This is a genomic window from Helicobacter magdeburgensis (genome assembly GCF_000765825.2).
GTDB lineage: Bacteria > Campylobacterota > Campylobacteria > Campylobacterales > Helicobacteraceae > Helicobacter_C > Helicobacter_C magdeburgensis.
Map to the genome: position 1 here is coordinate 1 of NZ_JRPE02000006.1, position 57,671 is coordinate 57,671.

The window sequence follows — 57,671 nt, forward strand, 5'->3', positions numbered from 1 at the left end:
TACAGCTTCTGCTAATGCTTTTGCTTCTTCACTTAGGTTTTGAGCAAAGTTAGAACTTGTATGCAGCATTTTTCTAATCTCTTCTCCTAGAGTATTTGTTACAACTTCTACTCTACCACTTGCATTATTGACTTCTGTGGTGAAGTCTAGTCTTGTATAGCTATCAAATACTCTTGCTATTTCATTGGTATCACTTCCTATTTTTGTTTGTAAATCATCAAGCATATGATTAAGCACATTTTTTAATTCATTTAATTGAGGATTATGAGGAGTTTCTGTAATTCTTGCTCTAAAGTCTCCAGATTCTATGGTTTTTGCAGTTAAAACTGATTGTTCTACTGCTTTAGAATCTTGCTCTAAGCCTAATTTTGTTTTTTGAATATTATCATTAATAGCATTACCCATTTCACCTAATTCATCTTGAGCCACAATCTTAAGAGGTTGTGGTGCATCTTTGCGTTCGTGGTTGAGATAAGAGAAGAAAGCGAGAAGTGTTTGGAGAATGAGCCTTATGCGCTTTGCTACTGAAGTGCGTAGATAAAGTATTGCGCCAATGACGATAATGAATATCGTGGCTGCGCTACACATAATAATAACCCACAAAAGCTTTATGAGTGATTCGGTAATAGATTTATTAGGGATATATGATAACACGTTCCAATAAGTACTATCCCCTTTAAGAGGCGCAACAGAGCGCATACCTATAACACCTTCTATTCCTGCAGCAGTGCGGTAGGGGAAAATACCACTTTTGCCCTCTTTAGCCGATGCAACGATATTTTTTGCTTCTTGAGTAGGGACAATATCAATAAGTTTTTTGCCTATAAATTGAGGATTCTGATTGACGAGGATAGTGCCATTTTCATCAATAACAAAACGTTGGTCGTTTGTAAAGATACGCGCTTCATCACTCAATAAAGGAGCGCCAAGAGTTGCAAAATTGACAAAGCAACCCAAAGCACCTATTGCCTTGCCATTTTTATTATGGATAGGAACAGCAAAGCCTTGTGCAAAATATTCTTTGTTTTGAAAAGTAATTGTTGTGGGAGCTGATATGCTTGGCTTATCGTGTGCAATGGCATTTTGGATAGATGTAAATTCTTTGATTGAAGTTTCAGCTTTAATTAAATTTGCCTTTTGCCCCCTCTTTCCATCTTGTTCTGCAAGTATAATAATCTCGCCTTTATCACTTAGCTGGGGAATAAACAAATACGCATATTTGATACTCTCTATATTGTTTGGAATGGCAGTAATAATATCCTTAAAGTCTTCCATATTGAGCATATTGCGTGCCACTTGAGAATCAATAGCTGTGGCATTAATAAGCAATGTATCTAATATCTCCGAAGAGACACCTTCTAGCAATGTGCCATAACGATAAGAAGCTTGATGTAGGATTCTATAACTTTCATTTTCAAGAGTGTTTTTTGAAGTAAGAATAATACAAACTGCTAAAACACATATACAAATAACAACGAGTGAAGCAACGACAAATGCGACTTTTGTGCCAACACTTAAGCGAGAAAATAACTTCATAATAAACCTTTTGTATGTTAGTATAACAAAGTCTTATAGAGTAGCAAAAAGATGTTTGAGAATCAAGTATAGCGGGAAAAGTGTTTTTATTTATGGTTGAAATGTAACAAAAGCAAATGTATAAACTTACAGGATTAAGAATTTTAATCCTGTGTAAATATATCCTTAGGCAAAGAGGGGTGCAACAATAAACCATAGCCCTACCGCAAATATTATCGCAAGTGTGCCGGGCACAATAAAGCTATGGTTGAATACATATTTGCCAATGCGCGTTGAGCCTGTGTCGTCCATTTGCACTGCACCAAGCAAAGTTGGATAAGTAGGCAATACAAAAAGTGCAGAAACTGCTGCAAAACTTGCCACGAGAATGTAAGAGGATTCAGGTGAGGCTGCGCTAATGCCAAGCGCACTAATGACTACGGGCATAATTGCTTTAGCGGTGGCAGCTTGCGAGTAAAGAAGCATACTCGCAAAGAAAAGTGCCACAGCCAAAAGAAAGGGGAAATCACCCACAAGACTACTTGCTAAATCCCCAATTTCTTTTTTGTATCCTGCCACAAAGGTGTTGCCGAGCCAAGCTACACCAAGCACACATACGCACGCTGTCATACCTGCCTTAAATGTGCTTGCTTCAAGGAGTTTGCTTGTTTGTATTTTGCAAAAAATTGTAATGCAAGTGGCAATGGCTAACATAAATGCCATAATTGCACCATCGCGAGGCAAACGCACAGGGTCAATGTAGCTTTTTACTATACCACTTAATTGCGCCAAGATTCCATCTTTTTGTGCCCAGTCTGCAAGGATAGAATCCGCATTTTGTTCTAAAAGCACAAGTTGAGATTCTGTAAAAGCAAGGGCTTGTTCATTTTCTTGTGTTTTTTCTATCGCCCCTAACGCAGTTTTTGCTTCCTCAAATGCTGTATTTAGCCCCCCCCCCTTGTGCGCTATTAGCTTTTAATTGCTCTTTTGAGTTTAAAAAAGCTGATTTGAGAGATTCTAAGGGCGCAATGATTTGCTCTTTATCTGCTGTTGCTTGTAATTTGCTTATCGCCTCTGCCTTTATGGAATCAATTTCCTTATCCATATACACAGGGATATTTTTGCTGACATATTCTAGCATAGGTTTGCGCACGACATCAGAGATTGAAGTAGCATAAATCACCACACAAAATACACCTGCAAGGAATATACCCACACTAAGTTTTGCACCTTTTTTAAGCTCAATATGTTGTGCGCCTGTTGATGGCTTGACAAGTCCAGCTTTTAATCGTTCTTGATAGATAATGTCTTTGCTTAAATCAAGTGGGAAAAATGTGCTTACTACAAGGGCTGTAAGCATACACGCTGCAAAAGTTGTAATAAGCCATACAAGGAGCAATGTGGGGTAATTCCACCCAAATGGTTCTAATGCGCCTGACATATATACGACTGCAGCACTCACGGGGCTTGCAGTAATAGCAATTTGACTTGCGACTACGGCGATTGAAAGCGGTGCAGAGACAAGCACACTCCAAAACGAGCCAGTATTACGCCATACTTCAAAAGTGGAAACTCCACCGATTGCTTTTTCGCCGTGGCGATTTATGTATTCATATACACCGCTTGTATGTGCGGCTTGAGCGTCTGTGATTTGTTTGAGTGATGGGTGAGTATTGACTTCGGCAATCTTTTTACCAAATAGGCTAATATCATCACTTGCTGCATAGACACCACCAGTTGAAAGGATTGAGATAAAGTCATTTTCATACACGCTATTTTCTTTATTTAGCACGATTTGCTGGATAATCGTATCAAGGTTGATTGACATACCAAGCACACCGATGAGCTGATTCCCGCTAAAGAGTGGCACAACAGCATTGACTGCGTGGAAGCTTTCACCCTCAAGGGTAATTTCAACAGGCACACCAAAGATAGAGCGTTTTTCTTGTATCGCATTTTGCACAGCTGGAAAATCAAGCACCTTAGATTCAGCATTAACACGATGAACGCCACCTATACGCGTATACGCGTAGGATCATCATCGCGGTAAATCATTAAATATCCACTTTTACCATTTTTAGAAACAAAATCTTTTTGCAAACCATTGTGAGCGTAAGGTTCAAATAAAAATACATAGGCATATTTTGCCCAATTTGATGTATCTAGCAGGCTTGATACACTTTCATCAATCGTCTTGTTATCAAGCGTGATTCCAGCTTTAAGAAAATTATTGATTACACCTTGTGTATTTTCCAAAAGCGCAAAACTCTCATCAAAAATCGGGGCAATGTTATTGGCGTGGCGTTTGGCGACATTATAGAGCATAGTTTTAGCTTCCTTATCAAGCGTGGAGCGAGATTGTGAGAGAATGACAATTGCCATAATACCAATGCAGACTAAAACGACAATAGCGACAATAAGATTCATTTTAGTGCCAAATTTGAGTTTTCTTAATGATGTAAGCATAATGACCTCCAACTTATTTCAAAAAAATAAGAAATAGTTGCGGTATTCTAGTTAATTTTTTTGAAAGAAAAAAGATCGTTGTCTTGAGATTATCCTATTTTTGTTTATTTTATTACTAAAATAAACAAAGGAGTAAGATAAATGTAAAAATGAGAATCTAGGCTCAAAATGCTGTGTTTTTATCGTAATATGTATGGAGTGAAAGAAGCTAAAACGCCATATTAAGGCTACTATGGAGATACGCATAAATAAAAAATGATATTTTCAAACAATAAGCAAACAGGTCGCCAAAGCCTTAAAGGCTTTGGAGTAGAAGGGCGTGGAGTTTAGCATTAAAGGCTTTAGCATTTTCAAGGTTATTGCCTTCAAGCACCACTGCCGCACCAAAGAGTAAAGTAGCACTTTGTGCGATTTTTTCCGCATTTGCATTTTTAAGCTTTTCAAAAAGTGGGTGAGTGATGTTAAGCTCTAAGATGGGCTTAGATTCAGGGAGTTTCTGCCCCATTTGTGCCATAAGATTTGCCATCATTGGATTGCTGTCTTCTTTAATCAGCGTGATTGGAGAATCGCCTAGTTGTGAGAGTTTGACTTCGCTGATTTGCTCTCCTAAGGTGTCCTTAAAGGCTTTTATCAGCGGCTCATAGGCTTTTTGTGTGGCTTCATCAATGCTTTGCTCCCCTAGCTCTTCTAAGGCTTCTTTGCTATTAATGCTTTTTAGCGGAGTTTTGTCATATTCGCCAACCATCGGCATAACAATCGCGTCAATCTCATCACTTAAAAGCAAAACATCAAAGCCCTTTTGTGCGTATTTCTCAAGCAATGGTGCATTTTTAATCGCTTCTTTATTTTCGCCTAGCATATAGTAAATGCTCTTTTGCTCACTACTCATTGCTTCTTTATAGGCTTTGAGCGAGATAGATTCCGCCTTTACACTCTCAAATCGCAAAAGTTCTAGAATCTTATCTTTGTTTTCATAGTCCCCATATAAGCCTTCTTTCAGCACTTTACCAAACTGCTCGTAAAATTTCTTATACTCTTCTTCGTTTTTTGCGATATTGGCAATCTCGCCTAGAATCTTCTTTGTGGAGGCGGATTTGATATTAGCTAGAATCTTATTTTGTTGTAAAATCTCACGGCTCACATTTAAAGGCAGGTCTTCGCTATCAATCACCCCACGCACGAAGCGTAAATATGGCGGTAATAGCTCCTTGTCATCATCAGTGATAAACACCCGCTTGACATAGAGCTTCACACCTGATTGATAATCCACGCGGTATAAGTCAAAGGGGGCTTTACTAGGGATATAAAAGAGTGTGGTGTATTCTAAATTGCCTTCAACCTTTGTGTGAATCCACTTCAAAGGCTCATTATTATCGTGTGAGAGTGTGGCGTAAAACTCCTTGTAGTCCTTGTCTTTAAGCTCGGATTTTGGAATCTTCCATAGGGCTTTAGCGGTGTTGATTTGAGATTGTTTCTCTTCTTTGGTCTCTTTTTTGGAATCCCCTTCGCCTTCACTTTTTGTTTCAGTGTAATGCAGATAGATAGGGAATGCGATATGCTGGGAATATTTGTGGATAATATTTTCAATCTCCCAACGAGACGCAAAATGTGCATCTTCATCTCGCAAATACAGCGTGATTTGTGTGCCTTGAGATTCTTTGATACACTCGCCAATCTCATACTCGCCCTTGCCCTCACTCACCCACGCATAGGCTTTTTCTTCCCCTGCTTTCTTGCTTTGCACCACGACACGATGAGCGACCATAAACGCCGAGTAGAAGCCCACGCCAAACTGCCCGATGAGTGCTGAATCTTTCTTTTTATCCCCGCTCAGTTGGTTAAGGAAGCTCTTTGTGCCAGACTTTGCGATAATGCCTAAATGCTCTTTCATATCAGATTCACTCATACCGATACCATTATCCTCTATGGTGAGCGTTTTTTTCTGCTCATCAAAGGAAATATCAATGCGTGGCTCAAAGCTTAGGGATTTGAGATTGTCCTGTGTGAGCGTGAGATATGAGAGCTTATCAAGTGCGTCAGATGCGTTGCTTACAAGCTCTCGCAAGAATATCTCTTTATTGGAATACAAGGAATGTATCATTAGGTCTAAAAGCTGTGTAATTTCTGTTTGAAATTGATGTTTTGTTGCCATTTTTTCTCCTTAAAGATTCAAATTGAAGTGGCAATCATAGCAGAAAATATTAAATTTTGCGTAAAGTTTATAATGATTATATAAACTTTAATGAGTGAGTTTATATAATTAAAATTAAGTTTTTTGTATAAGATTTGATATAACAAGGCAAGATTCTAAGAAATATGTATTATACAAGCCGAGTTGTAAGTAATGACAAGCTAGAATCTTGAGATTTTTAGCGTTGGGATTGAAAGGTGGATTCTATAAAATTTTACAGAATCTATGCCGAGATTCTAGGATAAACATAAAAACATAAAGGAAAAAAGTGAAAGTAGCTATTGTGCTGGGTGGTGGAGGCTCTAAGGGGGCATATCAAGTTGGAGCGTGGAGAGCGTTAAGAGAGCTTGGCATAAAGTATGATATGGTTACAGGCACGAGCATCGGGGCTTTGAATGGGGCATTAATGGTGCTTGGCGATTATGAAAAGGCTTTGGAGTTATGGCGTGAGATAGATATAGATAAGGTGGTGCTAAATGGGCTAAATCTCCGCACAGACTTGCAATATTATTATGAGAATAGCGAAAAACTTCTGCCCTTTATCAAAAGCTACAAGGATAATAAGGGTATGGATATTACCCCGCTTAAAAAGATTATTCAAAAATGCGTTGATGAGCGGTTTTTTAGCTCTAGCGTGGATTATGCGTTAATGAGTGTGAGATTCCCTAGCTTCGTGCCTGTGAAAAAATATAAAAATGAGCTTTCAATGGAGAATCTCGCTTCGTGGATTCTGGCTTCAGCTTCGTGTTTTCCGGCTTTTCCGGTATGTGAGATTGATGGAGAGGGCTACATAGATGGGGGATATTATGATAATCTCCCTATTCGCCTTGCCTTTGAGCTAGGGGCAGAGCAGGTTATTGCCATAGCGTTAAATCCAGAATCTCACCCCTTTAGTCATCACCCGCTTGTGAAAAATATTTACCCCCTTAAGCCCCTTGGCGGTATGCTTGATTTTGACAAAATGAGTATTGAAGAGAACTTGGAGCTTGGCTATTTTGACACGCTCAAGGCTTTTGGTAAGTTGCAGGGCTTTACATACAGCTTTTATCCTAACACTAAAGATATGCCACAATATCTTATGGCGATGAGTAGGGCATTAAGTGTTGTAATGCAAAAAGAATTGCACAATACAAAGGAATTGCCTTTTGCTTTGCATAAAGCTTTGGAATTTATTATGCCTTTAGAATCCAAGCGGATTTTAGAGCTTTTATCTCATAATAAAATGATGAGTGTGAATCTAGGCGAGATTCACAATGAAAAATCTCAAATGATTTTTAATCAATCAAAACTTGCTGTTATGGTGCTTTGCCTTGTGGAATTAATGATGGGGCAGTATGACTATGAGCGTAAAAGGATATATCATCTTAATGAAGTGCTAGATGGGCTTAAGGCTAAAAATACGCAAAGGCAGGAAAGGACGGAGTTTTTTCAAGCTTTGAATCTGCCAAATGTTTATCAAAGCGATGAAAAGATTATAGGGGCGTTTTTTCATCTCTTTTGTTTTGAGCTACAAGGTGGCGGAGTGTGAAAAGCTTGTGCGAGAAAGGATTTAATCCGCAGTTTCAAGCAAAATTTACGCCACAATGTAAGTTAGAATCTAAGTTAAAATTTGAAAAGATTTATATTGAAATAAGCGATTATTGTGGGCTAAAGTGTGGATTCTGTCCGAGTGCGAGTATGGAGCAACGGCGTGGGGCTATGGATTTAGAGCTATTTGAAAAGATATGTTATGAGATTCAGTCTCACACAAAGCGGGTGTGTTTGCATATTTTGGGTGATCCTTTGGGGGTAAAGGATTTTGCTTCTTATGTGGAGATTTTAAAAAAATATCATTTGGCAGTGGAGCTTGTTACCACAGGATTTTTCTTGCAGGAGTGGCATTTTGAGCTACTCACACAAAAGCCTTTTGTGCAGGTGGCGTTTTCTTTGAGTGCGTTTTTGGCAAATGAGAATCTTTTGAAAAAGCGGCATTTGGAGCAGATTCTAAAATTTTGTGCGTTTAATCTCTCTCAAAATTCGCCCATTTTTGTGAATCTGCGTCTGCATAGCGATGATATTTTTGCTGATAGTGTGGAATTTAGAGCGTTGTGTGGCTCTGTGGCTAGATTTTTTGGGCTAGATTTTGCGGTGTTTATAGAAAAGCTTACAAAAGGGCGAGTGAGGCTTGGAGCAAAGGTATTTGTCAATCCTAAGACTTCATTTGAATGGGAGCAAAGTGATGGGGCAAAACCTTATCAGCTAAAAGCTCAAAAAAGTAATATAAAAGTGTTTTGCTATGGGGCGATAAAGCAGTTTGGAATTTTAAGTAATGGCAATGTGGTGCCTTGCTGTATTGATTATGGTGGGAGGGTGAGCTTTGGCAATTTGAAAGAGCAGGGCATAAGGGAGATTTTACAAAGTAAAAAGTTTGTGGATTTTGCCTTGGCGTTAAAGCGTGGAAAAGCCCCTTGTGAGCTATGTGAAAAATGTGGATATAGGCTTATTTTGTAGCTCAAATAGAAAAAATGGAATTATTTTTGCTAACAATCCCTTAAAAAAGTAAAGCTTCATCTCTAAAAGGACTTAGGGATTTGATTAAAGGGATTTTATGAAAAGAATACTAGCAGTTTTGCTGTGCGTATGTGGATTTTATGAAGTGGCAAATGCAAATAATATCGCACAATTGCTTTTAACCGGGCGTCCAAGCGGACATATGGGCGTGTATTATCAAGGTATGACAGGTGGTGCGCCAAGTTTTGCTGATGCCAATGTATCCTTAGCCTATCAAACGCAACGATTTCAAGGTGTGGCACTTGGCGGCTCTATGTGGGCTGCAACAAAGCTATATCAAGCACACGGCGGAGATTTTTCGCAAGTAAAAGATAATTTTGTCCTTACAGAGCTTTATGCGAGTTTTGTAAATCCCAATCGCTTAAGCGTGTATGCGGGGAGATTCCAAACTAATAGCGAGTGGATCAAGCATTATACGCAAGGTGTTTCAGCGACTTATGAAGATATAGAAAATTTAAAGCTTGATTTTATCTGGGCGTATAAGAATGCGTATGTAACAAACTATAGAATGGATAATTTTACAAATCCATTCGGTAGTGTAGGGGCATTGTATCTGGGAGCAACGATTACGCTTCCTGAATCTCCTTTGCAAATTACCCCATATATTTATGCTGCTCCTAATGATTTTACCGCCTTTGGTGCAAAAGTGCTTGTGGCTGTGCCTGTGAATACTGCACTTTTATATGGGAAAATGCACTTTTTATCTTTTAGTGCTAGGAATGATAAGGTGATTGATCACTCAAGCACAAAAGGCGATGGGGGATTTGTATGGCTTGAGGGAGGGGCTAAGTGGCTAGGTATGAATGTTGGAGGGGGTGTTCTCTCTGTGGCTGAAAATGGGGCTAGGGGGATTGATTCATTTGGGCAGAGCAGTTACTTTGAAAGACGAGAGGGGCTTTTTTACAATAATGCCACATCACTTTATGGATTCTTAGAATATGATTTAAGGCAATATGTGCAGCTTGATGCGGCTATTAGACATACGAGCATAGGGAGAAAAAATATATTTAACTGGGAGATTGGACTTGTCTCTGAGCCTCAGCATAATATTAAATTGGGCGTGAAAGTTATAGGAATGATAAATAATGCCGATTTTACGCTTGATAATTCAATTTTTGCCAATGATGGTAAGAATTATCTGCTGACTCGTGTCTTTGCACAAGTTAGTTTTTAAATCTTTTTAAGGAGTTTGTATGAAAAAAGTATATGTCTCACTTGCTTTAGCCTCTGCTATGGCGGTTGGTGCAAATGCCGTAGAGGTGAATCCTTTTGGGCATTTAGGAGCATTTTATCATCAAGGGTTTGGTGGTTTAGGCACATTGAATGATAAAGGCAAGGAAGTGCAAAAAGCCTATGGAAATGTTTCTGCACGCGTAGGGATTGAGCTAGGCTTAGGCAAAAATATAAGCATTGGTCTTGGTGGCTGGGGTGCTTACCCATTCTATGATATTTCGCTTAATGATAGCGTTACTAAAAGTGCATTCCCAAATTATGCTGATGTGTCTGATGCATATTTTAGATATGATGGTGGGAGATTAAGCTTTGTGCTTGGACGCTTTGATATAGGGCAGTTTTTCCTAGGTGTTGATGGTAAAAACTATACAGGTGTAGATTGGATCTATGGTAATGTGCAAGGTGGTGCATTAAATGTAGATGGTGGAGCTGTGAGTTTATGGGCATATTGGAGAAACTCTCAACTTGGAGCAGGACAAGCTTATAATAGAATGGGTTATGAGCTTTCAAGTTTTGATACTTATCAACACCAAAAGGGCAAAGTTGGCGAACTTGCAAGTGGTGGTTTAGACATTAAATTTGGCGAAATGTTTAAGGTTTCTCCATTTGTAAGCTATCTTACAGATACAAACACACAGGTTGGCACACACGATATTTTGAATGCGGGTGCAAAAGCACAGCTTGATATTGGCTCTGGAAATGTGCAGTCAAAGACAATTTTGCGTGCCGTGTATGGTATGGATAATATCGTAGGCGATGGCAAAAGCACAAATGGTATAACTTTTTGGATTGATGAAGAATTGCGTTTAAATGAATGGCTAAAGCTTGGTGCAGGGTATATTTCAAATGGCAAAAACTCGCATTTGCTAAACTATGGCGATAGAGCAAGATTCTATGGCTATCGTGGCGGTATGAGTGGAGCTAGTGTAGGTGCTTCACTTGGCTATGGCGATACTTGGTATATCTTTGGTGGTGTTGAATCTAAGCGAGCAGCCCTTGATGTGCTTTACTCTGGTGGCGATTATGAGGAAATCTCTGCAGTTGGCTCACTCACGCTTTGGCAGGGAAATGATAAGATGTATTTCAAAGTCGGTGCTGGGTATGTTGGGACAGGCAAACAAGCGAGTGCAGATTCAACGCTTGGAAACGCACTTGGTGGTGTTTGGAATGGCAAATGGCAAAACTCTGCCCTTGCATTTGCTAAATTTGGATTCTAAGAATCTTATAAAGATTTGAGCAAGGCTAGGTCTCTAGCCTTGCAGCTTTCTTGTTGTTTTAAAGGTTTTGGCTTAAATTTACTGTAATTAAAGCAGGAATTAAAACATTTTTTGCTACAATCCCCAACTTTTTTACATCAACACAAAACAAAGGACATAGAATGAAAAAAGGAATCCACCCAGAATATATCCCTTGTAAGGTAACTTGCGTAACAAGTGGAAAGCAAATTGAGGTTTTAAGCAATAAGAGTGAGCTACGCATTGATATTTCAAGCTTTTGCCACCCATTCTACACAGGAAGTGATAAAATCACTGATATCACTGGACGCGTTGAGAAATTCCGCCAAAAATACAATATGAAATAAATCTATGCTGACACTTGTGCCAACCCCCATAGGAAACCTTGAAGACATTACCTTGCGGGCGTTGGAAGCCATAAAGTCAGCTGATGTAATTTTGTGTGAAGATACAAGAGTGGCTAAAAAGCTTTTAGAGCTACTCATTTCACGCAATATCCTTGAACTTCCAAATGAACAGAATCCTAAGGAATTTATGGATTCTAAGCAAATCAAATCCTTTCACTCACATAATCAAGATGAGTTTCTCTCCACCTTGTCGCAGGATTTTTTCAATGCAAATGTCGTGTATCTTAGTGATGCAGGAATGCCTTGTATTAGCGATCCGGGTGCAAAGCTTGTATCTTATGCGATAGAACATCATATTGCCTTTGATGTTTTGCCCGGTGCGTGTGCGTTAAATGTGGCATTTTGTGGCAGTGGCGTAGAATCTACACCATTTGTTTTTGTGGGATTTTTACCCCATAAAAAGTTAGAGCGACAAGCTAAACTTTTGCAAATTGCTAGGCTGAATATGGGCGGGGCGTATAGTGCGATTTGTTATGAAAGCCCACATAGAATCTTAGAGACCTTGCAAGATATTGCATTTTTACTTCCACATACTCGCATTGCCGTGCAAAAAGAGCTTACAAAACTTCATCAGCAGCGATATTATGGCACAGCACACGAGATTGGCACAATGCTAGAAGATTCTGTAATACGAGGAGAGTGGGTGCTTATCCTTGATTTTTCGCATACTTTGGAGCATAAGGAATATTCGCTAGAGTATGAGAAAGCTCTAATGCTTGATATTCCACCAAAGATTAAGGCAAAGATTCTAAGCAAGATGAGTGGTAAAAGTATCAAGCAATGTTATGAAGAAATTTTGAATGCGGAGTAGGCGGTGATTATTTATGGTAAGCAACCTATTTTGTATGCCATAGAGACTTGCCCTTGGAGTATTACAGAATTTTATCTCGCAAAAGAATTGCCTAGAGAGCTTTTTTCGCAACTTGCTAAATTAGATAAGCCTATCAAACGCGTGGATAATAAAAAGGCTCAAGCTCTCTCTCGTGGCGGCAATCATCAAGGGATTCTCGCGCAAATTATCCCGCCACAAGCCTTAAGTCTTAAAGAGCTAAAAGAGAAAGATTCACTTTTGGTGCTATGTGGGATTAGCGATGTGGGGAATATTGGCTCAATTTTTCGCACAGCTTACGCGTTGGGTGTGGGCGGAATAGTCATTTGTTTGCCAAGCCTTAGTCAAAAAGCGATAGAAAGTATAGTGCGTCTTTCAAGTGGAGCATTTTTAAATATGCCTTATGGGGTTTTTACACAAGTCTTTGATGTGCTAAATGAGCTTAAAAATGCAGACTTTACCCTTATAGGTGCGGATATGCAAGGGCAAGAGAGAATAGAAAATCCACAAAAATGGGCATTGTTTCTAGGAAGTGAATCTGTGGGTTTATCAGCACGATTGAAGCACAAACTTGATACAATGCTCTCTATCAAAATGGAACATCACTTTGATTCACTCAATGTAGCGGTGGCTACGGGAATTTTAATAGATAGGATTAATTATGCAGGGAAACATTAATACGCAATTACTTGATGAGGAACTAGGGAAGCTTAAGGCAATTGGGCTAAAGGAGCTAAGCAAAACAACTAAACTTGCGAGTTCTAAGATTGAAGATGTGCTAGAAAAGCGATTTGATAAGATTGATAGTGTGCGGGCAAAGGGCTTTATTGCGATTTTGGAGCGTGAGTATAATGTTGATTTGCGTGATTGGATTCTCTCTAAAGAGCAATTGCAAAAGCCTGATATAAGCAGTGTTGCGGAGGTGATAAGCAAACAGGATCAAGAAGAGCGATCTCAAAAACTCATTGAAAATGTAGCGATTGTGAGGGAAAAAGAAGAAGAGAGAAAGAAAGATTTACAAAAAGAGCGTGAGCATCATGTGATTGAGATTGCATTAAAAAATGAATCTAAAAGCAAGTCTCACGCAGAATCTTACTCTTGGCTTTATGTGATTTTAGGACTTGTTTTTCTTGCACTTATGGGATATTTTGCCTACAAGGCTTTTATGCAGGATAGTCCTATTCCGCCCACACCGCAAACTTCGCAGTCTAGTAGCACAGCACAAAATGAGAATGATGGGGGGTATGATGGTGTATTTTTTGATGCAACAAAACCGCTAGATAATGCCCCAACACAACAAGCAGATAAGCCAACACAAAATACACAGGAAGTGCAATCTCAAGATGTGCCTTTAGAATCTACAAGCAAGGATTCTATGCCACAAGCTTTAGCCCCACAAAATACAACAACGCAAACTCAAGAAACTTATCAATCAAGCCACCCGGAGCAAAATTTCTTTTTTAGCCCTAAGCCTAGCCAAGCAGATTCTCAAGCAGATAGTCAAAAGAAACCGAGTGATAATATCTTATATATCCAAGCCCAGCAGGATTTGTGGCTTGGTGTGATTAATCTTGAGACAGGAAGCAAGGAGCAGTTTGCATATAAAAATAGTTATGAGATTCCATTAAACAATAAAATGCTTTTTGTGATGGGGCATAGTGCATTTAAGCTCACACTCAATGGTGAGGAAGTAGCTCACGGGAGCAAACATCCAGTGAGAATGTATTTTGATGGCTCAAGCCTTGTAGATGTGAATTATACGCGTTTCAAACAGCTGAATGGTGGTCTTGAATGGTAAGGCTTATCTTTATTCTTTTTTGTATTGTAGCGGGTGCGTGGGCTGATGCCTTTGATGATAAGATAAAAAATCTAATGGGGGAGCAAAGCTACCAAACAAACGCAAATTTCATTAATAGAATCTTTGCAAATAGAAATATATACTATACAGGCGGACGATTGGATATTGCTAAAATTGTTTATGCACTAAAAAGTAATGGGCTACTTAGCTCACGCTTTTCTCAACCAAGCGAGGTAAAACTTAGCTTTAGTGCAAGGACTAGTCCCGTGCTGCTAACAAAGATTGGGAATAATATTTTAAGCACAATGGGGTATTCATATTTTGTGGTGAGTAGGGCGGAGCTAAGTGGGGGGCTTTCAAGCGTGGAATTTTCTTTTAATACCGAACATAGCCCTGATATGGGGATTATTATTGATGAGTTAGGTAAAAGGGGCTTTGTTTGCCTTGATATTAATCGTATCAATGCACAGAAGTGGGAATATATGCTTGAAGTCAATGAGCCGCGTCTGCCAAATACAAGATTTTTAGCAAAATCAGCAACACCACTTAAATGGCGTGATGCCTCCGGGGAATATTGGGTCAGTGTCAATACAAGCGGAGATTTATATATACAGGCTGTGGATTTTCCAAAATGGAATCCGCACATTGTGTTGTATGATAAGAATCTTGGCATTATAGATATGATAAGTAATGCTGGTAGTAATGAAAGCTTGAAAGTTAAGATTCCACAAGGTGTGAAGTTTGTGATGATTACAGATTATGATGGGGCGGAGAATCTTAAGGGTGGTATTGCTGTGAATTTGAAGTAGATTGTGAATCTAACAATAAGGAGAGAGCTATGTTTGATGAGATTGAGTTTGACAAAATAAAGCGTTTGCCAAAATATGTCTTTGCTGCGATTAATGAGATTAAGCTTGAAATGCGTCGCAATAATGAAGATGTGATTGACTTCTCTATGGGGAATCCAGATGGTAAGACACCTGAACATATTATCCAAAAGCTTTGTGAAGCCGCACAAAAAGATAAGAATCAAGGCTATTCTGTAAGCCGTGGAATCTACAAGTTGCGTTTAGCCATTTGTAATTGGTATAAGCGGACTTATAGTGTGGATTTAGACCCAGAATCTGAAGCGTGTGTAACAATGGGGAGTAAAGAAGGCTATGTGCATTTAGTCCAAGCTATTGCAAATCCGGGCGATAATGCCATTGTAGCTGAACCTGCCTATCCTATTCATTATTATGCTTTTATTCTTAATGGGGCGAATGTCTCTACCTTTGGGCTTAAGTGGAATGATGAAATGGAGCTTGACGTGGAGGATTTTTTTGCCAATATTAAAAGGGTGCTAAAAGAAGTGATGCCCCGTCCAAAATTTGTTGTTGTGAATTTTCCGCATAATCCCACGACCATTGTCGTGTATAAGGAGTTTTATGAACGCTTAGTGGCTATGGCAAAGCAGGAGCGATTTTATATTATTTCAGATATTGCGTATGCCGAGCTTTGCTTTGATGGCTTTAAAACGCCAAGTATTTTAGAAATCCCCGGAGCTAAAGATGTAGCCGTTGAGAGCTACACGCTTAGCAAAACTTACAATATGGCAGGTTGGCGAGTGGGCTTTGTAGTGGGAAATAAGAAAATTATTGAAGCGTTGCAAAAGATTAAAAGTTGGATTGATTATGGAATCTACACGCCTTTGCAAATTGCCTCTACCATTGCCCTTGATGGTGATCAAAGCTGTGTGGAAGAGATAAGTGGTAAATATGAAAAGCGTATGGAAGTGCTGATTAAGAGCTTTAAAGAAGCAGGTTGGGAGATGAAAAAGCCAAAGGCAAGTATGTTTATTTGGGCGAAGTTGCCTGAATGTGTGGGCGATATGGGTAGCTTGGAATTTTCAAAAAGGCTTTTAAAGGAGGCAAAAATTGCTGTGAGTCCGGGTGTGGGCTTTGGGGATTATGGAGAAGGGTATGTGAGAATTGCGTTAATTGAAAATGAAAAGCGAATCCGCCAAGCCGCACGGAATCTCAAGGCGTTTTTGAAGCAATTTTCATAAGATTTTATTAAGATTCTAAGGATTATGTGATGTCAAAGCTTGTTTTGGGAATGGTTGGCTTTGGGGTTGTTGGCTCTAGTGTGTTAAAGGCAATTTTAGCAAATGGCGAGATTATTAATGCAAGGGCAGGGAAGCAGATAGTTTTAAAAAGTATTGTTGTGCGTGATAAAGCAAAGGCGGCAAAAAAACTTGCCGATATGAATGCAAATGTAGCCCTTAGCACGAATGTAGATGAGATTTTACAAGATAGTGAGATTGATGTTGTTATTGAGCTTATGGGCGGCGTGGAGTTTGCATACACAATAGCACAAAGAGCATTGAAAGCAAAAAAAGCTTTTATCACCGCGAATAAGGCAATGTTAGCCTATCATAGAAGCGATATTGCACCCCTTGCAAGTGGTTTGCCTGTGGGCTTTGAAGCAAGTGTGTGTGGTGGCATACCCATCATACGCGTTTTGAAAGATGGTTTAAGTGCTAATCATATTTTAGCAATCCGTGGGATTCTTAATGGCACAAGTAATTATATCTTAACCCAAATGCAGCAGTTTGGCAAAAACTTTGCTACCGCTCTCAAAGAAGCGCAGAATCTTGGCTATGCAGAAGCTGACCCTAGCCTTGATATTAATGGTGGCGATGCGGGGCATAAGCTTTTAATCCTTGCTTCCCTTGCGTATGGAATCCACGCTATGCCTGAAGATATATTGATTGAAGGTATTGCTGATATAACCCCTGATGATATGGAGTTTGCCAATGAATTTGGCTATGTGATTAAACTTCTAGGCATTGCTAAAAAGAATGATGAAGTGGAGCTACGCGTCCATCCAAGTATGATTAAAAAAGAATCTATGATTAGCAAAGTTGATGGCGTGATGAATGGCATTAGTGTGATAGGCGATTATGTAGGGGAGAGTATGTATTATGGAGCGGGAGCCGGAGGGGAAGCAACAGCAAGTTCGGTGATAAGTGATATTATCGCTATTGCTAGGGGAGAGAGTGCAGCAATGCTTGGCTTTAGCCGACCTTTGGAAGAGGGCAAATTGAAGCTGAAAGATAAAGGAGAGATTTACTCACGCTACTACATACGCCTTTATGTGAGAGATAAGCCCGGAGTACTAGGGCAGGTCTCGCAGATTCTAGGGAGGCATAATATTTCTATCGGTGCGTTTTTGCAAAAAGAGACAGATAAGAAAAATATCGCCACAATGCTATTTTCCACACATCATTGCTTTGAAAGAGAGATAAATCACGCATTGTGTGAGCTGGAGCAGATAGAATCCATTACCCAAAAGCCTTTCAAAATGCGGCTTGAAGATGAGTATGAGTAGGGTAAAGGGCAAAGAGGCAGAAGACAAGGCGTGTGTGTTTTTGCGTGAAAATGGCTTTGAAATTATAGAGCGGAACTTTTTTGCACGATATGGGGAGATTGACATTATCGCTCAAAAGAATGGAATCTTGCATTTTATTGAAGTCAAAAGTGCGAGTGTGGGGGCTAAAAGTGGCTTTGAGCCGATTTATAACATCACGCCAAGCAAGATTGAAAAGCTTATATCTACAATAGGATTCTATCTTTCAATGCAGAATCTCACGCAAGAATATTGCCTTGATGCCTTAATCATCAAGGGCGAACATATTGAGTTTGTAGAAAATATTACATTATGCTAAGGGCTGATGTATAGGTTGTTTTTTAGCACACGATATTTAATAAGTAAGAATAAATATTAATTTTATTGACAGCATATTTGAATCTAGTTACAATCACGCAAAATCATCAAGGAATTATAATGAAACAAATTACCATAGTATGCGTTGGGCAACCAAATGTTGGCAAAAGCTCACTTGTGAATAAGATTTGCGGTGTGCATTTAAAGGTGGGGAATTTCACAGGTGTTACGATTGAAAAAGCAGAGGCAAGGATTGAATATAAGGGCTATATTTTGCGGATTATTGACTTGCCCGGGACTTATGCTTTAAATGAATATTCTTTTGAGGAGCAGATAACAAAGCAGTTTTTGGAAACGCAAGAATATGATGTGATTTTAAATGTACTAGATTCTACAAATTTGGAGCGTTGTTTGTTGCTAACTACGCAACTTATGGAATTACAAAGCAAAATGTGCCTAGCACTCAATATGAGCGATGAGGCAAAAAAGGAGGGCATTGAGATTGATAGTGCGTTGCTTGGCGAGATTCTAGGTGTGGAATGTGTGAGTGTATCGGCGTTTTATGGAGAGAATCTAGAGACTTTGCTTGATAGGCTAATCCACATTGCTAATGAGCCTTTAGAGCCAAATAAGCGGGTGTATGCTGACTTTTTGGAAAATGAGATAAGCAAGGTTGAAGATTTTTTGAAGCAAAAGCATTATGAGGATATAGAGCGACTTTTGGCACTTAATCATAGGGGAGTGAGAAGTCTAAGGGATATTGCTATCAAGCTGCTTATGCAGGATAATTTTATTGCTAAAAGTTTGCACGATAAGGGCTGCTGGGTGGAGCTTAGTGAATTTGTCAATAAATGCACACAGCAGCTTTACAAGCAGTCTCAAAGTCAAAATGTGCAGGATATTTTTAATGATGATAGCATTAGCTTTGCAAAGGGTGCAAGTATGGAATCTAGCCGCACGAACGCTAAAAAACAGCTCTCTATCACACAAAGGCTTGATGCGATTTTGCTGAATACTTATCTTGGGATTCCTATTTTTTTGTTTTTGATGTGGTTTTTATTTCAGGTTACTTTTTATTTAGGCGAGTTTCCAAAGGTGTGGATTGAAGAGAGTATGGCGTCTTTTGGCGATTTGGTTCAAGGGTATATTGCTAATGAGTTTGTAGCGTCTTTGCTATCCGGTGGGATTATCGCTGGGGTTGGGGCGGTGCTTAGCTTTCTGCCTCATATTTTGATACTTTTTTGTGGGATTGTGCTGCTTGAAGGCACGGGATATATGGCGAGAGTGGCGTTTTTGCTTGATGGCTTTTTTCACAAGTTTGGGCTACACGGCAAGAGCTTTATCCCACTTGTTACGGGATTTGGCTGCTCTGTCCCGGCATATATGAGCACAAGAATGCTCAAAAATCGCAATGATAGAATGCTGACACTTTTTATTATTAATTTTATGAGTTGCGGGGCAAGGCTGCCTGTTTATACATTGTTTATCGGGGCGTTTTTCACTCCAAGTGTGGCGGGGAATGTGCTGTATGGAATCTATATTTTTGGGGCATTAGTAGGGCTATGTATGGCTAAGATTCTAAAACTTACAGCCTTTAGGGGAGATGATGAACCATTTGTAATGGAGATGCCAAAATATCGGCTACCGAGTATGCGTTTAATTGCCTTTAGTGTGTGGCAAAAGGCGGTAAGCTATGTCAAAAAGGCTGGGAGCTTTATACTTCTTGCTTCTGTGATTATTTGGGTGGGGACGCAGTTTCCACATAATGAGACTTTAGAGCAGCAGACAGATGAGGCGGTGAGCGCACTAGAATCTAAGATTGCGGAATTGGAGCAGCAAAGGGGTAAGGAAGAGTGTGTGCAGGAGTGGGAACATAGGAATGCTGATGGTAGTGCGGAATGGGGTGCTTCTGTTGTGATGTGTGAAGATGGGTATATAGACAGAAGCATAGAGTCTATACAAGATGAGATAGAAAATATTCAACATACTTATCAATCAAACAAGGTGGAGCAGAGCTATTTAGGACGGATAGGGAAGTTTATAGAGCCGATTTTCACACCTATGGATTTTGACTGGAAAATCTCTGTCTCACTTCTCAATGGGCTGTTGGCAAAGGAGACGATTATTTCAAGTATGGGTGTGCTGTATGCGTTGGGTGAGGATATTGATGAAAATAATGATATGCCTTTGCGTGAGATTTTACAAGAGCATATTAGCTTACCGAGTGCCATTGCTTTTATTTTGTTTATTATGTTTTATAATCCTTGTTTTGCGGCAAGCATTGTGTTTGGCAAGGAAGCGGGTGGAAAGCGGTTTATTGCGTATTTGTTTGTTTTTACAAGTGTGGTGTCGTATATTTTTGCCTTTGTGGGCTATAAGATTACGCAGCTGATTGTTGGGTAGGGTGTAGATTTCAAGTTTGAATCTACTCTAAAATTCGTGCGGAAAGGGCATATTTTCTTGACAAAAAAGCGATGTTATACTATAATTACGCCCTTTTAGCTTTATGTCGGGGCGTAGCGCAGTCTGGTTAGCGCACTTGGTTTGGGACCAAGGGGTCGAAGGTTCGAATCCTTTCGCCCCGACCACTTCTTCAATCTTTTTTATGGTGGGTGTAGCTCAGTTGGTTAGAGCATCAGGTTGTGGCTCTGAGGGTCGTGGGTTCGATCCCCATCACCCACCCCATAAGTTTCTTATTTTTTGCGTTCGTAGCTCAATTGGATAGAGCACCAGACTTCGGATCTGGGGGTTAGGGGTTCGACTCCCTTCGGGCGTACCACTTTCTTGATGTATTAGGTTTTGTTGATTCTTCTAATTCATGACTTGTAAAATTATCGAACCATTTGATATGTTAGTTTTTTTTGTAGATGGGCTTTTATCTCAAAATATGTGAAGTAAACGTTTGATTTTTCTTAAAATGCGAATTATAATAGGTTTTTTTAATGACCTTTCAAATATCTTGATTCTTGCAAGAGCAGTAGAAGATTCTACAATGGTGTCTGGGTAAATGATAGGAAACTTTGTGTTTATTATGTGAGAGTTGAAAATCCCTCCTTCTTCCCTGCAGTGTGTGCCGCTATTGTCAAAGCCGATCTGTTTAATATATGGAGTAGCCGGACAGAGTGTAAGGGCATTATGTTTGTAGGCAATGAGATAATTAAATATTGCCCAAGTTTTTATTTTACCTTTGTGGTTGGCAATGAGTTGTTGAAAATAATGCGGAGCATATCCATCAATATTGATATAATCAATGTCTTTTTTCGTAAAATTATTCAATGCCCATTGTATATCTCTTTTAAAATATTGCCATCTATTTACCCAAGTTGCCCAACCCCAGCAGTGTGGGGATCGCCAAAAATAGCAATCCCCCAAATCTTGCGTATCAATAGGATAGCTCCACGCAGAAACACTCCACACTTTCAATTCATTTTCATAGTGATTGAGGGCATCATTCATATAGTTTAAAAAAGCAGACGAGGTCACAATATCATCTTCAAGAATAATGGCTTTGTTGAAACGATAAATAATAGCATTTATGCCCTGAATAATAGAATCTGCCAAACCAAAATTTTCTTTTCTATAAATAATCTCAATTGAGGCAAATGGAGCGAGATTGTTTTGTTCTATTTCAAGTTCTTTAAGGATATTTCTTACTTCTTGAAAGCCTTCTTTTTTTTTAGGGTTTTCTCCATCAGCAAAAATAAAAAGCAAACTTTGTTTGGCTAATGTATTGGATTTTAGTGCTTCAAGTGTTTTGGATAGATGTATTGGGCGGTTGTAGGCAAAAAGTATAATAGGGGCAAGATCCACTATATCTCTCCTTGTGACACACTGCTACTATGTTTTGTGATTGTAGCAAGAAGATTGTCATAAAAATGTGGGCTTGTTATATTAGAAATATATAGATCAAGCTTTGCAAATTCCTCATTTTCGTCAAGCTTGTATGGAAAGCCTTTTTGGATTTTTTCTATAGCTTCTTGCAAATCTTGATAGGAAAAAATATGAAGCGTATTGCTTAAAAAGCGATAAGGACTAGAGTCAGAATCAAACATAATTATAGGCTTTTGAAAAGCAATTGATTCTAAACACACTGTTCCATTGAAGGTTGCAATGGCTTTTGAGTGAGCGATTAGGTCCTTTGAGCTTACTTGGAGCGACACAAGTATCGTGTTTGGCACAAGGGCGATGTGCTTGTAAAATTCAATATTTTTAAAAAAGGTAATATTGTGTAAAAAATAATCTGTGAGACTATCATTCATTAATAGCTGGTGAGGATGTTCTTTAACATAGAGTTTCCAGCCTTTTGGCAAAGCATTTGCTGTCATTTTAATAAGGGTAAGTTGTGCTTCAAGAGGTGCTCTACCAATAATGGCAGCCTCAGGCTCAAGATGGAGATTGAAATAGATAAAATTTTCATTGAGATCGGGTGTATGAGAGTGTCTTTTATAATATCTATGCATTTGCTTATGTTTAAGAAGTGAATAGAATTTTTGGAAGTAATTGTATTCTAAATTTAAAAAACGTCTTTTAAAGCTTAGGTTTTTCATACAAGAAATAAATTCCACAAGCATTGCTCCGCCAATTTTATAGAATAGGGCTTTAACTCTATCTTTTAAAGTCGTATTTGGATTTGTTGCGTGAGTATTATACAGATAAAAACATTGCTCCTTGATGGGATACTTTGGCTTGTTGAATGTATCAAAAGCTAAATTCTCGCGTGTATTATAATAAAAAAGTGCAACCCGACCATAAAGTTCTTCAAGTGTATATGATGGAATATTGCGTAGTTTTGCCAATCCAAATGGAATGAGATGGTGAGGTGTAGCAAGGATCATTTCTGCATTGAGAACAAATGCAATTTGGTAAGTTTCAAAAATCTCTGCAAAAAATGAGAGATATTGATAATACATATCTTTAGCGATAGGGTTATTGAGTATAACGCGATGAAGCATTGTTTCTATATCGATTTGAATAAACTTCATTTGCTTGATAAGATTATAGTCAATATGAGTGCAATGTTGAATTTCAAGGAGATTGAGATAGTTGAGCGTGTGGGTGATTCTGTGTGGATGGGATTCTAATAGGGTATTCGTTTTTGTATTGAATTCGCACACTAAAACAACTATATTAAAAGAGGTGTGCTTAAGAATATATTCTAATAAATTCCCATCTCTATCTAGCAGAATAATAGGTTTGCACATATGTCTGTTCTCCTTCAAAAGAATTAATATGGGTTTGTCATTGATTGGAACAACAAGGTAAATATGGGAGAAATAAACACTGCTATGTCATATTGTAGATTTTCTTTGGCAAGTATGGTCTTAGATACGGTGGACAACATTTATTTTTCCTTAAAAAACAATGTGTTAATTGTTTTGGCGAATAGCTTATAGTTCTGGGAGGATAAAAAAGAATATGTTTCAGTGTGATATATATTCTCCAAGTCGCTATTCCAGCATTCTACAACTACAACTTTTGGGCGGTATTTATCCCAGTTGTTTGATTTCAGCACCTCTAAATCAAGCCCCTCAACATCAACGCTCAAAAAATCAATATGGGTTTTTTGTGGCAGATACTCATCAAGGATAGATTCTAAACTCCGCACAGGCACAGGGATTTCATCAATCAAGTGGTAGAGTGGGTGATTATCATATTTTGTTTTTAAAATTGTGCTAAAGCCATTCAGGGCGGGTTCATTAAAACTATAATAAATCATACTGCCCCCCCCCCGTTAAAAGCTACACCACATTCAATATTAATATCCCTAGGGCGGAAACGATTGAAAAGTTTCATTGAGCCGGGCATAGCATCAATGTTAAGCCCACGCCAACCGACTTTATAAAATAAATAAGTATTTGAGAATCTGAATGGGTGATGAGCACCTACATCTACATAGAAGCCACTTTTAGCATATTCAAAAAGCTCACGCAAGATTAAATCTTCACCTTGTATGGCATAAGATTTGGTGTGAAAGCGTGTGATGTAGAGATTGTTTATATAAATGAGCCAAGCCCAAAGTTTATTTGGCAGGATTTTTTTAAGAAAGGACTTTACCATATTGTCCCCTCTTGACTGTGATGAGAATGAAGCAAAAAAGCAAAAAATAAAAGGATAGAATCCTTACTTTTGCCCCCCCCCCCATAAATATTTCCGCTAAAGTGCTTTCCAAAGTGCTTCTTGGAAATGCTTGAATAGCCGAGTTGGAAGAAAGATTGTAAATTGAGATATTGTTAAATATGCGTTGAATAGTGTGATATGAGCGTAAGATTTCAGAATCTACGCTTAACATCTCTGTGAGAGTGATTTTTGCAAAGTTAGATTCGGTTTGTTGCTCCTCATAAAAATGCTTATAGTCTATATAGAATTTATTATGAGAATCTACAAAATAGCCCTTAAACCAGTCATGATCGCAACCAAGCAAATAAATCTTTTTATAACCCATTGCAATACAACAAATAATAGATGGAATAAGGACATTGCAGTATGAAGGTAGGGCAATGGCTTTTGAAAATAAAAAGCGAGAGATAAAATCAAAGCCCTTAAATTTTGCTATACCAAAGGTTTGTAGTGTGATAAGGGGATTTTTGATGTGGATTTTATCTTTCCAAATATTCGGTACAAGGAGTTCAACAGGATAGGAAAGTTGTTCAAATGAATGATATAACTCCTGCACTTCTTTAGTTACACGCTCATAATCACTTTGTGCCATTATGTTATAAGTATCGCCAACAAAATACACAGAATCTAAGAGAATATGATATTTTGGGCGAATATCTTTGTGAATATTTTGAGTAATAGAATGATTCATCATAAGCGTATGACATTCTGAAAGCTCTGCGAGATATGGAGCTACATCATCTTTAAGGCTTGGACCATTGGCAAGAATGAAAATACTATGATTCTGTGGGGAAACTAATGAGGAAACAGTGGAGACAAAAGCCCTACCTCTAAAAAATGTCTGCAAAAAATAAGCACTGTGTAAAATATCTAAACATAGGGGTTTAAGCCGCATTAATCCCCCTTTGATGGGGGTAAAAAACTAGGACTAAATGAGCAAGAATAACATTTCTTTTATCAACTGCCCCCCCCCCGTTAAAAATAGAGAAGAGTGTGCTTCTTGGAAAGGCATCGATCATTGATATTGATGAAAGATTGGAAATTTGCGGAAAATTTTTGCCCAACATATCATAAGCTTTAAATGCTGCTGTAATACATTCCATATGAAATGACAGTGGATAGGGTGTGTAACACTTTTGGGCATCATTATGGTAATAATGTGTGTCAAGGCAATATACACGATTATCTGAATCTACACCAAGCTGCGTGTGCCAATTACTATCCGCTCCTAGAAGATAGATATGTTCATATTTCATTGTTATGGCACAAGACAATGCGGCAATGAGAACATTAATGCCACTAGGAATAGCGAAATTATGTCTATAAAGCCAGTTTTGGAAGCGGAAAAATGTATAAAGTTCCACAGCATTGAATGTTGCGATTTGAATATGTGGATTTGAAGGAGCGATTCCTTTGCCTGTGCGTGTTTTATAATAATGATAAGGAGCAAGAATTGTCATATCCCAATCAACCTGTTCCAAACTTTTATCTAACTCTTGCACACAAGCAGTAATAAATTTGTCTTCAGTGTCCTCTTCATCGGTGTAAAAGCCCCAGTATGCAGGGTCCATCAGCACATAATAGCGTGGCTTAATTTCTAAGGCGAGAGAATGCGTAATAGCCTGATTAACCATCATCACATCTTCATTTTTTAACTGCTCTATATGTGGAGGAACATCATTATTAAGGCTTGGACCATTACCAAGCACAAAAACCCTTTTACGCGTAGGGTGAAGCTTCCTAATTGATGGAGTAAATGTGCCATTTCTTATAAAGTTTTGCATATACCACAAAAAAGATGCACCTTTAATGGTACGTAATTTCAAGTTGCGTTTGAAGCTCATCACAGCCCCCAGCCGTCATCAACAACTAGAATCTGTCCGTTGATATACGCACTTGCATTGCTAAGTAAAAATACGAGTGTGCCACTTAAATCCTGTGGGTCAAGCATACCCTTGCTTGTGCAATGCCCCCTGTAACGCTCTAAAAAGCTCTGCGGTTGATTATCTAAGATTCCACCCGGGGCAATAGCATTAGCTCGGATTCCAGTGTTAGCAAGGTATTTTGCCATATAGCGTGTCATATGGCATACTCCAGCCTTGATGATGCTATACTCAACCGGACTATCCATTTGTGTGCCGATATAGGTATCAAACTTTGGGGCATACACACCTTGAATGCTGCTCATTGAGATGATATTCCCATAACCTTGTTGTTTAAAATATTTCGCAAATTGCTGTGAAGAGAGTAGATACCCGCCCATCTGCATATTCATATTCGCACAAAAATCATCATATTCCACTTCAAAAAAATTCTTTTTCCCCCACATTGCTGTGTGTGGATAGGCATTATTGACTAACGCATCAATTTTGCCAAAGCGGGAATGCAGTGTCGTTATAGCAGATTCTAAACTTGTTTTTGAAGTAATATCAAGCTCAATGCAAAAAATAGAATCTACATTCAAATGCTCATCTTTAAGGTTTTGGCAAATAGTATTTTTAGCAGCTTCAGCAGCAGCGAGATTAATATCCGCAATAACGCCAATCCCTCCGTGGCGGATAATAGCCTCTATAAAACCCCTACCGATAAGCCCAGCTCCACCTGTTACAACCACCACTTTATCTTTTAAAATCACTTGAATCCTTGAGAATAGTCTATTAAGATGAAATACTTTATGAAAGGGCGGAATTATAAATAAGAATATCTAATAAAAATCTTAAAGTATGCCCAAACTCCATTCCCAAGCAGTTTAATTAGAATCTTTAAGCTATAAGATTCTAAAAATGACTTACAAATTCTCACATTCTCACAATATGTTTTTTCCAAATGCCCTTGTAGAAAAGCAGTCCAAAAAGTCCCGCACGCAAGTATGTCTCGCAGCAAATAATGGCAAAAATATACACCACATTCACCTGAAAATATACGCATAGCCACATCGGCAAGATTCTAAGAATCCAAATGCTTCCCGTATTCACCCAAAGCGAAAGTTTTGTAGCCCCGCTCCCACGCAACGCCCCATCAAGCACAAAGATACAAATAAGCGGCACTTGAGAAAGCCCTACCGCCACAAGATAGGCAAATGAATAATCCACCACAGCAGATTTTGTGCTAAAAAGCATTGAAAGTTCCACCCCAAACACACATAGCCCAAGCCCCAAAATCCCCATAGTAACGCTAGAGATAAACAAAATTGTGCGGATAAATTCTTGTGCTATATCTAGTCTTTTTGCCCCTAGCATTTGCCCAACCAACGCCATTGCCGCCACTTGAAAGCCAAAGCCGGGCATAAGGATAAAGCTCTCCACCCTTGAGCCAATTTGGAATCCCGCAATCACTTCTAGCCCATAATCTGTCATAAACTTTGTGATAAGCACGAGTGAAAAGATAGTCAAAGCGCGTTCAATCCCTGAAGGCACCCCAAGCTTCAAGCCAAAAAATAACATTTTGACTTCAAAGCTAAGATTCAAGCGTAGATGTTTATGCACCCCACAGAGAATCCATAATAGCACAAAGCATTCAAGATAGGTAATTGTCATATTTGCAATGCCTGCTCCCATAATGCCAAGCGGTGGAATATGTAAAGATTCTACACCAAAAATCAATATATAATTAAGAGCGATATTTAAGCTTGTGGCGATGATTTTAATATAAAACACACTTTTTGTATCGCCAACTCCAGCTAGGGCGGAGATAAAGATTGTCTTAAGTAAAAAAGCAGGGATACCATAAAAAATAAAGCTAAGATAAAGCATTCCTAGCGTTTTTGTCTCCCCACCCACATTCATCCAGTCAAAATAAAATTCATTACTCAAATCGGCAAGAAAGTAAATAGGGATAGAAAAGAGAATCGCCCCAAAGCTCATTGTGCTTAGAATCTTGCTGAGTTTTGTGTAGCTTCTTTCCCCAAAGGCACGAGAGATTTGTGCGTTCGTGCCGACATAAAAAATGGTTGTGAGCGCGAATAAAAACATCCAGCAGCTCATACTTAGCCCCAAAGCCACGATATTGTGCTTTGTAATCTCTGCGTTATTTGAGATATGAGCGATAAAATACATTGCTATACTGATATTAGCAATATCAAGCAAAGAGTTCCCACCAGAGGGCAGAGCGATTTTTAGAATCTTACAAGTGCGTTGTTTAAAGCTATAAGTCATAGGCGTTTCTTATGGGGTTAGATTCTACTTTGGGCTTGTATTGTGCGATAAGCTGGGCGATATGTCTATACGCAGATTCTGCCCTTGTGTTTTCATAAATGTGAGAATGTAAAATCTCAAAGTGATTATGTGGGCTAAAAACCTGCTCCAACTCCCCCATATACAAGGCTTTATCGTGCTTTATGGAATGAGAATCTTTATCTATAAAAGTTTCAAAAAGCACGATTCCATTAGGATTAAGTGCGTTTATCATAGGCGTAAATTGCCTTCTATCAAGGAAGAAACTATTTAAAATCACATCATATTTTTGCGTTATGCTAAAGGTATCTAAATCAGCACAGATGGGCGTGATATGTGGAATATGTGAGAGATTTTCTAGGGCGACTTGAGATATATCCACACTCTCTACACAAAATCCAAGGGAGGCTAGAATCTTGCTGTGGCGCCCATTCCCACAAGCAATATCAAGGGCTTTGAGCCTTGTGTTTTGGGGGTGTTTTTTTGAATCTAAATGCTTTGAATCCGCTTTAATAGAAAAAATATCCTTTAGCACATCACAAGCTTTTATCACAAACGCACTAGGCTCACTTGGCATAAAGCCTTGCTTGTAGCGTTCATTCCACTTTATCGCATCTTCAAGCATTGTATGGAAACAGAATCTAGATATTTATGCAAGTGAGGGGAATTTAAGCTTTGCCCCGCCAAGTATGTGTAAATGCAAATGTGGCACTTCCTGTCCGCCATCAACGCCGATATTTGTGATGATTCTATATCCACTCTTATCAAGCCCCACTTTTTTTACAACCTCTTGTGCAAAGCCACAAAGCTCCCCTAAAAGCTTAGAATCCGCACAATCAAAGTCCTTTATGCAAACTTTTGGAATAGCTAAAATATGCACCGGAGCTTTTGGAGCAATATCATAAAAGGCTAAAAACTTCTCATTTTCAAGCACTTTTTTGCTTGGAAGCTCCCCACTTACAATCTTTTCAAAAATCGTTTTTTCCGCCATTTTTTCTCCTTTTTGCTAAAAAGTAGGGATTTACTCCCTTAAGATTCACAATGCCCCACAAGATAAAATTTTGTAGCAAATCTCAAAAATCCGCAGAATTATAACTTTTAAATCTCAATAATAATCTATTAATGTGCTACAATGTCGGTTTTTTATTTTGGTCGCTTTTTTATTTTGACATAAACGCATACAAAGGATAGGCATTGGAAGCACAAATGGAGCAAATCATCGCAAAAATTTCAACATTACAAACCTTGCAGGAGGTGGAGAATCTCCGTGTTGAGATTATGGGTAAAAAAGGTATTTTAACACAGCAATTTGCTGAACTCAAAAATCTCCCTGATGAGCAGAAAAAGATTCAAGCCAAGATTCTAAACACCTTTAAGCAGGAGTTTGAATCTAAGCTTATAGAAAAAAAGGAGAGCTTATTTACAGCTCAAATGAATGAAAATCTTTCTAAAGAAGCCATTGATGCAAGTTTATTTAGTGCCTTGCGTCCTAAGAGTAGCGGACACCCCATTTATCAAACAATGGATAGGATTATTGACTTTTTTGTCAATATGAATTTTTCTATTCAAAGTGGTCCGCTTGTGGAAGATGATTTTCACAACTTTGAAGCACTCAATCTCCCTAAATTTCACCCCGCACGAGATATGCAAGATACCTTTTATTTTAAAGATTCTATGCTACTTCGCACGCATACTTCGCCCGTGCAGATTCGCACAATGGAAAAAGACTCATTGCCTATCCGTATGATAGCACCGGGCAGTGTGTTTAGGCGGGATTATGACTTGACACATTCGCCGATGTTTCATCAAGTGGAAGGCTTAGTGGTGGATAAAAAAGATAGCATCAGCTTTTCGCATTTGAAGTATATTTTGGAGGATTTTTTACACTTTATGTTTGGTGATGTAAAAATCCGCTTTCGCTCTAGCTTTTTTCCCTTTACAGAGCCGAGTGCGGAGGTGGATATAAGCTGCGTGTTTTGTAAAGGCGAGGGTTGCAGGGTTTGCTCTCACACAGGGTGGCTTGAAGTGCTAGGCTGCGGGATTGTCAATGATAAAGTCTTTGAATCTGTGGGATATAAAGATGTGAGTGGATATGCCTTTGGGCTTGGAGTGGAGCGGTTTGCTATGCTTATTCATCGTGTGAATGATTTGCGTAGTTTTTTTGAGACAGATTTACGAGTATTGGAGCAGTTTTAATGATTTTTACAAAATATTTGTTATCGCAATTTGTGGATATTTCTCATCTTGATATAAATGAAGTTTGTGTAAGGCTAAGTAGCATTGGCTTAGAAGTGGAATCTGCCTATGCGTTGAGTGTGCCAAAAAAGGTTGTTGTAGGTAAGATTCTATCCTACGAGCCACACCCAGATGCGAGTAAGCTCAATGTATGTAAGGTTAGCATTGGCACACAGGAGCTTCAAATCGTATGTGGGGCAAGTAATGTTAAGGCTGAATCTTATGTCGCTGTGGCGTTGCAAGGTGCGGTTATCCCAAATGGCAAAAATGGCGAAATGCTTATTCAAAAAACGACTTTGCGTGGTGTGGAATCTTGTGGAATGCTATGTTCTAGCACGGAGCTGGGACTGCCAAAAATTAATGAAGGCATAATGATTTTAGATGAGAGTGCGGGGAGATTAGATTTAGGCAAGGAGCTAAGTGAGCTTCCGCTATTTGATGACTATGTGATTGAGGTGGGTATCACGCCTAATCGTGGGGATTGCTTAAGTGTGTTAGGCATTGCAAGGGAGCTTGCCACTTGCTATGAGTTGCGATTGAAGCGTGAAATTGATATGGATAATGTCATTACACTTGGGCTTGGGCGGGTGCTGCAGATTCTTACTGATGAAAAGATTGACGCACATTTGCTCTATCGCGTGGTAGAGATTAAGCAGGCTTATTTACCGCTAGATATTGCTTTGGCTCTAGCAAGAAATGGGACTTTGAGTGAAGATATTGTGTGTAATTTTTTAGAATTTGGCACTTATATGACAGGCGTGATTTTAAATGCCTATAAGCTTAGAGAGTGTGAAAGTAAGGATATTGTGCTTGATAATGGCTTGGCAGCACAGCTTAGGATTAAAAAAGATGAAAATGGCTTGGAGGCGGTATTTGCTAATGAAAAGCTATCAGTCATTGGCGTGTCTTATGGGGAGCGACATTTTGGGACGCGTTCGGAAATTCTTATCATTGAGGCAAGTTATGTGAATCCAAACTCACTTGCAAAAGCCTTATATGATAATGCTATAAAAGGTGATACACAGCTTACCTATCGCACAACGCGTGGGGGCAACCCAGACTTAGAGCAAGGCATTGAATTTTTATGTAAAAAGATGGTTAGCACTTCAGATGTATTAGTGTATTCTGGCTCACATAATATCACTCAAAGCACAGATGAAGTGAGCATTAAAACAACCTTTGGTGCGATTAATCAGCTTATCGGCACAGAGCTTGAAAAAGAAGAGATAGCAATGATTTTAAAACGGCTTGATTTTAAGCTTGATGCGACTTGTGATGAAAACTTTTTTATGATTTCTGTGCCACCTTATCGCCACGATATACATAGGATTCAAGATGTGGCAGAGGAAGTAATGAGAATCTACGGCATTGATAATATCCCTTCAACGCCCTTGTATTGCTTACAAACGCATAATGCTAATAGCACTTATTTTGCGTATAAATACACGCGGGATTTAGCTCGTAGGCTCATTGCTAATGGCTTTGTGGAATGTATCCATTATGTGTTTGCTTCATCACAGAGATTGCAAGAGCTGGGGTTTGTGCAGTTAGAAGAAAGCCTAGAACTTATAAATCCTATTACAAATGACCTTGACACACTCCGCACAAGCCTTTTGCCCGCACTTTTAGATTCTATAAAACGCAATGAAAATTTTGGATTTAAGAATATTGCTTTATTTGAGATTGGCAGTGTGTATGATGATAAACGCAACGAATCTAGCAAACTCGCCTTTGTCGCAAGTGGATATAAGGAAGATGAGTGCTATCCACACACTAAGCCTAACAAATGGGATTTTTTCTCTTTTGCTGAAGTGTGTCAGCGATGTTTGGGGGAAGTTGGCTTAAAAAATATCCGTGATGAATCTAACAAAGATGAGCTATTATCACGCTTTGGCTTTATGAGTGAAAAGATTTTACATCCTTATCAAAGTGCGTTTGTGTATGTTAAAGGTAAGCCTGTTGGTATCATCGCAAAGCTTCATCCGCAGATAGATTCTGATATTTTTATATGTGAAGTGGAACTTCAATCTAGTGATTTTGCCATCACTCAAGCACAAGAATTTTCAAAATATCAAAAATCTGTGCGTGATTTGACTATTCTTATAGACAGGGAGATTCCTTTCTATCGTGTAAGGGAGAGCATTATTGGGGCGGAGCTTGAATTTTTACAAAATGTGTATCCCATTGATGTATATTTTGATGAGAGTTTGGAAAATAAAATGGCTTTAAGCATAAGAATGGTGTTGCAATCAAATGATGGGACACTCAAAGACACGCAGTTAAATGAAGTGGTGGATAATGTTTTGGCACTTTTGCAAGATAGATTTCAAGCAACACTTCGCTCATAAGTGGTGTTTATGGAGTGGCATTCATAAAATAGCATTTGGGCTTTTTATTTAGAATCTAAGTTTTAAGGAGAATATATGCAAAGACAAGTTGTCATTACACAAGAAGATGTCCCATTACTGCAAAAGATGTCTCATACGCTAGGCTTTTTATGTGCGGATATGGTGCAAAAGGCAAATAGTGGGCATCCGGGCGCACCTATGGGACTAGCGGATATAGCAAGTGTGCTTAGCTTTCATCTTAATCTTTCGCCTAAAAATCCTGCGTGGCTTAATCGCGATAGGCTTATTTTTAGTGGCGGACACGCAAGTGCATTAGTGTATTCATTGCTGCATTTATGGGGATTTGATGTGAGTATGCAAGATTTGCAATCTTTCCGTCAGCTTGGGTCAAAAACACCCGGACACCCAGAGTTTAAGCATACGCAAGGTGTGGAGATAACCACAGGTCCTTTGGGGCAGGGTGTAGCAAACGCTGTGGGTAAGGCAATGGCGAGTAAATATGCGACTAATCTTTTTGGACGCGAGATTTTCTCACATTTTGTGTATTGTTTATGCGGTGATGGGGATTTGCAGGAGGGTATCAGTTATGAATCTGCTTCATTAGCCGGACATCATAGGCTTTCAAACTTAATTGTGATTTATGATAGCAATAATATTACTATTGAAGGAGACACGCATATTGCGATGAGTGAGAATATAAGGGGGCGGTTTGAAGCACAGGGTTGGGAAGTGCTAGAGTGCGATGGGCATAATTTTTTGCAGATTCATAACACTTTAGAATCTGCTAAAAGCTCTTCAAAACCAAGCTTAATTATCGCTAAAACTATTATTGCTAAAAATGCTCTAAGTTTGGAGGGCAGTCATAAAGCTCACGGCGCACCTTTGGGCGAAGAGATCATAGCAAAAGCAAAGCAAAAGTTAGGATTCCCTTTAGAATCTTTTTATGTCCCAAGCGATGTGGCTTTTGCCTTTGGAATGATGAAAGAGCGTGGAGAGCTTTTAGAATTACAATGGCAAAAACAGGTGGATAATCTCCCGCAAATTGCTAGAGAGCGATTTGAAGCTATGGTAAAAATGGATATATCAAATATTTCTTATCCGCAATTTGAAGTGGGGCAGAGTGTGGCTACTCGGGTGAGTAATGGTAAGATTCTTAATGCTATTTCCGCAGGGGTGGAAGGCTTTATCGGAGGGAGTGCTGATTTAGCCCCATCAAATAACACAACGCTTGAGAATCAAGGCGACTTCCCGCAGGGTAAAAATTGGCATTTTGGTATTAGAGAACACGCTATGGGGGCGATTTGCAATGGTGTAGCAAACTATGGCTTATTTTTGCCATTTTGTGCTACTTTTTTTGTATTTAGCGACTATATGAGCCCGAGTGTGCGTGTGGCAAGCCTTATGAAAGCAAGGGTGTATTACATTTGGACGCACGATTCTATCGGTGTGGGCGAAGATGGAGCGACACATCAGCCCATAGAGCAGTTAAGTCATTTTAGAGCAATGCCAAATCTGCTTGTATTCCGCCCAGCTGACGCGAATGAAAATGTGGCGTGTTGGCAAGTGGCATTAGATTCTAATTTGCCTTGTGCCTTTGTGCTAAGTCGGCAGAATCTCCCTGTGCTTATGCCTTATAATGCGGATTTGAAAGAAAAAGTGAAAAAGGGGGCATATATTTTACAAGAGTGTGAAAATGCGGACATTACGCTTATGGCAAGTGGGAGTGAAGTGAGTTTAGCTCTTAGTGTAAGTAAGGTATTAGAACAAGCTGGGATTAAAGCAAGGGTAGTGAGTGTGCCTTGCTTTGATTTATTGCTAGAGCAGCCAAAAAGCTATGTGAAAGAGCTATGTGGGGAGAGTAAGATTCTAGCCATTGAAGCTTCAAGGGGGCTAGAGTGGTATTATATAGCAGATGAAGTGATAGGTATGAAAGGCTTTGGGGCTTCAGGCAAGGGGGAAATGCTTTTTAATCATTTTGGATTCAGTGTAGAAAATATTCTTAAAGTTGCTAAAACGCTGTGTAAAAAATAAGCCCATAAAGGAGCTTTGCAAAGGGAATGTAAGGTGGAAAATACACTTAAGGTTTATAGCTCAAATCGTGCCTTAATGCAAAATCTTAGCCCAAATGAGCTACTTTCTCCATATATGATGATGGGGGAGTTTTTCTCACAGCTCATTATTGTTGAAGGGTATAGGGCATTGCCTAAGGCTATGCGTTTGCCTTTGGGTATGGCGATTTTAAAAGAATGTGCTAGGGAGCTTGTGGGGGCAAAACTCATATTTGAAGAGAGTTTTTTAGGATTTTTAGAAACTTCAAATTTTTTATTTGCTTTTTTTGATGAGTTAGCCCAAGCTAGAGTGTCGGTAAAGCAGATTCCATCTGTGGATATTTATGGGGATTATGCGGATCATTTAGCATTGCTTGAAAAGATTGAATCCCGTTATAAGCAGCGTTTAGAAGAGCTAAAGTTTTATGATGGATTTATTTTGCCAAGTGGTGCAAAGATTGCTCTTAATGAAGCTTTTATTAAGCATTTTAGCGGGATTGAGCTTTTTATTGAAGGTGTAATCAATCCAAGACATCAAGAGATTCTTTCACAAGTGGCGGATTCTGTGCCTATCAAGGTGCATTTTTGGCTTGATGATTACAACAAAGCTTTAAACTTTTTGCCTTTAGATATATTGCGACATTGTCAAACACATCATCGGTATGTGGCGGATTATAAAAGCGGGGAGATTCTAGAATCCGCTCCTTTAAAAATATGTGAAAAGATTGATACATATAGCTTTGGGCTTGGTATTTCTCAAGTGGCGTTGGTGTTTGCTAAGATTGGGGAGTGGATAAAAGCAGGTGTGAGCGAAGAGAATATTGTCATTATTGTGCCAAACGAGAGCTTTTCAAAATACCTTTCCTTGCTTGATAAGGGGCATAATTTTAACTTTGCTATGGGGAAAGATATAAGGCTAAGTGCGGCTTATAAGCGTTTAGAAGAGCTGTTGCAAGAGTGTGTAGAAAAGAGCTTAGATTCTGAATCTATGGGAAATAAAAGCTATACCCAAATATGCGAGATGATTCAAAATGCTATTGCCCCTTGTGATGATAGGCAGAGTAAAAAGGTGCGAGAATATGTGGGGGAGTTACTTTTTATATGGGGTGGCTTAAATCTTAGTGCGTGTGAGCTAAGCGATATGCTGTCATTTTTGCTAGAAGAGTTAGCGCAAAAAAGTATTGATGATATTCACGGCGGGAAAATACGCGTTATGGGTGTGCTTGAATCTCGTGGCTTTGCGTATAAAAAGGCAGTGATTGTGGATTGTAATAAAGATGTGATTCCAAATGTGAGTGAGAATGATTTGTTTTTAAACTCAAAGCTTAGAAGTGCGTTAAAAATGCCAACGCTTAGGGATAAGGAGCAGTTGCAGAAGCATTATTATTATGGGATTTTTAGCACAGCGAACGAAGTGGCGGTAGCCTTTGTGGAAAATGAGGATAAGCAGGCTAGTCCTTTGCTAGATGAACTAGCCCAAAAGACAAAAGTATCCTATTATAATGGCGATTTGCTTTTCTCTCTTTTGCCACAGGGTAGGAAATTAGCGTATTGTGAAGATAAATTTTTTGGGAAAATGCCAGAGGTTTTAACGCCAAGTCGGTTAAAAGTCTTTTTAGACTGCCCGCGGAAGTATTATTACACTTATATAGAGCAAATGAGTGGGGCAAGTAGCGATAATGCGAGCTTGGGCAATGCTCTGCATCAATGTTTAGAATCTGTCTATCAGCCTTATGTTGGCAAAAATTTGCGTTTAGATATGAGCGAGATTATAAGAAATGCTGAATCTTGGCTTGATGATTTTGGTCTAAAGGCTGAAAGTGCGTTAAGTCGTGCGGAAATTGAGCTGCTTAAATGTGAGCTAAGGAAATTTTTCACTCAAGCAAATTTAAGCGAAAAGCAAAGTGAAATTGAAATTTTGCAGTTAGAGGGGCAAAATATGAGCTTAGAGCTTAAAGGTTTTAGCTTTTATATGCGTCCTGATAGGATTCAAAGGGTGGGGGAAATTGTAGAGATTATAGACTATAAGTATCGCAGGAATTTTGATGTGAAGGGCAGAGATATGGCAAATGACTTTGCGATGATTTTGTATGATTTTGCTTTTAAGCAAAGCGATAGTGTTTATAAGAATCTGCCTATTTGCTTGTATTATTGGGATATACGCGGTGGTGTGCAGAAAAGTGAGCTACAAGAAAAGGGCGAAAAATTGCTTGAAAAACTCACAGAGCTACAAGGCGAGATTGAATTTAGCAAGGCTGAAAGCAGGAAACCCTGCCGTTATTGCGAATTTGTGGATTTATGCGATAGGTAGGATTCTAGCTTTTCTTTGAGTGCTTGATAGACGAGATTATGTCCAAAGGCCGATAAGTGATGCCCATCTTGTATGGTGATTTGCCCTGTGTTATATCCTGTATAGGGATTAAGGATTTCAAAATGCTTTTGGGTGGCACATTGAGCCAAAATGTTATTGTAAAGCTCAATATCTTGTTTGATGGCGTAGATTTTTGATACAAGAGATTCGCTAGCTGGGGCAATTGTAATCCATAGAATTTTTGCATTAGGATTGGCTTTGTAAATATCATCGCAAATGGTTATGACATTGCGATAAAAGTTTGCGGGAGATACATAATGGTAATTGTATAAACGCGTAAGTTTAGGTCTAAAAGTAGAAGCAAACTTTTTATAGAGCTTGCCGAGGATAGGCAAAGATTCAATACGCCATTCTAAGCCCCTTTTCATAATGCGTCTGCTTGCATCTACGATACCAGCTTGAATGATGACAAAATCTGATTTTTGATACAGAAGCAAATCTGCTTTATCGTTGAGAATATCTCGTGTATGCAAACCCCTTTTAGCAAAGAAATATGTTATCACCCCCCCCCCGTTATTTGCTTGATATGATTAGAATCTTGCATAAGGTGTTGTAAGAGAAGATCTATCCAAGTTTGCTCTCTAGAGGTGCAATGTCTTACCATACCTAACGAATCTGTGATGATGGTTAGTCGTTTCATTCTATACTCCTAAGCATTGTTTGCAAAGATGATGTTGTGGGAAGATTCCATATTGTTGCATTTGTCTAATCTCTTCAAAGGCTTGAGAACGATAGAGGTCTAAAAAATCGTGTGTAAGCAGTGAGCCAAAATTAATAGAATCAAAATAATTCTTGCAACATAAAATGAGAGAGCAATCAGAGTTGATCCATACTTCATTAAAAGGGACAGAACAAAGGGGTTTTTGGAGTGGCTGTGATGTGGAAAATTGCGAAGTGGAGTTATGCGGAGATTCTGTATTTATCCCCCCCCCCCGTAGAAATATGTTCTTTTTGCGTAAGAGTGCGTTGATAGGGAAGAATATTATTGATAAATTTAGAATCTTCCCCAAAAATTTTCTTAAAAGCATCTTGTGGATTTTGCGTATTGCAAGGAGTTAAAACAGAGCTAATAAGCAACTTAAGATGTGGATATTTCTCTTTTTTAAGCTTAAGAAGTGTGGAAAAATTTTGAATAACTTTCTCAAAATCATCGCGATTATGCACTTTTTTATAATTTTTAGAATCCACTGCATTAATGGAAAATTTTATAGAATCTAGTCCGGATTCTATAAGAGATATAGCACGAGATTCGCTCATCAATGCTCCATTTGAGCTAATGTAAATATATGGAATATTGTAAATATTTTTACAATGACTAATGATAGATTCTAAATCATTGTTTAAAAGCACTTCACCTTTTGCTGATAGCCCTAGTTCATCAGTTTCAACATATTGCAAAACATTATCCATAGCCTTTACAAAGTCAGCATAGCTTGTTTTTGCTTTTTTAGTGCGTTTGTCTGGATTTGAGCAAAAATCACAAGCGTGATTACAAAATGTGCAAACATCAAAATTTATTTTTCTTTTGAGTTTCATTTTCTCTCCTTTGTTTTGTTTGGGGCTGCTATTATAGCCACTTTTGGGCGATTTTTGTTAAAGAGGCGGTGTTATCACTTGCGAAAAATTGAAGTGATTTGAGCGGATATTGTGTGTGAAGTTGCAAATGCGTTGTCAAATACTCTACAATCGCTTCACCTGAATGGATAAGCACACTTTGATTGTTAAAATACGCACTCAAAGAATCTGCGATAAGTGGAAAATGCGTGCAGCCTAGAATAATGCCTTTTGGCGGATTAGTGAAATCACTCAAATAGTAATCAAACACGCTTTCAAGCACTGCCCCTTCAAGCAAACCCTCTTCAACAAGTGGCACGAAAAGTCCAGTAGCAAGGCTTTTAAGATTCCAAAAACCTATGTTTCTAAGCCGTGTTTCATATTCCCCAGAATTAATCGTGGCACGAGTGGCTAAAATAAGGATTTCTGAATCCGTGTCTTTGAGCTTATTTTGCACGGCTAAAACGCCCGGCTCAATCACGCCAACGATTGGAATTTTGCTATGTTTTTGCATTTCTTCCAACGCATAGGCACTCACGGTATTGCAAGCAACGATAAGTATATCAATATTATGGGGTTTAAAAAAATCTAACGCTTCTAGGGAAAAGCGGATAATGGTTTGCTTATCTTTCACACCATAAGGCACACGGGCTGTATCGCCATAGTAAATAATCTCATCAAAAAGTTTTGCATTAATGAGACTTTTTAAAACGCTTAAACCCCCAACACCGCTGTCAAAAACCCCTGCTCGCATTTACTTTCCTTATCTACTCTTGCATCATATTTAAAAACTCTTCATTGTCCTTTGTTTGCTTCATTTTTGAATAAATAAAGCTAAGCGCCTCCACATCATCCATTGTGTGCATTACATTGCGTAGCATCCACACTTTTGTGAGATTATCTTTGCCAAGTAGCAAGTCATCTTTTCGCGTCCCGCTTTTAAGCACATCAAAGGCTGGGTAGATTCTGCGATCAGCAATATTGCGTGCAAGCACAATCTCGCTATTGCCTGTGCCTTTAAACTCTTCAAAAATCACTTCGTCCATTCTAGAGCCTGTCTCAATAAGGGCTGTGGCGATGATGGTAAGGCTTCCGCCTTGCTCTATATTTCTAGCTGCACCAAAAAATCGCTTAGGCTTATGCAGGGCATTGGCATCAACCCCACCGCTTAGCACCTTACCACTTGAAGGTGTAGCGGCATTATACGCACGAGCAAGACGCGTGATAGAATCTAGCAAAATCACCACATCTTTACCCATTTCAACCTTTCGCTTGGCAGATTCAATAACTAAATCAGCTACGCGGATATGATTTGTTGCTGGCATATCAAAAGTAGAGCTAAACACCTGCCCTTTCACGCTTCGCTCCATATCAGTTACTTCTTCGGGTCGCTCATCAACAAGTAAAACCATAAGCTCAACTTCAGGGTGATTTTTCGCAATGCCGTGGGCTAACTCTTTCATAAGCTCGGTTTTTCCCGTGCGAGGTGGAGCTACAATAAGCGCTCTCTGCCCTTTGCCTATGGGGCTAAAGAGATCTAGCATTCTACCTGTAACTTTGCTAGATTCATATTCAAGCTTGAGCTGTTGCTGTGGGAATAGGGGGGTGAGATTATCAAAAAGGGGGCGGTTTTTGTTCTCTTCAAGCGACATATAGTTAATGGCTTCAATCTTTAGAAGTGCATAATATCGCTCCTGATCTTTTGGGGCGCGCACCTGCCCGGTTACAATATCGCCATTCCGCAGGGCGAAGCGGCGGATTTGAGATTGTGAAACATAAGTGTCATTTTGAGAATCTGCAAGGCTTTCTGTGAGAGCGCGCAAAAAGCCATAGCCTTCATTTGTGATTTCTAAGATTCCAGAAAAGAGAATATATCCGCCTTGATTGACTTGATTTTTTAGAATCTCAAAGATGAGATCTTGTCGGCGATAATCGCTAGGATTTTCAACCTTGACTTCTTCGGCGATGCTAATAAGTTGTTTAATGCTTTTTGTGCGGAGTTCTTCTAACTGATAGCCTTCCACAGGCGTGTGAGTTCGTTTGTGTTCTGCCATAAATGTCCTTAAAGAATTTTGTTAAGAAATTAGGAAGTTGCAAAATTAGATTCTAAATCTTAAGAGATTGCATAGATGAAATAAAACGCTGATTGTATTAAAAACTTTGTTTTAAGTCAAGAGTTAGAATCTTTTAGGGCGTTATTTTTAGCATTTTGATCTAAATCAGGGTGAATCTTATAGACTTTGTTTTTGATTTTGATAAGAATGCCTGTGTCAATGAGCTGCTTAAAAGTCTTAACAATGGTGGGTTTGCTGACATTAAGATGAGCGATAATATCCTCATACGAGCCATAAAAGATATTATCTTCATCACAATGGGAGAGCAAAAATTGAATAATGGCGATTTTCTTACCGCCTACAAATGTAGAGATAGCATTAATCAGTAGATTCTTAGAGGCAATTTCATCAGCCTGTAAAAATGGTAAAATCGCCTTATCAAGTGCGTGGAGTAGCTCTTCTACATTAATGGGTTTAAGGATATAGCCATCAACGCGTAGTCTTATGGCATCAAGGAGATATTTTGTTTCAGTATGTGCGGTGGTGATGACAATAGGGACATCGGGGTGAGTGCTTGAAGTGCGTATAGCATCAATGAGTTCAATACCATTCATCTTTGGCATAAGAATATCAGTGATGACTAAATCAACCTTGTGGAGTTTAAAAAGATTGAGTGCTTCTTGTCCATTTTTTGCCACAAGCAAACGCCCGACATAATCTTCAAGCACCAAGCTTGTGAGATTAGCCGTGTCATTATCATCTTCTGCGTATAAAATAGTGAGTTTGCTAAGTGCGTTTAGATTCATAACTAATCCTTTTGTAATGGTATGTTTATGCTAAATTCAGCCCCAAAATATTCATCACTCCCATAATCCCCATTAGACCAATGGGTGTTAGCTACATTGATTGTGCCATTAAATTGACGCTCTATGATTTGCTTTGCCATATACAGCCCAACACCTGTGCCAACGGACTTATGCTTGGTGGTAAAGTAAGGCTCAAACACCTTTGATTTATCCTCTAGGTGAATCCCCCCTGCATTGTCTTTTACACAAAGTGTGACATTATACCCTACCTTATCTAATGAAATCGCTATGAGTGGGCTAAAGTCTTTTTCGCTCTCTTTATTTTCCATAGTCAGTTTGAGTGCGTCAATGGCGTTGTTAATAAGGATTAAAATCACTTGTGTGAAGGAATTTTGAAAGCCATCAATGCTTAGGTCTTTTTCGCTCTCTTGAATACACACTTTCACTTCAATGGAGCTTTCAATCAGTTGAGCTTTAAGCAATTCCACAGAATCCCAAATACTAGCAGAGAGCGTAAAAGGCTCTGTCTTATTCTCTGGGCGGAAAAAATTGCGGAAGTTTTCAATAGTATTTGACATCTCTGTGGCGATTTTCATACCATATTGTGTTTGTGTTAGGACAAACTCAATATCTAGCTTTTTTTGCATAGCCTTGCTTTTAAAGCTTTGTATCAGCACCATTAGGGAGTTAAGCGGTTGTCGCCATTGGTGAGCGATATTTTGAATCATCTCCCCCATAGAAGCAAGTCTAGCTTGTTGATACATAATCAAATCTTTTTTGCGACTTTGCTCTACTTCGTAATCTATGGATTTTTGGAGATTCTCATTAAGGTTTTGTAGCTCTTGGGTTTTTTCCTGCACGAGCTGTTCTAATGTGAGATGATTAATGTTTATGGACTGGCGGATAGATAGGGCAAGGATAATGATTGTTGTGATGACAATAAGCATAAAGATTGCCAAAATGATAAAGGTGTTTTGATAGAGTGAATCTGTGATATATTTGTTGTATAGGGCAATGTCAAAGGCTAATAGAATCTGCTCTTCTAGGAGGGAGGGAATGCTGTGATTATCATTTGTAATAAAGGCTTTGTCAATAGATTCTATAATAGTATTCTCTTTAGCGAGAAGTGTTTGAATCTGCGTGTAGTGGCTGGGCTTAAAGGTTTTAGCATACCATTCCCGCAAATGTGTAGTAGCTAAATCTTGATTTTTTGTAAGATTATACATTTTGTATTGTTCCCACATTTCAAGGAGTTGTGGAATCTTGTCATTTGGCTTGTATGGGTCGTAATTTTTATTAGGCAGTATGAGTGAGTGTATATTGTGATTTTGCGGTGAGTTTGTGTCAAACTCGCTTTTTAACCCGATGAGTGCAAGTAGCCCCACACTTGCCACTAAAGTAAATCCAACTACGATAATCCACACAAGGATTGTCGTTTGCGTGTGAAAGGAGGTTTTGTTAATAAAATGTGTAAATATATTTCTCATTGCGAATCCTTATATCAGTTCTTTACCATTTGCGATTGCATCGCCTAAAGCGTGGCAAAGTAAGTCATATTGCAAAAATATTTCTCTATTTTTCTTAAAAGTGTAATTAATGCGTTGTTTGAGTTCTTCTTTAGATTCTAAAAGCTTGATATGCTCATTATTTAAGCCCACAAGCTCTTTTTGCAGCTCTTCAGTGGTGTTTAGAATCTGTGATTTTTTAAGAATAAGGGCATTTATTTCTTCACTTAGCGTATCAATCTGCTCTTTTGGTGCTTTTTGATTAACAAGCAAACGCAGGGCTTGATTTTTAGATTCTAAGTCATTTTTGCAATATTCAGCTTTGGTGTGAGATTCTTTTAAACTTAATTCGTGTTGGTTGCTTGTGCGGGTGATATTCTCAATCTGTTTATCAATATTATCACTTTGTTGCTGCATTTTTTGTATGTCAAACTCTATGTTTAGCTTGCTTCTTAGGGCTTGTTGTATGAGATTTATAGTCCAAGGATTCCCATTACTATCAATGATAAGTGGCTTTTTTAGAATCTGCCCTTTAAGCTCAAGTGAGCCGCCATTATAAAACTCAATAAATTTAATAGCATTAGCGTTATTTTTGCTACAAAGCTCTAAAAGCTCTTTTGCCACGACTTCAAACATCACATTAGCATATTTATGTGCTAGATTCATACAATAAATGCTTTTTGCTAGTGAATCTATATGGTTTATAGCAAGATTTTCTATATAAAGTCGTAATTTTTGAATCGCAAAAAAGCTAAAGCGTTTATTAAACTCAAGATTATCTATGCGTGAGAGATGTATATCATTTTGTAAAATCATCAAGGTATTTTGCACGATGATAGTGTGCATATCGCTTGAAAGTAAGGCGTTATCTAAAATCTTTTTATCTTCATTGCTTAAGACATTAATGTGGGCGTTGCTATTAATCTTACGGATTTCATTATTGATTTTTACCTTTTCATAATCAAAGGCAAAAAGCTTAATCTCTCCATCTTTAAAAAAAAGAGCGTCCCTAGCCTGTATGCCAAAGACATTTCTTAGAGCGATTTTGATTAGCTCTCTTTGTGTGTTTCTTTGCAGGTCAAAGCTAGATTCTATAAAGTCAAACAACTCTTTAAAATCCTGCTTTGTCAGTTCGCCTTGCTTGATTTTCTCCTGTGTATAAAGGGCTTTGTGAGTTTTTAAAAATTCACAGATAGAATCTACATAGATATTATGTTTTTTGTTTTTGATATGCGTGATGATATGGAGTGTGTTTTTATCATAATGCACAAACGCCCCCAAGCCACATTGATGATAAAAATGCAAAATCGCCATTCTTATTTCATTTTCTGTAAGCTGTGGATTTTCGCCGCTTTGCTTTTGCCAAAGGGATTCTAGGCTTTTTTGGGCATTGTCTTTAGCAAGTTTAATGTCTAAAGTTTTAAAACTTTGGTGCAAGATGTCTAGGGTTTGATTATATAAAGAAGCTGTCATTTTGAATCTTTATTACTTTTAAATGAGCGTGAAAGAGCATTTTCTATCTGCTCTTTTGGAGCGTTTTGAATGGCGTGAAATGAGCCAAAATAATCTAAAAGTCGTTTAATTTGAGCCTTGCTATAAGAGCTATTCATATTATTTCCCTTTTGAATCTGAATCTTGTGTATGTCTTTTTGCTTTTTGTTGCGATGATAAGTGATAGCATATCTATGCACTTCATCGCGGAGCTTTTGGCAGAATTGTAGTCTTTTATCGTTTGTGCTAAGTTTAAACTCCGCATTTTGTGTGCGTAAAATATCAAGGGCATTGCCTTTAGAGCGATAAGTTTTAGCATTGTGCTTCTCCCCATATTTCATCTTGGCAATGGCGATAATATCCACATTTGCCCCCACACTTTTTAGAATGTCAAGTGCTAGGTTGATTTGAGCTTTGCCGCCATCAAGTAGCCATAAATCTGGTGGCGGATTAGATTCAAATCTTTTTGCCCTGCGTGTTAGCATTTCGCTCATTTGGGAGTATTCATCACTGCTATGAAGCTCAAAGCGTCTGTAAGCATTGCGGATAAATTCGCCATTTTCATACACTACCATTCCGCCTACATTGTGGCTTCCGCTATGATGAGATGTATCAAAGACCTCTATCCTATAAGGCACTTGAGAGAGATTGCATAAATCTTTTAGAGCGTATAGAGTGGCGTTTTCATTTTGGGCATTATTTTGCTCTTTGGTATGCAAAGTTAGGATTTCTTGAGCGTTCTTTTTAGCAAGTTGTAAAAGATTATATTTTGTGCCTTTTTGTGGCTGGGTGATTTTGAGATGACTTTGTGTTTGGGCTTGTAAAATCTTTTGCAAATCATCTTTTTCATCTTGATCTTGGAAGTCAAAATATGGGATAAGAATCTCCTTTGGTGGCAGGGGAAGAGGGGTTTTATAGTGATTAAGCAGGGCTTGGGTGTAGAGTGAAGCTAGGTTTTGGCTGTGAATCTCTTGGTGGATAAATGAAAAATCACTTGAGACAATGCGTCCATTGCGGATAAAAAGCATCATAAGGATATGATTTTGCCCCACATCTTGCTTTTGTGAATCAAGCAAGAATATATCATAATCTCCACTCATAATGTCAATAATAGATTGGGTTTTGAGTGTTTTTAGCTTTTGGATTCTATCTCGTATCTTTGCTGCCTCTTCAAATTGTAGATTGTGTGAGAGTATCTGCATTTTAGATTCTAAAATCTCTATAAGCCCTTTTCTATCATCTATAAATGCTTTTGCTTGTGTAATATACTCTGCGTATTGACTTTGAGAGATTTTATTTTCACAAGGGGCAGGGCATTTATGAATCTGATGAAATATACACGCCTTTTTGCCTTTAAGGCAGGACTTTTTCTGCACAAGGGGCAGGGCATCATAGAGGCTATCAAGTAGCTCCCTAGCTCCACTTACAAAAGGACCAAAATACTCAATATGCTTGCTTTGTAGCACCTTGCGAGTGATTTCAAATCGTGGAAAAGCAGTAGAAGTGTCAATATAAATATAAGGATAAGTTTTATCATCACGCAAAAGAATATTATACTTTGGCTTTAGGCTTTTGATAAGGGAATTTTCAAGGATAAGGGCATCTTCTTGACTTTGTGTAAGCAAAGTGTGAATCTTAGCCACTTGGGATACCATAAGGGCTATTCTTTGACTAAGGTTAGCCTTTGGCGTGATAATGTCATTATGAATAGAAAAGTAGCTTTTTATGCGATTTTTTAGATTTTTGGCTTTGCCGACATAGAGTAGATTATCATCTTTATCAAAATATTGGTAGATTCCGGGCTGTGTGGGGAGATTTTGCAGGGTGAAAAGCAAACTATATATTGATGTTTTGGATATTTTGTGAATATTTTGTGCCTGAATGTTTTTATGCTTGGGCATTTTGTGCTTCCCATTGGCGTTTTACTCCAGCCCGAAGTGCTTCAAACTTCTCATAAATCTGTGGATTTTTGGCGTGGTTTATAAACTCGCCTTTTGCGTGTTCTCGGTAGATTTGCACGCTTTTTTGTGGGGGTTTTGGGCTAAGGATATGAGAAGGCACATAGGCGTGTATTTTTTGGATAGAAGCAAGGCTGGGGAAACGCTCTTTATATTGCTTTAAACTCTCTATTATAAATTTATGCTTATAATGATTAAATTCTACGCACAACGCCTTATGCTTAAAAGCAAAAAGCAACTGATTGTTTTTAGGCACAATGAATAGAATCTGCTCCCGCTCCAGCGGAGTAAGAAAGGCATTTTTAAAACGCGTAATTTCGCTTTGGGCTTCAAGCTTTTGGTGCAAAAGTGGAAATTCTCGTTTTATATGGGAGAGTAAATGATACATCGTTTTAGTTCTTATTTCAGCTTTCATAGGCTGATTGTAGCATATTTGATATTTATTTTTGCTTGTGGGTTTGTGGGCTGTGGATACAAGGCAGATCCTTTTTATAAAGATTCTAAAGCAGATTCTAAAATAGAGCAAGATTCTATCCCACAAGAGTTTGAATCTGAATCTAAAAAGAAAGTGCTATTTCAAGAGATAGGCTCTAAGCCTTCAGCAAGTTATGAAGAAGATGAGGAATAAATGAGCCAACAATATGATGTGATTATCATCGGTGCTGGTGTGGCTGGGCTATATTGTGCTAGGCATTTACCCCAGCATTTAAAGGTGCTGATTCTGTGTAAAGCTCAACCTTGGGAGTGTAATACCTTTTACGCACAAGGTGGCATTACTATTCCAAAAGATAAGCAAGATGAAGCCCTACATATACAAGATACGCTTTCAGCCGGTGGTGGGGTGAATAATAGGGAGTGCGTGGAGATTCTAAGCCAACATAGCAATGTGATTTTACAGGAGCTTATCCAAAGTGGCTTTATACTTGATAGAGATGATAAGGGGCAGTTACTTTATGTTAAAGAAGGGGGGCATTCCTGCTCTAGAATCGTGCATTCAGGAGGGGATGCCACAGGGAGAAATCTCCACACGCACCTTATAGGCAAACTTCAAGCGACATTGTGGAAAAATGCTGAAGTGGTGGATTTACTCATTGAAGAGGATAGGTGCTATGGGGTATGTGTGCAAAGTAAGTTTGGTTTGCAAAATCTTTACGCACATCAGGTGGTTATCGCAAGTGGGGGCGTTGGGGGGCTTTTTAAATATCATACCAATGCTTATACCATTAGCAGTGATTTGCACGGCATTATTTTAGAGCATAATTTAGCCCTGCAAGATATGGAAATGTTGCAATTTCACCCCACAGCCTATGTCAGCAACCCACAAGCGAGAAAATATCTCATATCCGAAGCGGTGAGAGGTGAAGGCGGTGTAGTCGTAGATGAAGATAATAAGAGATTCTTATTTGCCTATGATGAGCGAGGTGAGCTTGCTCCGCGAGATATTGTCGCAAGGGGGATAATGGATTATTGCTCCACGCAAAAAAAATCAGCCTTTTTAGATGTGAGTGCTTTTAGTGAAGTAGATTTTAAAACGCGTTTTCCAAATATTTACCGCGATTTAAGCACAAATAAACTTTCTTTGCCTAAGCAAAAGATTCCCATATCTCCGGCGTTTCACTACTCTATGGGCGGAATCTTGGTAGATTCGCAAGGGCTAGTCAAAGGTATGAGCAATCTCTATGCGGTGGGGGAATGTGCGTGTAATGGACTGCACGGAGCAAACCGCCTTGCGTCTAATTCACTTTTAGAAGGGCTTGTTTTTGGCAAAAGAGTTGCGGAATATATCGCAGGGCATTCTATCCAAAATCCCATTCGGCATTTTCCGCTATGTGAAGAAGTCCTGCAAAAAGAGGGCGATGTCCGGCTTAAGAATGTGCTACGGGAGATTATGTGGGATAAGGTTGGGATTATCCGCTCACAAAGTGGGCTAGATTCAGCTCTAGGCGGCGTTGAGGTAATGCTAGAATCTAATATCGGGCGTATGCTACGACTGCGACTGCTTGTCGCTAAAAAAATTATAGAATCTGCCAAAGCACGCAAGGAAAGCAAAGGCGCACATTACAGACTTGATTAAATCTATTGTATTAGCTCTTTGCGTTCAATACCAACTTTTTCTTGCAAGGCTTTGATTTCTTTGCTCATAGCCGCTGTGGCACTGACTTGGTTAATTAAGATGTAAATATTAATAAGGCTTAAAAGCAAAGTAGCAAACACACAAAACAACGCAATTTTAACTGCCCTTTTAGCGATTTTGTTTGAATCTTCTTCTCTCATAAGAATCTCCTTGTCATTTTATAAATAAGCATAGCACTAAACATTCCAAGTGCCAACAGCACGACAATACACGCCCCAATACTGATATTAAAATAATAGGCGATAAAAAACCCAGCCCACATAAAAATAAGTGAAATAAGCCACGAGATAAACATCATAGAGCCAAGCGAGTGGGAAAAGAGATTGGCAATATATGCAGGGATTGATAAAATCGCCAAAACAAGAATAAGTCCAGCTACACTCATAGACAGCACCACACCAATGGCGATAAGCACAAAGACAACGCTTATCCACACATTCACATTTAAGCCCTTTGTTTGACAAAACTCACTATCATAAAATAAACCTAGAATCTCATAATAATACAGCCTAACAAAAATGATAAGGAAAATATCAAACGCCGCCATTGCTATCATTTCATCTGTGCCAACAGCGAGAATTGAGCCAAAAAGATAGCTTGAAATATCGCTATTATATCCCGGGCTTAAGTCAATAAGAATAACGCCTATTGCCATTCCAAATGCCCAGCTTGCGCCCACATAGGCATCTAGCCTTTCTCTTTGGTATAAAAACGCATAGGCTAAAAATATCGCCATAGCCACACCAAAACACAACGCTCCAAGCATCGTGCTAAAGCCACAAAAAAGAGCTAGTCCAACACCGCCAAAAGCACTATGAGCTACGCCCCCAGCGACAAAGACATTTTTATTTGCTACAATCATAGAGCCGATAACCCCACTACAAATGCTAACAAGAAATGATACAAATAATGCTACCCATACGAATTGATATGAAAAGAGTTCAATCATAATTTTAAATCCTTGAGATTCTGCGTTATTTCTTTTGGCGATTTGGCTTGTAGTGATGAACTGCATAAGTCCGCTTGTGAATCATCACTATGATTACCCAAAGATGAATAGCTAGAATCTCGGCATTCTAAGGATTGAGATGAGAAAACCAGCGAAGCGGTGCAAGGCGAAGCCGCAGCAGGTTTCTTTAGTAAATCGTGGTTTTGCGAAGCGGAAGCAAGAAGCTTACTCGGCGTAAGTGCCGCAGCTTCTGCTGAAGTAATCCGCGATTTATCGCTCAATACTGAATGCTCTCGCTCAAAAGACGAATTGTTAGGTTGCATAGCAAAATGAGTAAGCAAATCTACTTCACAAATATGCCCACTCACATCAAGCTTAAAATCTGGAATCTCGTGTATAACAGCATTCTTATTGACATAAAGCACCTTTTTAGCATAGCCAAGTGTGAGTGAAAGATCGTGGCTTATCACAACAATACTCATCGTGCGATTAAGCTTTTTAAGCAGTTCATAAATGCTTTTTTGTGCTTTAGAGTCAATATTTGCCGTTGGCTCATCAAGGATAAGAATCTGAGGATTATTCACAATTGCCCTTGCGATAAGCACTTTTTGCCTCTCTCCACCTGATAGGGCATATAAGGGCTTTTTAGCAAGATGAGTGATTTCTAAAAGTTCCATTGCTTGAAAAATAGAATCTTGGCTCTTTTTGGGATTGAACCCAAAGATTCTAGGTTGAAGCAGCCCAAGAGCAATGGTGTCTCTCACGCAAATGGGGAATTGTATATTGTGATAAGTCATTTGTGGGACATTGCCGATATGGCAAGGCTGTATGTTTGAATGATAGCTAATTTTGCCCTTGCTTGGCTTAAGTAACCCAAGCAAAAGCTTTACAAATGTCGTTTTTCCCCCGCCATTTGGTCCTATCACCGCCCAAAAATCGCCAGATTCTAGCTTGAAGTTAATCTTTTCTAGCACATTTTCCGCCCCATAAGCAAAGCTTACATTTTTCATCTCTAGCATTATTTGCTTCTCTCTTTGCTAAAGTGCTTTTCTAGGCATTCTTGTAGTTTGGGATCATTCTCATCAAGGGATAGGGCGATTTGACACGCATAGAGAGCAAAGGAGTTAAGCCATTGGGATTTGAGTGGATTGAGAGTTAGAATTTCAAGCTTTAATTCATTCGCAAGGCTTTGAACGCGTGATTTTGAATATTGTGGTTGGATAAAAAGGGCTTTGATCTGTCTTTGTTTGATTTGTGTGATAAGCTGACTTAAATCCCTGCCCTTAGCTTCTTTGCCATCTTTTTCTATGCTTAATTCTTCTAAGTCAAAATCCCTAGCAAAATCCCCAAAGGCTGGGTGATACACAAGAAAGCTTTTTGTTGCGTATTTGGTAAAAAGATTTTGAGCTTGAATATAAATCTGCTCAAGCTCTTTTGTAAGTTGTGTTGATTGTGTGGTAAAAAAGTCTTTATGCGTTGGTTGCAAGGTGCTTAGAATCTTGGCAATGAATGCTACTTGTGCTTGGGATTCTTTAAGAGAAAGCCAGATATGCGGATTGTGAGCGTGGGTGTTAGAGTGTTTAGAATCTTGCGAGTGAGAATCTAAGGCGTGAGCGTGAGATTCTGCGAGATTATAATATCTGAGCTTTGGATTAATGCTGCGGAATTTCTTAAGCCAAGTGGATTCTAGGGGCATTCCCACGCCAAAAAACACTTCAGCATTTTGAATATGCTTCATTTGTTGTATATTTGGTTCATAGATTTCAGGGGATTTGCTAGGCGGGACAAGCACTTCTACTTCTACATATTCTTTACCGATAGATTCTAGCATTTGCTTTTGTGGCAGGACACTCACAAGCACCTTAATAGGCTCGGCATAGCCACAAAGATAGAGTAAAAGTAAAATATAAGCTATTTTTTTCATTGAGATTCTTTCATTTTAGATTCTCGCTCAATTCTTGTGGGGCGGTGATTTTTTCAGCAAGTTGAGAGATATTAGACATTGCTTTAACCTTATCAAGCAGAAGTGGGGATTTTGCAAATAATGAATTATGCTCTTCCCCCACATACAAGCTTGTGATAACAACACCGCCTAGCATATTCTCATAGCGTTTGCCCGTAGTCGCACTCCACGCACTATGAGCTACAATCGCCCTGCCTTGATACTCGCCGATGTAGAGCATAATATGCCCTTGTAGCCAAAGGATTGTTTGATAAGGCGTAGCATTAGCAATAATATAGCTTTCTTTTTCTTTGCGTGAAAGGTTGCTTAAATCAACTTGATTATTTCCATAATACACTTGGGCTTTTGAATTACGCGGAAGATGAATGCCAAAATTTGTAAAAATATCACGCACAAAAGCCGAGCAATCACGACTTTCTAAGAATCCGCCCCAGCCATATTTATCCCCTATCATTGTATTGATGATTTCAGCAATGGCTTTAGAATCTGCAATTTGTGGGAAAGGCTTTATCATTTCATTAGGCAAATATACCTGCTCTCTTTTAGCTTCTCCATTTGGCAAACGCACATAGACTGCTATACCCACAGATTGCTTTAGCTGTGTGCCATATATGGGGAAAATCTGCCCAACTCGTGCTTGTGAAATAAAGTGATGATGTGAGTTGTAGAGTGGAATCTTATCAAGTTTTGGGCTGATGTATTGCGTATAGCTCTCTATCTCGCTAATCTGCTTAGATGTAAGCGTGGCAAGATGAGTAGATTCTACCCAGCCATACACAAAGCTTGATTGTATATGCACCCATTGCTTATCTTTACTTGTATGTGTAATCAGCACAGGTGTATTGGCAAAGATAAGGGAGTTTTGCCACCTATCAAATGGATAGCCATTTGTTTTGTTAAATAAAGGCTTATTTGTCGGCACGGCACGCACAGCAGTCGTTGTGGTGATAATGGCTTTTTGATTTTGGTTTGGATAGGAGCTAAGATTCATAGAATCTATAAGATTTTGTGCGATTTGTGGGCTTATCTCTTGGAGATCTTCACCATAGCTTTTATTCTTGCTTTTGGGTTTGCTCTCATTTGTGGCAAGATTCTGCAGTGAAGGCACAATCCAAAACACTTCATTTTTTTTAGGATTTGGCTTTTGATGCCACGGAGAAAAGTGTTTTTGCAAATAGTCTTTTTTAAGTGTCCCTAGGGCCTTGTCATTGCGTTTAGATTCTAAGTCTGCTGGGAGATAAAAGAGTGCATCTTGAGGCAAAGTCTGTAAATCTTTGACTTGATGGCTAGGGATAACTTTATCCGCACAGGCAGTAAATCCTAAAATAAGCAAAAAGGCAAGTGTGAGATAAGTAATGCGGCAAAAACTCATCATAATGCCCTTTGTTGAAAGGCGTGGATAAGCTCTAAAATCTCGCTTTCATTGTAGCCGATGATGAGATGTTTATCACTTGTGATAATGGGGCGTTTTAAAAGCATAGGCGTGGCAAAAAGCATATCAATTTGCTCTTGTATATGTGAATCTAGGATAGATTCTGTGATTTTACCTTCTTTTTTGAGATTTTTATAAGTCGTGCCTTTGCTGTTAAGAACGACTTTAATGCCTTTAGATTCTATCCACGACTTGAGCTGCTCTTTATTTGGCGTAGTGGTTTTTAAATCAATAAAATGAAATGGAATACTATGCTTATCTAGCAAGGTTATTGCCTTTTTGACACTGCCGCAAGTTTTGATACCATAGAGTGTGATTGTCATTGTTTTGCCTTTAAAAGTTTGGTTGTTGAATATCTAAAAAATTTGAATCGGATTCTATCACAGGATAGTGCATACAAAGCAGATTTCTAACGCAAAATGCAATCATTTGATACACCTTTTCAAAGCCCTCCATATCCTTGTAGCCATAGGGGTCAGGGACATCTGCACCATTTAGCCCAAAATCGCCTAGCTTTTTTACTTTGCCCTTATCAAAGCCAAGTTGCAATAAATCCTTGTAATTACTTGAATCTAGGGCGATGATAAGATCAAAAGCATCATCGGCATACACACTTACACGCCTTCCACGCAAATCATCAATACTAAAATTATGCCTTTTTGCTACTTGCCTAGATTCAGCGTGAGGGCATTCATCAATATGCCAACCGCTTGTCCCCGCTGAATCCACCTTTAAGGGTAGATTATATTTCTTCACAAACTCCCGAGCTATGCCTTCAGCCAGTGGGGAGCGACAGATATTGCCTAAGCATACAAATAAAATACTAGAGACTTCTTTCATATTACTGCCTTTGCGTTGATATAGAGATGAGTGGGGGAGTTTGCATTAAGAATAAAATGCAGCGGAGCTTGATTTAAATGGGTTTGATTTTCGCAAAAAAGTGGCTTTTCAAAATCAAAAATCGCAAAATCCACACTTTTATTTTCAGCCAAGATTCCATTATTTAGCCCTAAAGCCCTTGCCCCATAGAGTGTAGCACCAAGCAACAAAATCTTAGATAACTCCACAATATCAGCTTGTGGGTAGGCATATAAGGCTGTGCGTAGCTCATCAAGTAAATTAACATTGTTATTTGAGCTTTTACCATCAGTGCCGATGGCGGTTGGGTGATTTTGTAAAATTTCAAGGGGCAAAAAGGCATTGTTTAAAAGCCGATTGCTCCGCGGGCAAGTGATAAGCGTGGCATTCTCACATAACTCTAGCTCTTTTTGCGTGATTTGCAAACAATGTGTGAGTGAAAGGGCATTTTGTAAGGGCAAAAGCATTTCTAAAAAGCTTTGTGGTGTGTAAAAGGGCTTTGCGTTTTCAATGTTAGCTAGGCGTTTAAAAAAGCCCTTAAAATAGCCATCTTGCTGGGTAAGCCACTGCTTCTCTTGTGGAGATTCTAAAAAGTGAGCAGAGAGTGGGAGATTTTCATTTACGCAGAGTTCCGTCAGCTTTTTAGCCATAATGGGGTGGAGCGAGTAGGGCGAGTGCAGGGCGAGAGCGGGGGTAAAAGTAGGCGATTTTAGATTCTTAGCATTGTTTAATCGCTCTAAAACATTAGCATAAAGAAAATCTATCGCTTCTGCGTTGCTCCCTATGGCTTCGTTAAAATACACGCAACGCAAAGGACTATGGGCTAGAATCTCCATATCATTGCCATAGCTGCTTATCGCCCCCACAGAGCCTACACCAGCTTTTAACTGCTCATTTATCCCTTGATTGATAATGGATTCAAACGCGTCATTTTCTAGCACATTATCGCGATTTGCCATAAGGCTATCAAGCCACGCCCCAAAATCCCCATAGCAAAACTCCGCCAAAACCCCGCCAAACTCAAAATGTATATGGGCGTTAATAAGTGCAGGAAGCAAGATTCCATTAGGGATAAAAGTCTTTTTTGCGTTTTTAAATTCCGCACATAGACTTTCATAATCCCCAACGCCTAAAATGCTATCCTTGCTAGATTCAAAGGCAATGCCACCATTATGCAAAATCTCAAACTTTTCATTACATATAAAAACTAGTCCCGCACCAAAAATTTCAATCATTATACTACCTTTAATTATGACATTTTTGCATTTGTGATATTCACATCAAGCTTGTTGTATGGAATCTCAATGCCGTTTTTATCAAGGGCGATTTTTATAGATTCTAGCACTTTGCTTTGAGCGTTTAACACACCATATTCTATTTTCACCCAAAAGCGAAGTGTGAAGTTAAGTGAGCTTGCTCCAAGCTCGGTTAAGCCTATGAAATGCTGTTGATTTGGATCAACTTCAGGCGTGTTTTCTAGCACTTCAATGATAATTTTTTTCACAGATTCTATATCGCTTTCATAGCCTACACCGATAATAAGCTCAATGCGTCTTTGGTCGTTGAAAGTGGTATTTATGATATTTGCTGTTGTCATATTGCTATTTGGGATAATAGCAACCTTACCATCATTTAAGCGGAGATTTGTAGTAAAAAGATTTATCGCTTCCACACTCCCCACTAAACCGCCAACTTCAATCAAATCCCCCCTTTTAAACGGACGCAAGATAATAAGCACAATGCCACTTGCCACAGATGAAAGAGAATCTTTAAGCCCAAGGGCGATAGCCACACCCGCAGTCCCAAGCACAGCGATGATGGAATTTGTTTGCACACCAATCGTGCCAAGTGCAGCGACAATCATTACCACAAGGCAGAGAATAAAGACAACTTGAGAGATGAAGCGGGATAGAATCTCATCTTTTTTAGCGACAATCTTGCGGATTTTAGAGCTTAAAAAACGCGAGAAATAATAGCCAACAATTAAGATAATACAGGCTTTGAAAAGAGCTATGCCTAAATGTTCTAGCTGTGGAATAAAAGTTGTAAGAAAGCTTTTAAAATCCTGCATTGTTATCCTTTAAAGTTTATTGTTGGGATCGTGTAGAATCTCATTGCTTAAAAACGCTTCTACAACACCGCAAAGCTCCTGCTGATAGTAAGGGGAAAATGTATCGCTACAAATGTATGTTTGATGTGGATTAAACAGCACAAGCTCGGCAATTCTCCCTTCCTGCAATGCTCCTTTGTTTAGTCCTAGAATTTGTGAGGGCGTGAAGCTTGTGAGTTTTGAGATTATCTCTAATGGAATCTTGTGGCTTTTATGCAAAAATGTATAAAGAAGTGATAGGTAAGATTCAAGGGCGTCTATACCAAAACTTGCAAGCTCAAAAACTTGATCTTTTTTAGAGTTATAATCTGCTGACTGCAAAGAACTAAGCAGGTCAATCTCGCCATTTTTAAGCTTTTCTAGCAATGCTTTTTGTGAGATAGAATCTACAAGCGGAGGGTTAAGCTTGGCAGCGGTGTTGTAGTTTTGACATAGGCTTTCATCAAGCAGGAGATGATGAATTGAACTTTGGGTAAAAAACTCACAAGCATAGCCCTTGTTTTTGTAAGATTCTAATAATTCAAAACTACGCGGATAAACAAGGGAGTGAAAAATAAGTTTTAAAGGCATATCTTTTAGCATTTCAGCGATTTTTGGAATCTCTTTGGTTTGGCTATATGTGGGGATTGAAGGGAGTCCTAACTCCGCACTTAAAAACCCTTCATTCATCACCCCATAAGCCAAGCTTGAATCTTGAGGGAAGCATACAAGCGGAATGTGAAGCATTTGGGCGTATTGTGCGATACGCATAAAAGTATGTGCGTTATAATCGCTCTTTGCAAAAATAGCTTTGCCCCCACTTTGATGAAGTGAGCTAATATCGCTAAGTTTATCATTGGGCGTGAGTGGATTAATCGCGGGGAGCAGGTGGATAGGGGATTTGCTATTTAGGCTTTTTATGAGTTCAATAGAGCCATTCTCGCTGCAAGGGGGATTTGTGTAAGGATTTAACAAAATCGTGCCAACACCGCCTTTTAGAGCTTTTTGCGCTAGTGAAATAAGGGCTTTGCTTGAAAGAGATAGGGCTTTTGGGGCGATATTTAAATCAATCATCGCAGGAAATAGAATCTTACCCTGCATATCAAGCACCTTTTCATTCTCCATAGGACTTAAAGAGCCGATATGTGAAATTAGCCCATTTTGTGTGCGTAAATCCGCCTCTTTTACTCCCTGATAATCACAAAGTATCGCATTTTTAAACAGCATAAAACTCCTTTAAGTCAGTAAAAAATCACTCTTTTGAGCCATAATCAAGACACCTATAAGAATAAGCAAAATCCCCGAAATCACTTCAATGACTTTAAGAAAGGGTGTGAGCTTTTTAAGCATTTTAAGGGCAGTATTAATAAAAATCGCTACGAGCAAAAAAGCCAAGCCAAGCCCCAAGCAATAGCATAACATAAGCCAAAATGCACTATTTTGATTAAAAACAGAAAGAGTTAGGATTGAAGCAAGAATGGGACCCACACAAGGACTCCAGCCGATACTAAAGCCAACGCCCAGCACAAAGGGGGATAAAAAGCCAAAGGCAGTGTGATTTGGGCTAAAATGAAAGGTTTTGTATAAAAAGGCAAATTTAAATTGAAACAAAAAATGAATCCCAAAAAGGATAATCACCCCTCCAGCAATATAAC

54 protein-coding genes, 3 tRNA genes and 2 pseudogenes (1 of these 59 running past the window's edge) are annotated in these 57,671 nt (G+C 38.9%); 22 read left to right on the plus strand and 37 right to left on the minus strand.

Features of this window, described 5'->3' with window-relative positions; all coding sequences use genetic code 11:
- The 5 genes and pseudogenes from LS74_RS04970 to htpG form a co-directional block, all read right to left on the minus strand.
- Nucleotides 1-1,536: HAMP domain-containing protein (locus tag LS74_RS04970; RefSeq protein WP_138128868.1), on the minus strand; the 1,536-nt coding region annotated here is incomplete at its 3' end.
- Nucleotides 1,537-1,701: 165 nt separating this feature from the next.
- Nucleotides 1,702-3,034 (minus strand): annotated as a pseudogene (locus tag LS74_RS11745) (anaerobic C4-dicarboxylate transporter family protein); the annotation flags it as partial.
- Between the two features lie 342 nt (nucleotides 3,035-3,376).
- A pseudogene (locus tag LS74_RS11725) lies at nucleotides 3,377-3,496 on the minus strand (hypothetical protein); the annotation flags it as partial.
- A 32-nt stretch (nucleotides 3,497-3,528) separates the two neighbouring features.
- On the minus strand, nucleotides 3,529-3,981 hold the full coding sequence (locus LS74_RS04980) for a hypothetical protein (protein WP_034589040.1): 453 nt from the start codon (nucleotides 3,979-3,981) through the stop codon (nucleotides 3,529-3,531).
- 295 nt (nucleotides 3,982-4,276) lie between these two features.
- Nucleotides 4,277-6,133 carry a molecular chaperone HtpG gene (gene htpG, locus LS74_RS04985; RefSeq protein ID WP_138128870.1) on the minus strand — a complete coding sequence of 619 codons (1,857 nt, stop codon included), beginning with the start codon at nucleotides 6,131-6,133 and terminating at the stop codon, nucleotides 4,277-4,279.
- Nucleotides 6,134-6,440: 307 nt separating this feature from the next.
- Between htpG and LS74_RS04990 the strand changes: the two genes are divergently transcribed.
- From LS74_RS04990 to LS74_RS05065, 16 genes are all read left to right on the plus strand, one after another.
- Nucleotides 6,441-7,700 (plus strand): patatin-like phospholipase family protein, encoded by a 1,260-nt coding sequence (locus LS74_RS04990; protein ID WP_034587391.1) that lies wholly within the window; start codon nucleotides 6,441-6,443, stop codon nucleotides 7,698-7,700.
- Nucleotides 7,697-8,662 carry a radical SAM/SPASM domain-containing protein gene (locus tag LS74_RS04995; RefSeq protein ID WP_034587393.1) on the plus strand — a complete coding sequence of 322 codons (966 nt, stop codon included), beginning with the start codon at nucleotides 7,697-7,699 and terminating at the stop codon, nucleotides 8,660-8,662. Before LS74_RS04990 ends, LS74_RS04995 begins: the two co-directional genes overlap by 4 nt.
- Nucleotides 8,663-8,759: 97 nt before the next feature.
- Entirely contained in the window at nucleotides 8,760-9,896 is a 1,137-nt protein-coding gene (locus LS74_RS05000; RefSeq protein WP_034587395.1) for an Opr family porin, read from the plus strand.
- Between the two features lie 19 nt (nucleotides 9,897-9,915).
- Nucleotides 9,916-11,172, plus strand: a complete 1,257-nt coding sequence (locus LS74_RS05005) for a hypothetical protein (RefSeq protein WP_034587397.1) — start codon at nucleotides 9,916-9,918, stop codon at nucleotides 11,170-11,172.
- Between the two features lie 161 nt (nucleotides 11,173-11,333).
- Nucleotides 11,334-11,537 (plus strand): 50S ribosomal protein L31, encoded by a 204-nt coding sequence (gene rpmE / locus LS74_RS05010; protein ID WP_002956610.1) that lies wholly within the window; start codon nucleotides 11,334-11,336, stop codon nucleotides 11,535-11,537.
- A gap of 4 nt (nucleotides 11,538-11,541) precedes the next feature.
- The gene (gene rsmI / locus LS74_RS05015; RefSeq protein WP_034587399.1) at nucleotides 11,542-12,408 is read left to right on the plus strand and encodes a 16S rRNA (cytidine(1402)-2'-O)-methyltransferase; all 867 of its coding nucleotides are present in this window, start codon (nucleotides 11,542-11,544) and stop codon (nucleotides 12,406-12,408) included.
- Nucleotides 12,409-12,411: 3 nt separating this feature from the next.
- Entirely contained in the window at nucleotides 12,412-13,104 is a 693-nt protein-coding gene (gene rlmB, locus LS74_RS05020) for a 23S rRNA (guanosine(2251)-2'-O)-methyltransferase RlmB (protein ID WP_034587401.1), read from the plus strand.
- On the plus strand, nucleotides 13,088-14,224 hold the full coding sequence (locus tag LS74_RS05025; protein WP_034587403.1) for a hypothetical protein: 1,137 nt from the start codon (nucleotides 13,088-13,090) through the stop codon (nucleotides 14,222-14,224). The genes rlmB and LS74_RS05025 overlap by 17 nt, the downstream gene beginning before the upstream one ends.
- Complete coding sequence (locus LS74_RS05030) at nucleotides 14,218-15,033, plus strand: hypothetical protein (RefSeq protein WP_034587405.1); 816 nt, start codon at nucleotides 14,218-14,220, stop codon at nucleotides 15,031-15,033. Before LS74_RS05025 ends, LS74_RS05030 begins: the two co-directional genes overlap by 7 nt.
- Nucleotides 15,034-15,062: 29 nt before the next feature.
- A complete protein-coding gene (locus LS74_RS05035) occupies nucleotides 15,063-16,271 on the plus strand; it encodes an LL-diaminopimelate aminotransferase (RefSeq protein ID WP_138128872.1) in 1,209 nt (402 codons plus the stop codon).
- A gap of 26 nt (nucleotides 16,272-16,297) precedes the next feature.
- Nucleotides 16,298-17,596, plus strand: coding sequence for a homoserine dehydrogenase (locus tag LS74_RS05040; protein WP_201274708.1), 1,299 nt, complete (start codon nucleotides 16,298-16,300; stop codon nucleotides 17,594-17,596).
- On the plus strand, nucleotides 17,589-17,933 hold the full coding sequence (locus LS74_RS05045; RefSeq protein WP_034588458.1) for a YraN family protein: 345 nt from the start codon (nucleotides 17,589-17,591) through the stop codon (nucleotides 17,931-17,933). The genes LS74_RS05040 and LS74_RS05045 overlap by 8 nt, the downstream gene beginning before the upstream one ends.
- A gap of 119 nt (nucleotides 17,934-18,052) precedes the next feature.
- Nucleotides 18,053-20,335: a ferrous iron transport protein B gene (feoB, locus tag LS74_RS05050; RefSeq protein WP_034588448.1), complete on the plus strand. Its 2,283-nt coding sequence runs from the start codon at nucleotides 18,053-18,055 to the stop codon at nucleotides 20,333-20,335.
- 107 nt (nucleotides 20,336-20,442) lie between these two features.
- Nucleotides 20,443-20,520: transfer RNA gene (locus LS74_RS05055), tRNA-Pro, on the plus strand.
- A gap of 20 nt (nucleotides 20,521-20,540) precedes the next feature.
- Nucleotides 20,541-20,617, plus strand: a tRNA-His gene (locus tag LS74_RS05060).
- Between the two features lie 17 nt (nucleotides 20,618-20,634).
- A tRNA-Arg gene (locus LS74_RS05065) sits at nucleotides 20,635-20,711 on the plus strand.
- A 101-nt stretch (nucleotides 20,712-20,812) separates the two neighbouring features.
- Here LS74_RS05065 and LS74_RS05070 read toward each other — a convergent pair.
- From LS74_RS05070 to LS74_RS05110, 10 genes are all read right to left on the minus strand, one after another.
- The gene (locus LS74_RS05070; RefSeq protein WP_052086479.1) at nucleotides 20,813-21,742 is read right to left on the minus strand and encodes a glycosyltransferase family protein; all 930 of its coding nucleotides are present in this window, start codon (nucleotides 21,740-21,742) and stop codon (nucleotides 20,813-20,815) included.
- Nucleotides 21,742-23,133: a hypothetical protein gene (locus LS74_RS05075; protein WP_034588454.1), complete on the minus strand. Its 1,392-nt coding sequence runs from the start codon at nucleotides 23,131-23,133 to the stop codon at nucleotides 21,742-21,744. Before LS74_RS05075 ends, LS74_RS05070 begins: the two co-directional genes overlap by 1 nt.
- A 140-nt stretch (nucleotides 23,134-23,273) precedes the next feature.
- On the minus strand, nucleotides 23,274-23,648 hold the full coding sequence (locus tag LS74_RS11295) for an FkbM family methyltransferase (protein ID WP_236096811.1): 375 nt from the start codon (nucleotides 23,646-23,648) through the stop codon (nucleotides 23,274-23,276).
- Nucleotides 23,645-23,989, minus strand: coding sequence for an FkbM family methyltransferase (locus tag LS74_RS11300; RefSeq protein ID WP_233705415.1), 345 nt, complete (start codon nucleotides 23,987-23,989; stop codon nucleotides 23,645-23,647). Before LS74_RS11300 ends, LS74_RS11295 begins: the two co-directional genes overlap by 4 nt.
- Nucleotides 23,970-24,944, minus strand: coding sequence for a hypothetical protein (locus tag LS74_RS05085; protein ID WP_034588679.1), 975 nt, complete (start codon nucleotides 24,942-24,944; stop codon nucleotides 23,970-23,972). The genes LS74_RS11300 and LS74_RS05085 overlap by 20 nt, the downstream gene beginning before the upstream one ends.
- The gene (locus LS74_RS05090) at nucleotides 24,934-25,833 is read right to left on the minus strand and encodes a 6-hydroxymethylpterin diphosphokinase MptE-like protein (RefSeq protein ID WP_236096826.1); all 900 of its coding nucleotides are present in this window, start codon (nucleotides 25,831-25,833) and stop codon (nucleotides 24,934-24,936) included. Before LS74_RS05090 ends, LS74_RS05085 begins: the two co-directional genes overlap by 11 nt.
- A 59-nt stretch (nucleotides 25,834-25,892) precedes the next feature.
- The gene (locus LS74_RS05095; RefSeq protein WP_034588680.1) at nucleotides 25,893-26,684 is read right to left on the minus strand and encodes an oxidoreductase; all 792 of its coding nucleotides are present in this window, start codon (nucleotides 26,682-26,684) and stop codon (nucleotides 25,893-25,895) included.
- 163 nt (nucleotides 26,685-26,847) lie between these two features.
- A complete protein-coding gene (locus LS74_RS05100; protein WP_034588682.1) occupies nucleotides 26,848-28,203 on the minus strand; it encodes an MATE family efflux transporter in 1,356 nt (451 codons plus the stop codon).
- The gene (locus tag LS74_RS05105) at nucleotides 28,193-28,846 is read right to left on the minus strand and encodes a class I SAM-dependent methyltransferase (protein WP_034588685.1); all 654 of its coding nucleotides are present in this window, start codon (nucleotides 28,844-28,846) and stop codon (nucleotides 28,193-28,195) included. Before LS74_RS05105 ends, LS74_RS05100 begins: the two co-directional genes overlap by 11 nt.
- Before the next feature lie 24 nt (nucleotides 28,847-28,870).
- Nucleotides 28,871-29,212, minus strand: a complete 342-nt coding sequence (locus LS74_RS05110) for a histidine triad nucleotide-binding protein (RefSeq protein ID WP_034588849.1) — start codon at nucleotides 29,210-29,212, stop codon at nucleotides 28,871-28,873.
- 215 nt (nucleotides 29,213-29,427) lie between these two features.
- Here LS74_RS05110 and pheS point away from each other — a divergent pair, with 215 nt between their 5' ends.
- The 4 genes from pheS to LS74_RS05130 all read left to right on the plus strand — a co-directional run bounded on the left by pheS (nucleotide 29,428) and on the right by LS74_RS05130 (nucleotide 37,163).
- Nucleotides 29,428-30,417 carry a phenylalanine--tRNA ligase subunit alpha gene (gene pheS / locus LS74_RS05115; protein WP_034588855.1) on the plus strand — a complete coding sequence of 330 codons (990 nt, stop codon included), beginning with the start codon at nucleotides 29,428-29,430 and terminating at the stop codon, nucleotides 30,415-30,417.
- Entirely contained in the window at nucleotides 30,417-32,804 is a 2,388-nt protein-coding gene (pheT, locus tag LS74_RS05120; protein ID WP_034588850.1) for a phenylalanine--tRNA ligase subunit beta, read from the plus strand. The genes pheS and pheT overlap by 1 nt, the downstream gene beginning before the upstream one ends.
- Before the next feature lie 75 nt (nucleotides 32,805-32,879).
- The gene (gene tkt / locus LS74_RS05125; RefSeq protein ID WP_138128876.1) at nucleotides 32,880-34,835 is read left to right on the plus strand and encodes a transketolase; all 1,956 of its coding nucleotides are present in this window, start codon (nucleotides 32,880-32,882) and stop codon (nucleotides 34,833-34,835) included.
- 33 nt (nucleotides 34,836-34,868) lie between these two features.
- A complete protein-coding gene (locus tag LS74_RS05130; RefSeq protein WP_236096812.1) occupies nucleotides 34,869-37,163 on the plus strand; it encodes a PD-(D/E)XK nuclease family protein in 2,295 nt (764 codons plus the stop codon).
- Here the strand turns inward: LS74_RS05130 and LS74_RS05135 are convergent.
- From LS74_RS05135 to LS74_RS05175, 11 genes are all read right to left on the minus strand, one after another.
- Complete coding sequence (locus tag LS74_RS05135) at nucleotides 37,130-37,726, minus strand: SGNH/GDSL hydrolase family protein (RefSeq protein ID WP_236096813.1); 597 nt, start codon at nucleotides 37,724-37,726, stop codon at nucleotides 37,130-37,132. The genes LS74_RS05130 and LS74_RS05135 overlap by 34 nt on opposite strands.
- Nucleotides 37,723-37,863, minus strand: coding sequence for a hypothetical protein (locus LS74_RS11305; RefSeq protein ID WP_236096814.1), 141 nt, complete (start codon nucleotides 37,861-37,863; stop codon nucleotides 37,723-37,725). The genes LS74_RS05135 and LS74_RS11305 overlap by 4 nt, the downstream gene beginning before the upstream one ends.
- Nucleotide 37,864: 1 nt before the next feature.
- Nucleotides 37,865-38,233, minus strand: coding sequence for an SPASM domain-containing protein (locus LS74_RS11310; RefSeq protein ID WP_236096815.1), 369 nt, complete (start codon nucleotides 38,231-38,233; stop codon nucleotides 37,865-37,867).
- Nucleotides 38,124-38,759 (minus strand): radical SAM protein, encoded by a 636-nt coding sequence (locus tag LS74_RS05140; RefSeq protein ID WP_236096816.1) that lies wholly within the window; start codon nucleotides 38,757-38,759, stop codon nucleotides 38,124-38,126. The genes LS74_RS11310 and LS74_RS05140 overlap by 110 nt, the downstream gene beginning before the upstream one ends.
- Nucleotides 38,760-38,790: 31 nt before the next feature.
- Complete coding sequence (murI, locus tag LS74_RS05145) at nucleotides 38,791-39,531, minus strand: glutamate racemase (protein ID WP_034587762.1); 741 nt, start codon at nucleotides 39,529-39,531, stop codon at nucleotides 38,791-38,793.
- 13 nt (nucleotides 39,532-39,544) lie between these two features.
- Nucleotides 39,545-40,831 carry a transcription termination factor Rho gene (rho, locus tag LS74_RS05150; protein ID WP_034587764.1) on the minus strand — a complete coding sequence of 429 codons (1,287 nt, stop codon included), beginning with the start codon at nucleotides 40,829-40,831 and terminating at the stop codon, nucleotides 39,545-39,547.
- Nucleotides 40,832-40,947: 116 nt separating this feature from the next.
- Nucleotides 40,948-41,637, minus strand: coding sequence for a response regulator (locus LS74_RS05155; protein ID WP_034587766.1), 690 nt, complete (start codon nucleotides 41,635-41,637; stop codon nucleotides 40,948-40,950).
- A gap of 2 nt (nucleotides 41,638-41,639) precedes the next feature.
- Entirely contained in the window at nucleotides 41,640-43,124 is a 1,485-nt protein-coding gene (locus LS74_RS05160; protein ID WP_138128878.1) for a sensor histidine kinase, read from the minus strand.
- A gap of 9 nt (nucleotides 43,125-43,133) precedes the next feature.
- Entirely contained in the window at nucleotides 43,134-44,615 is a 1,482-nt protein-coding gene (locus LS74_RS05165) for a hypothetical protein (RefSeq protein WP_034584832.1), read from the minus strand.
- Nucleotides 44,612-46,477 carry an excinuclease ABC subunit UvrC gene (gene uvrC, locus LS74_RS05170; RefSeq protein ID WP_201274710.1) on the minus strand — a complete coding sequence of 622 codons (1,866 nt, stop codon included), beginning with the start codon at nucleotides 46,475-46,477 and terminating at the stop codon, nucleotides 44,612-44,614. The genes LS74_RS05165 and uvrC overlap by 4 nt, the downstream gene beginning before the upstream one ends.
- Nucleotides 46,478-46,520: 43 nt before the next feature.
- Complete coding sequence (locus tag LS74_RS05175; RefSeq protein WP_233705417.1) at nucleotides 46,521-46,979, minus strand: hypothetical protein; 459 nt, start codon at nucleotides 46,977-46,979, stop codon at nucleotides 46,521-46,523.
- On the opposite strand from LS74_RS05175, the gene LS74_RS05180 reads away from it, so the two are divergent.
- Nucleotides 46,971-47,219 carry a hypothetical protein gene (locus LS74_RS05180; protein WP_034584825.1) on the plus strand — a complete coding sequence of 83 codons (249 nt, stop codon included), beginning with the start codon at nucleotides 46,971-46,973 and terminating at the stop codon, nucleotides 47,217-47,219. The two genes, LS74_RS05175 and LS74_RS05180, sit on opposite strands and share 9 nt — an antisense overlap.
- Nucleotides 47,220-48,665, plus strand: a complete 1,446-nt coding sequence (nadB, locus tag LS74_RS05185) for an L-aspartate oxidase (protein ID WP_138128880.1) — start codon at nucleotides 47,220-47,222, stop codon at nucleotides 48,663-48,665.
- A 2-nt stretch (nucleotides 48,666-48,667) separates the two neighbouring features.
- On the opposite strand, the gene LS74_RS05190 is transcribed toward nadB, so the two are convergent.
- The 11 genes in view from LS74_RS05190 to LS74_RS05240 are tightly spaced (at most 14 nt apart) and all read right to left on the minus strand, a layout consistent with a single transcriptional unit that may run on beyond the window.
- Nucleotides 48,668-48,865, minus strand: coding sequence for a DUF5408 family protein (locus LS74_RS05190; RefSeq protein WP_034584823.1), 198 nt, complete (start codon nucleotides 48,863-48,865; stop codon nucleotides 48,668-48,670).
- Nucleotides 48,862-49,740: a metal ABC transporter permease gene (locus tag LS74_RS05195; protein ID WP_236096817.1), complete on the minus strand. Its 879-nt coding sequence runs from the start codon at nucleotides 49,738-49,740 to the stop codon at nucleotides 48,862-48,864. Before LS74_RS05195 ends, LS74_RS05190 begins: the two co-directional genes overlap by 4 nt.
- Complete coding sequence (locus tag LS74_RS05200) at nucleotides 49,671-50,693, minus strand: metal ABC transporter ATP-binding protein (RefSeq protein WP_034584817.1); 1,023 nt, start codon at nucleotides 50,691-50,693, stop codon at nucleotides 49,671-49,673. Before LS74_RS05200 ends, LS74_RS05195 begins: the two co-directional genes overlap by 70 nt.
- Entirely contained in the window at nucleotides 50,693-51,598 is a 906-nt protein-coding gene (locus LS74_RS05205) for a metal ABC transporter solute-binding protein, Zn/Mn family (RefSeq protein WP_034584815.1), read from the minus strand. Before LS74_RS05205 ends, LS74_RS05200 begins: the two co-directional genes overlap by 1 nt.
- Nucleotides 51,599-51,608: 10 nt before the next feature.
- Nucleotides 51,609-53,012 carry an SH3 domain-containing C40 family peptidase gene (locus LS74_RS05210; protein WP_236096818.1) on the minus strand — a complete coding sequence of 468 codons (1,404 nt, stop codon included), beginning with the start codon at nucleotides 53,010-53,012 and terminating at the stop codon, nucleotides 51,609-51,611.
- Complete coding sequence (locus tag LS74_RS05215) at nucleotides 53,009-53,392, minus strand: arsenate reductase family protein (RefSeq protein WP_034584811.1); 384 nt, start codon at nucleotides 53,390-53,392, stop codon at nucleotides 53,009-53,011. The genes LS74_RS05210 and LS74_RS05215 overlap by 4 nt, the downstream gene beginning before the upstream one ends.
- Before the next feature lie 10 nt (nucleotides 53,393-53,402).
- Nucleotides 53,403-53,909, minus strand: coding sequence for a low molecular weight protein-tyrosine-phosphatase (locus tag LS74_RS05220; RefSeq protein ID WP_034584808.1), 507 nt, complete (start codon nucleotides 53,907-53,909; stop codon nucleotides 53,403-53,405).
- Nucleotides 53,906-55,162 (minus strand): aminofutalosine deaminase family hydrolase, encoded by a 1,257-nt coding sequence (mqnF, locus tag LS74_RS05225; protein ID WP_034584806.1) that lies wholly within the window; start codon nucleotides 55,160-55,162, stop codon nucleotides 53,906-53,908. Before mqnF ends, LS74_RS05220 begins: the two co-directional genes overlap by 4 nt.
- Nucleotides 55,163-55,176: 14 nt before the next feature.
- Entirely contained in the window at nucleotides 55,177-55,998 is an 822-nt protein-coding gene (mscS, locus tag LS74_RS05230) for a small-conductance mechanosensitive channel MscS (RefSeq protein ID WP_034584804.1), read from the minus strand.
- A gap of 9 nt (nucleotides 55,999-56,007) precedes the next feature.
- Entirely contained in the window at nucleotides 56,008-57,243 is a 1,236-nt protein-coding gene (locus tag LS74_RS05235) for a metal-dependent hydrolase (protein ID WP_034584801.1), read from the minus strand.
- Between the two features lie 9 nt (nucleotides 57,244-57,252).
- Nucleotides 57,253-57,671, minus strand: partial view of a cytochrome c biogenesis CcdA family protein gene (locus LS74_RS05240; RefSeq protein WP_034584798.1) — the 3' portion only. Its footprint extends 289 nt past the window's final position; 419 of the gene's 708 nt are visible here — the last part of the coding sequence; its start codon lies beyond the right edge, outside the window — the gene reads right to left on this strand; its stop codon occupies nucleotides 57,253-57,255.

Bases quoted from the DNA above. Each gene is read 5' to 3' on its own strand.
- LS74_RS05090 (WP_236096826.1), bottom strand. From the start codon at position 25,833: ATGCAAAACTTTATAAGAAATGGCACATTTACTCCATCAATTAGGAAG.
- LS74_RS05140 (WP_236096816.1), bottom strand. From the start codon at position 38,759: ATGAAACTCAAAAGAAAAATAAATTTTGATGTTTGCACATTTTGTAAT.
- LS74_RS05025 (WP_034587403.1), top strand. From the start codon at position 13,088: ATGCAGGGAAACATTAATACGCAATTACTTGATGAGGAACTAGGGAAG.
- rpmE (WP_002956610.1), top strand. From the start codon at position 11,334: ATGAAAAAAGGAATCCACCCAGAATATATCCCTTGTAAGGTAACTTGC.
- LS74_RS05195 (WP_236096817.1), bottom strand. From the start codon at position 49,740: ATGCAGTTCATCACTACAAGCCAAATCGCCAAAAGAAATAACGCAGAA.
- LS74_RS05200 (WP_034584817.1), bottom strand. From the start codon at position 50,693: ATGCTAGAGATGAAAAATGTAAGCTTTGCTTATGGGGCGGAAAATGTG.
- feoB (WP_034588448.1), top strand. From the start codon at position 18,053: ATGAAACAAATTACCATAGTATGCGTTGGGCAACCAAATGTTGGCAAA.
- LS74_RS05160 (WP_138128878.1), bottom strand. From the start codon at position 43,124: ATGAGAAATATATTTACACATTTTATTAACAAAACCTCCTTTCACACG.
- nadB (WP_138128880.1), top strand. From the start codon at position 47,220: ATGAGCCAACAATATGATGTGATTATCATCGGTGCTGGTGTGGCTGGG.
- LS74_RS11305 (WP_236096814.1), bottom strand. From the start codon at position 37,863: ATGAAACGACTAACCATCATCACAGATTCGTTAGGTATGGTAAGACAT.
- murI (WP_034587762.1), bottom strand. From the start codon at position 39,531: ATGCGAGCAGGGGTTTTTGACAGCGGTGTTGGGGGTTTAAGCGTTTTA.
- LS74_RS05045 (WP_034588458.1), top strand. From the start codon at position 17,589: ATGAGTAGGGTAAAGGGCAAAGAGGCAGAAGACAAGGCGTGTGTGTTT.
- LS74_RS11295 (WP_236096811.1), bottom strand. From the start codon at position 23,648: ATGATTTATTATAGTTTTAATGAACCCGCCCTGAATGGCTTTAGCACA.
- LS74_RS05210 (WP_236096818.1), bottom strand. From the start codon at position 53,012: ATGATGAGTTTTTGCCGCATTACTTATCTCACACTTGCCTTTTTGCTT.
- tkt (WP_138128876.1), top strand. From the start codon at position 32,880: ATGCAAAGACAAGTTGTCATTACACAAGAAGATGTCCCATTACTGCAA.
- rho (WP_034587764.1), bottom strand. From the start codon at position 40,831: ATGGCAGAACACAAACGAACTCACACGCCTGTGGAAGGCTATCAGTTA.
- LS74_RS05075 (WP_034588454.1), bottom strand. From the start codon at position 23,133: ATGTGCAAACCTATTATTCTGCTAGATAGAGATGGGAATTTATTAGAA.
- LS74_RS05005 (WP_034587397.1), top strand. From the start codon at position 9,916: ATGAAAAAAGTATATGTCTCACTTGCTTTAGCCTCTGCTATGGCGGTT.
- LS74_RS05205 (WP_034584815.1), bottom strand. From the start codon at position 51,598: ATGAAAAAAATAGCTTATATTTTACTTTTACTCTATCTTTGTGGCTAT.
- rsmI (WP_034587399.1), top strand. From the start codon at position 11,542: ATGCTGACACTTGTGCCAACCCCCATAGGAAACCTTGAAGACATTACC.
- LS74_RS05175 (WP_233705417.1), bottom strand. From the start codon at position 46,979: ATGTATCATTTACTCTCCCATATAAAACGAGAATTTCCACTTTTGCAC.
- LS74_RS05165 (WP_034584832.1), bottom strand. From the start codon at position 44,615: ATGACAGCTTCTTTATATAATCAAACCCTAGACATCTTGCACCAAAGT.
- LS74_RS05180 (WP_034584825.1), top strand. From the start codon at position 46,971: ATGATACATCGTTTTAGTTCTTATTTCAGCTTTCATAGGCTGATTGTA.
- LS74_RS05000 (WP_034587395.1), top strand. From the start codon at position 8,760: ATGAAAAGAATACTAGCAGTTTTGCTGTGCGTATGTGGATTTTATGAA.
- LS74_RS05035 (WP_138128872.1), top strand. From the start codon at position 15,063: ATGTTTGATGAGATTGAGTTTGACAAAATAAAGCGTTTGCCAAAATAT.
- LS74_RS05105 (WP_034588685.1), bottom strand. From the start codon at position 28,846: ATGCTTGAAGATGCGATAAAGTGGAATGAACGCTACAAGCAAGGCTTT.
- LS74_RS11300 (WP_233705415.1), bottom strand. From the start codon at position 23,989: ATGGTAAAGTCCTTTCTTAAAAAAATCCTGCCAAATAAACTTTGGGCT.
- LS74_RS05235 (WP_034584801.1), bottom strand. From the start codon at position 57,243: ATGCTGTTTAAAAATGCGATACTTTGTGATTATCAGGGAGTAAAAGAG.
- pheT (WP_034588850.1), top strand. From the start codon at position 30,417: ATGATTTTTACAAAATATTTGTTATCGCAATTTGTGGATATTTCTCAT.
- LS74_RS05215 (WP_034584811.1), bottom strand. From the start codon at position 53,392: ATGACAATCACACTCTATGGTATCAAAACTTGCGGCAGTGTCAAAAAG.
- LS74_RS05220 (WP_034584808.1), bottom strand. From the start codon at position 53,909: ATGAAAGAAGTCTCTAGTATTTTATTTGTATGCTTAGGCAATATCTGT.
- LS74_RS05100 (WP_034588682.1), bottom strand. From the start codon at position 28,203: ATGACTTATAGCTTTAAACAACGCACTTGTAAGATTCTAAAAATCGCT.
- pheS (WP_034588855.1), top strand. From the start codon at position 29,428: ATGGAGCAAATCATCGCAAAAATTTCAACATTACAAACCTTGCAGGAG.
- htpG (WP_138128870.1), bottom strand. From the start codon at position 6,133: ATGGCAACAAAACATCAATTTCAAACAGAAATTACACAGCTTTTAGAC.
- LS74_RS05110 (WP_034588849.1), bottom strand. From the start codon at position 29,212: ATGGCGGAAAAAACGATTTTTGAAAAGATTGTAAGTGGGGAGCTTCCA.
- LS74_RS05030 (WP_034587405.1), top strand. From the start codon at position 14,218: ATGGTAAGGCTTATCTTTATTCTTTTTTGTATTGTAGCGGGTGCGTGG.
- mscS (WP_034584804.1), bottom strand. From the start codon at position 55,998: ATGCAGGATTTTAAAAGCTTTCTTACAACTTTTATTCCACAGCTAGAA.
- LS74_RS05155 (WP_034587766.1), bottom strand. From the start codon at position 41,637: ATGAATCTAAACGCACTTAGCAAACTCACTATTTTATACGCAGAAGAT.
- LS74_RS05190 (WP_034584823.1), bottom strand. From the start codon at position 48,865: ATGAGAGAAGAAGATTCAAACAAAATCGCTAAAAGGGCAGTTAAAATT.
- mqnF (WP_034584806.1), bottom strand. From the start codon at position 55,162: ATGATTGAAATTTTTGGTGCGGGACTAGTTTTTATATGTAATGAAAAG.
- LS74_RS04980 (WP_034589040.1), bottom strand. From the start codon at position 3,981: ATGCTTACATCATTAAGAAAACTCAAATTTGGCACTAAAATGAATCTT.
- LS74_RS05085 (WP_034588679.1), bottom strand. From the start codon at position 24,944: ATGCGGCTTAAACCCCTATGTTTAGATATTTTACACAGTGCTTATTTT.